55 protein-coding genes (2 of these 55 running past the window's edge) are annotated in these 57,671 nt (G+C 51.3%); 35 read left to right on the forward strand and 20 right to left on the reverse strand.

All coding sequences use genetic code 11. The annotated features are described in order from the left end of the window. From trpA to Q4563_RS08430, 12 genes are all read left to right on the forward strand, one after another. Nucleotides 1-218, forward strand: partial view of a tryptophan synthase subunit alpha gene (trpA, locus tag Q4563_RS08375; RefSeq protein ID WP_215975498.1) — the 3' end only. It extends 592 nt beyond the left edge of the window; 218 of the gene's 810 nt are visible here — the last part of the coding sequence; its start codon lies off the left edge, out of view; it ends in the stop codon at nt 216-218. Nucleotides 219-261: 43 nt separating this feature from the next. After that, nucleotides 262-1,131, forward strand: coding sequence for an acetyl-CoA carboxylase, carboxyltransferase subunit beta (gene accD / locus Q4563_RS08380; protein ID WP_215975499.1), 870 nt, complete (start codon nt 262-264; stop codon nt 1,129-1,131). A 6-nt stretch (nt 1,132-1,137) separates the two neighbouring features. Further along, a complete protein-coding gene (gene folC, locus Q4563_RS08385) occupies nt 1,138-2,391 on the forward strand; it encodes a bifunctional tetrahydrofolate synthase/dihydrofolate synthase (RefSeq protein WP_303604244.1) in 1,254 nt (417 codons plus the stop codon). A gap of 12 nt (nt 2,392-2,403) precedes the next feature. Then, on the forward strand, nt 2,404-3,054 hold the full coding sequence (locus Q4563_RS08390) for an SPOR domain-containing protein (RefSeq protein ID WP_303604245.1): 651 nt from the start codon (nt 2,404-2,406) through the stop codon (nt 3,052-3,054). Nucleotides 3,055-3,135: 81 nt separating this feature from the next. After that, entirely contained in the window at nt 3,136-3,645 is a 510-nt protein-coding gene (locus Q4563_RS08395) for a CvpA family protein (protein WP_303604246.1), read from the forward strand. 44 nt (nt 3,646-3,689) lie between these two features. After that, nucleotides 3,690-5,234 (forward strand): amidophosphoribosyltransferase, encoded by a 1,545-nt coding sequence (purF, locus tag Q4563_RS08400; protein ID WP_215975503.1) that lies wholly within the window; start codon nt 3,690-3,692, stop codon nt 5,232-5,234. Between the two features lie 12 nt (nt 5,235-5,246). After that, nucleotides 5,247-6,449, forward strand: a complete 1,203-nt coding sequence (locus Q4563_RS08405; RefSeq protein WP_215975504.1) for an O-succinylhomoserine sulfhydrylase — start codon at nt 5,247-5,249, stop codon at nt 6,447-6,449. 13 nt (nt 6,450-6,462) lie between these two features. Then, entirely contained in the window at nt 6,463-7,371 is a 909-nt protein-coding gene (locus Q4563_RS08410) for an AAA family ATPase (protein WP_215975505.1), read from the forward strand. Nucleotides 7,372-7,527: 156 nt separating this feature from the next. Continuing rightward, nucleotides 7,528-8,403, forward strand: a complete 876-nt coding sequence (locus Q4563_RS08415) for a hypothetical protein (RefSeq protein ID WP_303604247.1) — start codon at nt 7,528-7,530, stop codon at nt 8,401-8,403. 36 nt (nt 8,404-8,439) lie between these two features. After that, a complete protein-coding gene (locus tag Q4563_RS08420; RefSeq protein ID WP_303604248.1) occupies nt 8,440-9,402 on the forward strand; it encodes a DUF58 domain-containing protein in 963 nt (320 codons plus the stop codon). Beyond that, nucleotides 9,399-11,390, forward strand: coding sequence for a transglutaminase TgpA family protein (locus tag Q4563_RS08425; RefSeq protein ID WP_303604249.1), 1,992 nt, complete (start codon nt 9,399-9,401; stop codon nt 11,388-11,390). The genes Q4563_RS08420 and Q4563_RS08425 overlap by 4 nt, the downstream gene beginning before the upstream one ends. Before the next feature lie 360 nt (nt 11,391-11,750). Beyond that, nucleotides 11,751-13,019: an ammonium transporter gene (locus Q4563_RS08430; RefSeq protein WP_303604278.1), complete on the forward strand. Its 1,269-nt coding sequence runs from the start codon at nt 11,751-11,753 to the stop codon at nt 13,017-13,019. Nucleotides 13,020-13,099: 80 nt separating this feature from the next. Here Q4563_RS08430 and Q4563_RS08435 read toward each other — a convergent pair whose 3' ends face one another. The 7 genes from Q4563_RS08435 to Q4563_RS08465 form a co-directional block, all read right to left on the reverse strand. Next, nucleotides 13,100-13,876, reverse strand: a complete 777-nt coding sequence (locus Q4563_RS08435) for a TrmH family RNA methyltransferase (protein ID WP_303604250.1) — start codon at nt 13,874-13,876, stop codon at nt 13,100-13,102. A gap of 36 nt (nt 13,877-13,912) precedes the next feature. Beyond that, nucleotides 13,913-14,329 (reverse strand): CBS domain-containing protein, encoded by a 417-nt coding sequence (locus tag Q4563_RS08440; RefSeq protein WP_215975510.1) that lies wholly within the window; start codon nt 14,327-14,329, stop codon nt 13,913-13,915. A 123-nt stretch (nt 14,330-14,452) separates the two neighbouring features. Beyond that, entirely contained in the window at nt 14,453-15,205 is a 753-nt protein-coding gene (locus tag Q4563_RS08445) for a pyridoxine 5'-phosphate synthase (RefSeq protein ID WP_303604251.1), read from the reverse strand. Further along, complete coding sequence (locus Q4563_RS08450) at nt 15,202-15,849, reverse strand: peptidylprolyl isomerase (RefSeq protein ID WP_215975512.1); 648 nt, start codon at nt 15,847-15,849, stop codon at nt 15,202-15,204. Before Q4563_RS08450 ends, Q4563_RS08445 begins: the two co-directional genes overlap by 4 nt. Before the next feature lie 18 nt (nt 15,850-15,867). Continuing rightward, nucleotides 15,868-16,566, reverse strand: a complete 699-nt coding sequence (locus Q4563_RS08455; RefSeq protein ID WP_303604252.1) for a TIGR04211 family SH3 domain-containing protein — start codon at nt 16,564-16,566, stop codon at nt 15,868-15,870. A 99-nt stretch (nt 16,567-16,665) separates the two neighbouring features. After that, nucleotides 16,666-16,965: a YciI family protein gene (locus Q4563_RS08460; RefSeq protein WP_303604253.1), complete on the reverse strand. Its 300-nt coding sequence runs from the start codon at nt 16,963-16,965 to the stop codon at nt 16,666-16,668. 14 nt (nt 16,966-16,979) lie between these two features. Continuing rightward, entirely contained in the window at nt 16,980-17,747 is a 768-nt protein-coding gene (locus Q4563_RS08465) for a VC0807 family protein (protein WP_303604254.1), read from the reverse strand. 90 nt (nt 17,748-17,837) lie between these two features. On the opposite strand from Q4563_RS08465, the gene Q4563_RS08470 reads away from it, so the two are divergent. From Q4563_RS08470 to Q4563_RS08490, 5 genes are all read left to right on the forward strand, one after another. Beyond that, a complete protein-coding gene (locus tag Q4563_RS08470) occupies nt 17,838-18,659 on the forward strand; it encodes a PHP domain-containing protein (RefSeq protein WP_303604255.1) in 822 nt (273 codons plus the stop codon). A 166-nt stretch (nt 18,660-18,825) separates the two neighbouring features. Then, nucleotides 18,826-19,452, forward strand: coding sequence for an L-threonylcarbamoyladenylate synthase (locus Q4563_RS08475; protein WP_215975515.1), 627 nt, complete (start codon nt 18,826-18,828; stop codon nt 19,450-19,452). A 180-nt stretch (nt 19,453-19,632) separates the two neighbouring features. After that, complete coding sequence (locus Q4563_RS08480; protein WP_215975516.1) at nt 19,633-20,493, forward strand: segregation and condensation protein A; 861 nt, start codon at nt 19,633-19,635, stop codon at nt 20,491-20,493. Nucleotide 20,494: 1 nt separating this feature from the next. Continuing rightward, nucleotides 20,495-21,409: an SMC-Scp complex subunit ScpB gene (gene scpB, locus Q4563_RS08485; RefSeq protein ID WP_303604256.1), complete on the forward strand. Its 915-nt coding sequence runs from the start codon at nt 20,495-20,497 to the stop codon at nt 21,407-21,409. A 75-nt stretch (nt 21,410-21,484) separates the two neighbouring features. Further along, complete coding sequence (locus Q4563_RS08490) at nt 21,485-22,366, forward strand: pseudouridine synthase (RefSeq protein ID WP_303604280.1); 882 nt, start codon at nt 21,485-21,487, stop codon at nt 22,364-22,366. Here Q4563_RS08490 and Q4563_RS08495 read toward each other — a convergent pair. The 3 genes from Q4563_RS08495 to Q4563_RS08505 form a co-directional block, all read right to left on the reverse strand. Then, nucleotides 22,356-23,297 (reverse strand): GGDEF domain-containing protein, encoded by a 942-nt coding sequence (locus tag Q4563_RS08495; RefSeq protein WP_303604257.1) that lies wholly within the window; start codon nt 23,295-23,297, stop codon nt 22,356-22,358. The two genes, Q4563_RS08490 and Q4563_RS08495, sit on opposite strands and share 11 nt — an antisense overlap. A 228-nt stretch (nt 23,298-23,525) precedes the next feature. Then, nucleotides 23,526-24,926 (reverse strand): ATP-binding protein, encoded by a 1,401-nt coding sequence (locus Q4563_RS08500; RefSeq protein WP_303604258.1) that lies wholly within the window; start codon nt 24,924-24,926, stop codon nt 23,526-23,528. Then, complete coding sequence (locus Q4563_RS08505) at nt 24,923-25,648, reverse strand: response regulator transcription factor (protein ID WP_215975520.1); 726 nt, start codon at nt 25,646-25,648, stop codon at nt 24,923-24,925. Before Q4563_RS08505 ends, Q4563_RS08500 begins: the two co-directional genes overlap by 4 nt. A 264-nt stretch (nt 25,649-25,912) precedes the next feature. Between Q4563_RS08505 and Q4563_RS08510 the strand changes: the two genes are divergently transcribed. Beyond that, the gene (locus Q4563_RS08510; protein WP_215975521.1) at nt 25,913-26,446 is read left to right on the forward strand and encodes a flavodoxin; all 534 of its coding nucleotides are present in this window, start codon (nt 25,913-25,915) and stop codon (nt 26,444-26,446) included. Nucleotides 26,447-26,465: 19 nt separating this feature from the next. Here the strand turns inward: Q4563_RS08510 and cmoB are convergent, their stop codons facing one another. Next, nucleotides 26,466-27,434, reverse strand: coding sequence for a tRNA 5-methoxyuridine(34)/uridine 5-oxyacetic acid(34) synthase CmoB (cmoB, locus tag Q4563_RS08515; protein WP_215975522.1), 969 nt, complete (start codon nt 27,432-27,434; stop codon nt 26,466-26,468). Next, complete coding sequence (gene cmoA, locus Q4563_RS08520) at nt 27,431-28,165, reverse strand: carboxy-S-adenosyl-L-methionine synthase CmoA (RefSeq protein ID WP_215975523.1); 735 nt, start codon at nt 28,163-28,165, stop codon at nt 27,431-27,433. The genes cmoB and cmoA overlap by 4 nt, the downstream gene beginning before the upstream one ends. A gap of 137 nt (nt 28,166-28,302) precedes the next feature. Here cmoA and Q4563_RS08525 point away from each other — a divergent pair, with 137 nt between their 5' ends. The 7 genes from Q4563_RS08525 to Q4563_RS08555 all read left to right on the forward strand — a co-directional run bounded on the left by Q4563_RS08525 (nt 28,303) and on the right by Q4563_RS08555 (nt 35,166). Next, nucleotides 28,303-29,580 (forward strand): EAL domain-containing protein, encoded by a 1,278-nt coding sequence (locus Q4563_RS08525; protein WP_303604259.1) that lies wholly within the window; start codon nt 28,303-28,305, stop codon nt 29,578-29,580. A 35-nt stretch (nt 29,581-29,615) separates the two neighbouring features. Then, nucleotides 29,616-30,122 carry a GGDEF domain-containing protein gene (locus Q4563_RS08530; protein WP_303604281.1) on the forward strand — a complete coding sequence of 169 codons (507 nt, stop codon included), beginning with the start codon at nt 29,616-29,618 and terminating at the stop codon, nt 30,120-30,122. 107 nt (nt 30,123-30,229) lie between these two features. Further along, nucleotides 30,230-31,873: a response regulator gene (locus Q4563_RS08535; protein WP_215975525.1), complete on the forward strand. Its 1,644-nt coding sequence runs from the start codon at nt 30,230-30,232 to the stop codon at nt 31,871-31,873. Beyond that, nucleotides 31,870-32,562 (forward strand): sensor histidine kinase, encoded by a 693-nt coding sequence (locus Q4563_RS08540; RefSeq protein WP_215975526.1) that lies wholly within the window; start codon nt 31,870-31,872, stop codon nt 32,560-32,562. Before Q4563_RS08535 ends, Q4563_RS08540 begins: the two co-directional genes overlap by 4 nt. A gap of 174 nt (nt 32,563-32,736) precedes the next feature. Next, nucleotides 32,737-33,603 carry an FHA domain-containing protein gene (locus Q4563_RS08545; protein ID WP_215975527.1) on the forward strand — a complete coding sequence of 289 codons (867 nt, stop codon included), beginning with the start codon at nt 32,737-32,739 and terminating at the stop codon, nt 33,601-33,603. A gap of 124 nt (nt 33,604-33,727) precedes the next feature. Continuing rightward, nucleotides 33,728-34,840 (forward strand): DUF5610 domain-containing protein, encoded by a 1,113-nt coding sequence (locus tag Q4563_RS08550; protein WP_303604260.1) that lies wholly within the window; start codon nt 33,728-33,730, stop codon nt 34,838-34,840. A gap of 95 nt (nt 34,841-34,935) precedes the next feature. Beyond that, entirely contained in the window at nt 34,936-35,166 is a 231-nt protein-coding gene (locus Q4563_RS08555) for a glutaredoxin family protein (RefSeq protein ID WP_215975529.1), read from the forward strand. A 3-nt stretch (nt 35,167-35,169) separates the two neighbouring features. Here the strand turns inward: Q4563_RS08555 and Q4563_RS08560 are convergent, their stop codons facing one another. Continuing rightward, nucleotides 35,170-36,402: an EAL and HDOD domain-containing protein gene (locus Q4563_RS08560; protein ID WP_303604261.1), complete on the reverse strand. Its 1,233-nt coding sequence runs from the start codon at nt 36,400-36,402 to the stop codon at nt 35,170-35,172. Between the two features lie 176 nt (nt 36,403-36,578). On the opposite strand from Q4563_RS08560, the gene Q4563_RS08565 reads away from it, so the two are divergent. After that, the gene (locus Q4563_RS08565; protein WP_303604262.1) at nt 36,579-37,526 is read left to right on the forward strand and encodes a chemotaxis protein; all 948 of its coding nucleotides are present in this window, start codon (nt 36,579-36,581) and stop codon (nt 37,524-37,526) included. A gap of 40 nt (nt 37,527-37,566) precedes the next feature. On the opposite strand, the gene Q4563_RS08570 is transcribed toward Q4563_RS08565, so the two are convergent. Further along, the gene (locus Q4563_RS08570) at nt 37,567-39,564 is read right to left on the reverse strand and encodes a transglycosylase SLT domain-containing protein (protein WP_303604263.1); all 1,998 of its coding nucleotides are present in this window, start codon (nt 39,562-39,564) and stop codon (nt 37,567-37,569) included. A 347-nt stretch (nt 39,565-39,911) separates the two neighbouring features. Here Q4563_RS08570 and Q4563_RS08575 point away from each other — a divergent pair, with 347 nt between their 5' ends. Continuing rightward, entirely contained in the window at nt 39,912-41,825 is a 1,914-nt protein-coding gene (locus Q4563_RS08575; protein ID WP_303604264.1) for an ATP-binding cassette domain-containing protein, read from the forward strand. Between the two features lie 45 nt (nt 41,826-41,870). On the opposite strand, the gene Q4563_RS08580 is transcribed toward Q4563_RS08575, so the two are convergent. Further along, nucleotides 41,871-42,317: a universal stress protein gene (locus tag Q4563_RS08580; protein ID WP_215975533.1), complete on the reverse strand. Its 447-nt coding sequence runs from the start codon at nt 42,315-42,317 to the stop codon at nt 41,871-41,873. Nucleotides 42,318-42,416: 99 nt separating this feature from the next. On the opposite strand from Q4563_RS08580, the gene Q4563_RS08585 reads away from it, so the two are divergent. After that, entirely contained in the window at nt 42,417-42,920 is a 504-nt protein-coding gene (locus Q4563_RS08585; RefSeq protein WP_303604265.1) for a hypothetical protein, read from the forward strand. On the opposite strand, the gene Q4563_RS08590 is transcribed toward Q4563_RS08585, so the two are convergent. Next, entirely contained in the window at nt 42,884-43,624 is a 741-nt protein-coding gene (locus Q4563_RS08590) for a hypothetical protein (RefSeq protein ID WP_303604266.1), read from the reverse strand. The two genes, Q4563_RS08585 and Q4563_RS08590, sit on opposite strands and share 37 nt — an antisense overlap. A gap of 336 nt (nt 43,625-43,960) precedes the next feature. Between Q4563_RS08590 and topA the strand changes: the two genes are divergently transcribed. From topA to Q4563_RS08605, 3 genes are all read left to right on the forward strand, one after another. Continuing rightward, nucleotides 43,961-46,585, forward strand: coding sequence for a type I DNA topoisomerase (gene topA, locus Q4563_RS08595; RefSeq protein WP_303604267.1), 2,625 nt, complete (start codon nt 43,961-43,963; stop codon nt 46,583-46,585). 38 nt (nt 46,586-46,623) lie between these two features. Beyond that, nucleotides 46,624-47,118 carry a DUF6586 family protein gene (locus Q4563_RS08600; protein ID WP_303604268.1) on the forward strand — a complete coding sequence of 165 codons (495 nt, stop codon included), beginning with the start codon at nt 46,624-46,626 and terminating at the stop codon, nt 47,116-47,118. Nucleotides 47,119-47,320: 202 nt separating this feature from the next. Continuing rightward, a complete protein-coding gene (locus Q4563_RS08605) occupies nt 47,321-47,590 on the forward strand; it encodes a hypothetical protein (protein WP_215975538.1) in 270 nt (89 codons plus the stop codon). Nucleotides 47,591-47,748: 158 nt separating this feature from the next. Here the strand turns inward: Q4563_RS08605 and Q4563_RS08610 are convergent, their stop codons facing one another. Next, a complete protein-coding gene (locus tag Q4563_RS08610; protein ID WP_215975539.1) occupies nt 47,749-48,144 on the reverse strand; it encodes a cell division inhibitor SulA in 396 nt (131 codons plus the stop codon). Further along, nucleotides 48,137-48,739, reverse strand: a complete 603-nt coding sequence (gene lexA, locus Q4563_RS08615) for a transcriptional repressor LexA (RefSeq protein ID WP_215975540.1) — start codon at nt 48,737-48,739, stop codon at nt 48,137-48,139. The genes Q4563_RS08610 and lexA overlap by 8 nt, the downstream gene beginning before the upstream one ends. Nucleotides 48,740-49,012: 273 nt before the next feature. Between lexA and Q4563_RS08620 the strand changes: the two genes are divergently transcribed. The 3 genes from Q4563_RS08620 to Q4563_RS08630 all read left to right on the forward strand — a co-directional run bounded on the left by Q4563_RS08620 (nt 49,013) and on the right by Q4563_RS08630 (nt 50,987). Then, nucleotides 49,013-50,110 (forward strand): mechanosensitive ion channel family protein, encoded by a 1,098-nt coding sequence (locus Q4563_RS08620; RefSeq protein WP_215975541.1) that lies wholly within the window; start codon nt 49,013-49,015, stop codon nt 50,108-50,110. Further along, nucleotides 50,107-50,628 (forward strand): hypoxanthine-guanine phosphoribosyltransferase, encoded by a 522-nt coding sequence (locus tag Q4563_RS08625; protein ID WP_303604269.1) that lies wholly within the window; start codon nt 50,107-50,109, stop codon nt 50,626-50,628. Before Q4563_RS08620 ends, Q4563_RS08625 begins: the two co-directional genes overlap by 4 nt. Nucleotides 50,629-50,774: 146 nt before the next feature. After that, entirely contained in the window at nt 50,775-50,987 is a 213-nt protein-coding gene (locus Q4563_RS08630; protein WP_215975580.1) for a cold-shock protein, read from the forward strand. A 168-nt stretch (nt 50,988-51,155) separates the two neighbouring features. Here the strand turns inward: Q4563_RS08630 and Q4563_RS08635 are convergent, their stop codons facing one another. Both Q4563_RS08635 and mfd read right to left on the reverse strand, forming a co-directional pair. Next, complete coding sequence (locus Q4563_RS08635) at nt 51,156-52,208, reverse strand: CsiV family protein (RefSeq protein WP_303604270.1); 1,053 nt, start codon at nt 52,206-52,208, stop codon at nt 51,156-51,158. 329 nt (nt 52,209-52,537) lie between these two features. Then, a complete protein-coding gene (mfd, locus tag Q4563_RS08640) occupies nt 52,538-55,990 on the reverse strand; it encodes a transcription-repair coupling factor (protein WP_303604271.1) in 3,453 nt (1,150 codons plus the stop codon). Between the two features lie 408 nt (nt 55,991-56,398). Between mfd and Q4563_RS08645 the strand changes: the two genes are divergently transcribed. Continuing rightward, nucleotides 56,399-57,671, forward strand: the 5' portion of a protein-coding gene (locus Q4563_RS08645) for a Na(+)-translocating NADH-quinone reductase subunit A (RefSeq protein WP_215975545.1). The gene runs 71 nt beyond the window's last position; the window shows 1,273 of its 1,344 coding nt (coding positions 1-1,273); it begins with the start codon at nt 56,399-56,401; the stop codon falls past the right edge of the window.

Here is a 57,671-nt window from a genome sequence, read left to right on the forward strand (position 1 = left end):
CAGAGTTTGGCGCGCTGACCGAACTGCCCATGTGTGTGGGTTTTGGTATTAAAGATGCCACCAGCGCTAAGTCGGTAGCTGTATTAGCTGATGGCGTAGTGATTGGCAGCGTGCTGGTCGATGCGATGGGTAAGGCCCAAGGCCAAACCCCAGACCAGATAGCTGAGGCCGTTGGTGCTATCATAAGTGATATCCGACAGGCTCTCGACAGCCTGTAATACCCGAATTCGAGACGAAACTGATCGAGAGAGAATACATACAATGAGTTGGCTAGAAAAATTGGTTCCCAGTGTGGTGCGTGCAGAAGGTCGCAAAGGCTCTACCAGTAAAGTGCCCGAAGGTCTTTGGAAGAAGTGCGTAAAATGTTCCGCGGTACTGTACCGACCGGAGCTGGAGCGCAACTTAGATGTCTGTCCTAAGTGCGACCACCATATGCGTATCGGCGCCCGCCGTCGCCTGGATATCTTTTTGGATGAAAGCTCGCGTCAAGAAATTGGGGCCGAGATTGAGCCGATTGATCGCCTTAAGTTTAAAGACGTTAAAAAATACAAAGATCGCCTTACCGCCGCGCAAAAATCTACCGGTGAAAAAGACGCGATTGTCGCTATGAAAGGTGAGTTAAAAGGCATGCCTGTGGTGGCTGTGGCCTTTGAATTTGCCTTTCACGGCGGTTCTATGGGTTATGTAGTGGGTGAGAAATTTACCCGCGCGGCCAACGTAGCCTTGGAGGAGAATATTCCGTTGGTGTGCTTTCCGGCCACCGGTGGGGCGCGTATGCAGGAGGCGTTAATATCGCTGATGCAGATGGCCAAAACCTCGGCAGTGATTGAAAGACTCAAGCAACAGGGCACGCCGTATTTCTCTATTATGACCGATCCGGTGTACGGTGGTGTATCCGCCTCGCTGGCTTTGCTGGGTGACATCAATGCTGCAGAGCCCAGTGCTCGTGCCGGTTTTGCCGGCCCCGCCATTATTGAGCAAACCATCCGCCAGAAGCTGCCCGCCGGTTTTCAGCGCGCTGAATTTTTGCTCGATCACGGCGCCATCGACATGATTATTCATCGCAACTCAATGCGCGATACGCTGGCCCGCTTAATCGCCAAGTTTACCCGCCGCGCCGAAGCGTCTTAATTTTTAGTGGAACACCACGGGCTCGATGCTTGGCTCGCTCGAATTGAGCGAGCTCACCCCAGCGAGATTGATTTGGGGTTGGATCGTATCGGCCAGGTGCTTAAGCGCCTGGCTTTGTCTCATACGCCGAAGGTAATCACGGTTGCCGGTACCAATGGCAAGGGCTCTTGCGTGACGGCTACCAGTGCTATTCTCAAGGCTATGGGCCACAGCGTTGGCAGCTACACCTCACCTCATTTGCATCATTATTGTGAACGCGTTGCCATTGACGGCACTCCCGTCAGTGAAGCGGCGATGTGTGAGGCCTTTGACTCGATAGAGCGCGCTCGCGGCAGTATCTCCCTAACGTATTTTGAATATGGAACTTTGGCCGCACTGTGGTTGTTTGATCGCAGTCGGGTCGATATCTGTGTGCTGGAAGTGGGGCTCGGTGGCCGGCTTGATGCGGTAAATGTCATCGATGCTGATGTCGCCGTTATTGCCTCGATCGATATTGACCATCAGGATTGGCTGGGCAATGACCGAGAGGTGATCGGCCGCGAAAAAGCGGGCATTATGCGCGCGGCTAAACCTGTGGTTTGTGCCGATGTTGCGCCACCCCAGTCAGTCGTTGACTGGGCGCAAGAAATCGGTGCGCAACCGCTCTATATCAATCGTGATTTTTCCATCGAGCCTCACGGGGCTGGAGCGCTGTATCAGTATGGCGATTTCTCAGTGTCCTTGGCCGAGGTGTATTTACCTCTGCCCAGTGTGGCGGCAGCGATTACGGCGGTGCAAATCTTAGTGGGGCGGGTGGAGCCCGACCTGTTGAGCCGGGCGCTTGCTGAGGTGAGTTTGGCCGGCCGCAATCAGCGACTGTGGGTTGGCAAGCGGCAAATTCTGCTCGATGTGGCCCATAACCCGGCCGCCACTCGTTTATTGGCCCAACAGATAACACAGTGTGCGCCGGCTCGAGTACACTTTGTGTTTGCCGCCATGGCGGATAAAGATATCGATGGCATTGTCGATAACTTGCCGGGCGCGGCAGGGGCTTGGTATCTTGCCTATCTGCCCGATGTGCCGCGCGCCGCCGAACCACAGGCACTCGCCACGCGAATTGCCACCAGAGGCTGGTCGGTAGTTTGCACCGCGGCGATGGCTGACTGCCTGGAGCGCGCTATAAACAACGCTACAGAAGACGATTTGGTGGTTGTTTTTGGTTCTTTTTTTACAGTATCGGCAGCGCTTTCGGCTTTGCCGAACATTAAAGCGGCTGATTAAAGTGAGGCTAGGGTGAACGACGGACTTAAACAAAGACTGATAGGTGCGCTGGTGTTGGTCGGTATCGCTGTCATTTTTCTGCCCGGCTTTTTTAAAGAGCAGCAATTGCATCAAGTCGATACCAGAACGCAAATACCCGCCAGGCCCGATACGGTGGAGGTGGTCATTGAGGCGCCCAAGCCCATTCTCGACGAGTCACTGCCAGACCCAGACCGGCTTTATCTGCCTAGGTCTAACCAGCCTGTAGCTGAGCAATGGATTGATCCTGAGTCAGAGGGCAAAGCAAGCGCGAGCTCGTTAGGTATAGCCAGCGCTGCCTCGTCAAGTGTTCAAGCGTCGACCCCACAGGTGGCATCAACCTCACAACCCCAGAGAGATCGGCCTGCAAAACGCAAAGATCAATCCGCCTCAAGTACCCCAAAGCTCGATGCCTGGGTGGTGCAGGTTGCCAGTTTGCGATCCTCAGAATCGGCGCAAGCACTGCGAAAACGCCTGCAAGAGAAAGGTTATAAAGCTTATGTACGCTTGGCGCAGACGGGGCAGGGTGAGGTTAGCCGAGTGTTTATTGGTCCCAAGCTGGACCGGGCCTTAGCGGAGGCGGTAAAACAAGAGGTTGACCCGGTATTTAAGGTCAATTCTATGGTGTTACGCTTTAAGCCATAAAAGCGATTGGATTATGGGTATGATGCGGCCCCTCGCTCTGTTAAAATTTGCGCCTTTCTTGATTTCGGAGACACCGCCTGCATGAATTGGGCAGACTGGACAATCATTGGCATATTGTCTGTATCTTGTTTGATTAGCCTCAAGCGCGGTTTTGTCAAAGAAGCCTTATCTCTTGCTGTGTGGGTCGCGGCCTTTATCATTGCTATGCTCTTTAGCGACCGCTTGGCAGCACTGATGACAAATTTAATCGAAACCCCTTCACTGCGGGCAATAGCGGCTTTTGCGGCTCTGTTTGCAGCGACCTTGGTGGTCGGCGCCATGGTGAATTACCTGATTGGTGAGCTGGTTCGATTGACTGGCCTATCAGGCACCGACCGCTTGTTCGGAATGGTTTTTGGTTTGGTTCGCGGCGCTGTAGTGGTGATGGCAGCGGTGATTTTGCTGCCCGCGATGGTGCCCGTCAATGAAGATGCCTGGTGGCAACAGTCGGTTATGATTCCCCATTTCTTGGTATTTGAAGATTGGGCTCGTGACACCACGCAATTAGTAAAAGACTGGGTCATGGCTCTGTTCGATGACGAAGCTCTTTAATCTTTTAGCTCCATACATTTGCTTTATACAAAGGTAAGACAACTATGTGCGGTATTGTTGGCATTGTCGGAAAACGCGACGTCAATACTCAGCTCTATGATGCGCTGACTATTCTTCAACATCGCGGTCAGGATGCCGCAGGTATTGTTACCTGTCAGGAGAACGGGAAAGTAGCTCAGCAAAAAGCTAATGGCTTGGTGCGCGACGTGTTTCGCACCCGCCATATGCAGAGGTTGGTGGGCAATATTGGTATTGGCCACGTGCGCTACCCCACCGCGGGCAGCTCTGGGCCCGCTTTGGCGCAGCCGTTTTACGTCAACTCGCCCTACGGTATTGCTCTGGCTCACAATGGCAATTTAGTCAATGCCGATAAGCTCAGCGAAGAGTTATTTAAAACTGACTTGCGCCATGTCAATACTGACTCTGACTCCGAGGTGTTGCTCAACGTGTTTGCACACGAGCTACAGCAGCAGGGTAAGCTGGTGCCAGCCGAGGCCGATATTTTTGCCGCAGTTGAAGGCGTACATAAGCGCGTCAGCGGTGGTTATGCGGTGGTCGCACTGATTGCCCGCTACGGTGTTGTTGCCTTTCGCGACCCTAACGGTATTCGCCCGCTGGTTTACGGCAAACGCATGACCGATAAGGGCGAGGAGTATATGGTTGCCTCAGAAAGTGTGGCGCTGGACGTGCTGGGCTTTGAATTGATAGGCGATGTGGCTCCGGGTGAGGCGGTTTACATCACCTTTGATGGTCAGCTACACCGCAAACAATGCGCCGCAAAAACCGCACTGACTCCCTGTATTTTCGAGCATGTGTATTTTGCTCGTCCAGATTCTATTATGGATGGCGTCTCGGTGTATAAAGCGCGCTTGCGCCAGGGTGAGAAGCTGGCCGAACAGATTTTGGCCGAGCGCCCTGAACACGATATTGATGTGGTGGTTCCAATACCGGACAGCTCGCGAGTGGCCGGTCAGGCGCTGGCCTACAAGCTGGGGGTCAAGTTTCGCGAAGGTCTGATTAAAAATCGCTACATTGGCCGTACCTTTATTATGCCCGGCCAGCAATTGCGTAAAAAGTCGGTCAGGCAAAAACTCAATCCTATTGAGCTGGAATTCCGCGGTAAAAATGTTCTGCTGGTAGACGATTCCATTGTGCGCGGAACAACGTGCCAACAAATCATCCAAATGGCTCGCGAAGCGGGCGCGGCGAAGGTGTATTTTGCCTCGGCAGCACCGGCGGTGATTTACCCCAATGTCTACGGTATTGATATGCCCACGACAAAAGAGCTGATCGCTCACGGGCGCAGTCAAGATGAAGTGTGTGAAGACATTGGTGCCGATTGGCTGGTCTATCAAAAACTCGACGACCTCAAAGCGGCTTCGGCTGATGGTGGCAGTGGTGTCACCGAATTTGACTGCGCCGTGTTTGATGGTCAGTACTTAACCGGTGATGTCGATCAAGCTTACCTGGATGCACTTGAGGCCAGCCGCATGGAAGGTAAGGCGAAAAAGAAGAAAGAGTTACGTGCAAAAGAAGAGGAAAGCCCCATCGGTTTGCACAACGACGGCGAAGATTTGCACATCCATTGATGGACCATAACTATGAGTGACGCAAGTGATTTAAACGAGGCGCTGCAAGGGGCGGGTATTGATACACTCGCTGTCCGGGCCGGCCAAGTGCGCAGTGACGAAGGCGAGCACAGTGAAGCGCTGTACCTCACCTCAAGCTATGTGTTTGCCGATGCGCAAGAGGCTGCCGACCGCTTTTCGGGTGATCAACCCGGCAATGTTTATTCGCGCTATACCAATCCGACTGTACGCACCTTAGAGGCGCGTATTGCGGCCCTGGAGGGCGCCGAGAGTGCCGTGGCAACGGCATCGGGTATGGCGGCTATTCTGGCCACTTGCATGGCTTTTTTACAGGCCGGTGATCAAGTGGTGTGTTCTCGCAGTGTGTTTGGCACGACCACGGTTTTATTTACCAAATATATGTCGCGCTTTGGGGTTGAGACGGTCTTTGTTGACCCGACCGATTTTGACCAATGGCAAGCGGGGATAAGTACGAATACCAAACTGGTCTTTGTCGAAACGCCCTCTAATCCTCTATGCGATATTGTCGATATTGCCCGGCTGGCGGATGTGAGCCATCAAGCCGGTGCACTGCTTGTGGTTGACAATTGTTTTTGTACCCCAGCTCTGCAAAAGCCCTTAGAGTTTGGGGCGGATATCGTCGTGCATTCAGCCACTAAGTATATCGATGGCCAAGGCCGCTGCCTGGGCGGCCTCGTGGTGGGCGCTCAAGTTCATATTGAAGAGGTGCTTGGCTTTATTCGCAGTGCCGGTCCGACCATGAGCCCCTTTAATGCGTGGGTATTTTTAAAAGGTTTAGAGACTCTGCGCTTGCGTATGGATGCACACAGCGCCAATGCCATGGCATTAGCTCGGTGGCTGGAAGCACAGCCCGCGGTGGAAAAAGTATTCTATGCCGGTTTAGCGCATCACCCAGGACACGCGCTTGCAGCTAAACAGCAGCGTGGTTTCGGGGGTGTTTTATCTTTCCGGGTTAAAGGTGGGCGAGAGCAGGCGTGGCAAGTCATCGATGCCACGAAAATACTGTCACTTACAGCGAACTTAGGTGATGCTAAAACAACCATCGTGCATCCGGCGACTACCACTCACGGCCGGCTGAGCGATGCGCAAAGAGCTGAAACCGGTATCACGGAAAACCTGATACGTATTGCGGTAGGCTTAGAAGACGTGCAGGATATACAAGCAGACCTAGAGCGCGGTCTAACATTGATTTAAAACGAGGTAAGTCGTGCGAGACAATGTATCGCAAGTAGTGGCTGAGGTTGGTAAAGTTCTGTTGGGCAAAGAGCGGGAGGTTCAACTGGCATTGACCTGCTTACTTGCCAACGGGCATTTGTTAATAGAAGATTTGCCCGGCATGGGGAAAACCACCTTGGCACACGCTTTGGCCAAAGTGGTTGGACTGAATTACCAGCGAGTGCAGTTCACCAGTGATATGTTGCCAGCCGATATTCTCGGTGTTTCTATCTTTGATCAAGCTGCCAGCGAGTTCTCTTTTCACCCCGGACCTATTTTTAGCCAGCTATTATTGGCCGATGAAATCAACCGCACTACACCGAAAACCCAAAGCGCTTTGCTCGAAGCAATGGAGGAGCGGCAAGTTACGATAGATGGCGATACCCGCCCATTGCCGCAACCCTTTTTTGTGATTGCCACGCAAAACCCCCAGTCACAAATGGGCACCTTTCCTCTGCCCGAATCGCAGCTCGATCGCTTTTTGATGTGCATTAGCTTGGGCTACCCAGACCCTGAGGCCGAGATGGCGTTGTTCAAAGGCGGAGACTCGCGCCGACTGATCGATCAGCTGCCCACCTTAATGACCCCGGCCACACTGTTATCGATTCGCCAGGATATCGAGAAAATCAGCGCCTCAGACAGTGTGTTGTCTTATTTACAAAGATTGGTGCATCTAACTCGGCACGACTCGCAATACACCCACGGTCTCTCTCCGCGCGGTGCACTGGGTCTGCTGCATTGCGCTAAGGCATGGGCATATATGCAAAATCGCGATTACCTTATACCTGAGGATATTCAAGCGGTGGTGCCCTCTGTGGTGACTCACAGAGTTATGGCCGATAGCTTTAGTGAGCAGGCCCCCATGGAAAAATTACTGCAAAGCGTCGATATATTGCCTTAAGTTTCCCGCTTTACCGAGCGACATTCTGACTTTCACTGTGATTTGTCATTCGACAAACACGTTATTTCGAACTATAAATAATTAACTAGGCGCGTAAAGTTGCATTTGATGCGCCTTAGGTGAGTTTTTTCAGAGTGTCTAAAGCGGGGCCATACTATGGCAGCGACTTTTTTTGGCCAATACTTACAAATCAAAGGCATTATCAGTCAGTCGCAACTTTCCGATGCGCTGTCACTACAACATGCTAACAACAAGACCTTGGGGCAACTTGCCGCCGATATGGGGTATTTAAGCTCCGATCAGAGCTCGCAAATTCTTCTCCGGCAACGCCACAGCGATCACTTGTTTGGCGAACTCGCCCAATCCTTAGGTTGGTTGAATGATCAGCATATACAGCAGTTGCTCGCCCGCCAGCAGGCAGAACATCTCACACTAGGGGCAGCACTGATTGAGTTGCAGTGTCTCACCGAGTCCCAACTACAACACTTATTAGCCGACTATCACTATTGGAATTTACGCAACCAGCGTGAGTGTAATAAGCGAGTGGCGCAAAGCCATTTAGCCCCACAGGTGGAAGGGTTTTCCTTTTTATTGGAACGCCAGCTGCAACGCGAATTTGGTTTAATAGCGCAAACCAACTATGTTTTCCCCAAACACCCCAGCGCCTGGCCCGAGTGGAGTTGGGTAATGAAGGGGGGCGTGGCCGACTCTTTGGTGGGAATTGCCGCTGCGCCTGCTTTTGTGCAAACACTGCAAGAGCGCCGACTGTCTTGGCAGGGCTCAAGACTTGCGTCCATAGATAATACAAACAGGCTTCAATCGAACGAGAGTACATCCAGTATTGTGGGTGCTGCAGTCGCCGCTGAAGATTTCTTTGATCGTTTACTGCAGCAGTTAACGGAGGATATCGAACAATCGTCACTGGAAGTGCTCAACGCTCATAAAGACACACCGCCCGCCAGTGTCGACAGCTTGTGCGTAGGCTACTCGGTTGAGGGGAAACCATTGCAAGTTTATTTTAGTGCTGCGTAATATGGTAGGCTGAACGTATTTAAGGCAGCTTTACTTGTGCAGACGAGTCACCGATTAGAAACCCTCTTTTGGCGCTGGACCGAACGGCGCTCACCTCGCGCTCGTCAGGTAACCCTGAGGCACCGCTCGATTTATGTTGTGCCCAGCCTCTCATCGCTCGGATTTTTGTTGGCGACTGTTTTACTGTGGTTACTGGGCACCAATTATCAAAATAATTTAATTTTGGCCACTAGCTTCTTTTTGATCGCTCTTTTTTTTATTACGATTTTGCACGCGTTTCAAAATCTATCCGGTATTAAGCTATCAGGGCTCAATACCCAACCGGGGTTTTGTGGCGAGATTTTTCATATTGCCATCGAGGTGGCAGCTTCGGCTCAGGGTAAAGATCATTATTTAACCTTAACTGAATCTGCGCAATCGGAGGTTTCAGTGGTTGTGCCCGCCAGGGGGGTGGTCAAGGTCAATTTACCGGTTCAAACGCAAACTCGCGGTTGGCTTTCATTGGGTCGGTTAATGGTTAAAAGCCATTACCCGCTGGGGCTAACCCGGGTGTGGTCGTGGGTGTATTTGGATGCACAGGCATTGGTTTACCCCCAGCCCAAGCCTGCTCAATTGGCTCTGCATTTTGGCGCCGATGGTGACAGTGAAGACGGCGCGCGGCTGTTGGCTGACGATGATTTTATCGGCTTTGCCGATTACCAACCCGGCGCTCCTCTCACGCATGTGGCCTGGAAACAGTATGCCCGAGGCGGAGAACTGCAATTGAAGCAATATGGTGGTGCCGAGCAAGATAGCTTGTGGTTGGATTATCAACGCTTAATGGGTGATGTAGAGACTCGCCTGTCGGGGCTATGTTATTTGGCGTTGCAGTGGCAAAAGTCAGGTCGTGATTACGGTTTATTATTGCCGGGGCTGCGCATTGAGCCTGCCTGCGGGGAGTCGCACTTACACAAAGTATTAAAAGCCTTGGCGCTGTTTGATCTGAGGGACGTTTCGTGAGTGCTCGCCACCTTTCCTTACCTGTATCGACACTCGGTTGGCTGTTGATCACGCAGGCGCTTATTCTGCTACCGCTCACGGTTCAGTTACCCATTTGGCTAACAGGGTTAGCGTTGGTGGTGATGGTCTGGCGCTTGCAATCGAGTCGTGGTCGTTGGCCGCATTTTGGGCGCTGGTATAAAGTACTGGTCGCCCTTGCGGTGATGGCGGGGTTGGCCGCAACCTTTCGCAACCTGGCCATGAATGCCATGGTGTCACTGTTGGTGGCAGGCTTTGTTTTAAAACTATTAGAGCTACACAAGCCTGGCGATGTGCGCGCGCTCAGTTATTTGGGCTATTTCGTTATCGGCACCCAGCTTTTGTATACCTCAGGGTTTGTCGGTTCTGTTTACGCTTTATTGTGCGTGTTAGTCATGACCGTTACGCTGATGGTTAATCATGTTGGAGCTGTACCCGCCGGGCAGTTCAAGCCGATCCGAAAGGTCTTTATGATGTCGGCGCAGGCCCTGCCGATTATGTTGGCTTTATTTTTTTTAGTGCCGCGCATCGGTTCGCTCTGGACGGTACCGCTTAATAGCGCTACGGGTACAACCGGGGTGAGCAGCAGTATGTCACCGGGAGATATTGCCTCGTTAATGCAATCGGATGAAGTCGCTCTGCGGGCCACTTTTGAGGGAGATATACCCGAGTCTCGCCAGTTGTACTGGCGCGCTTTAGTGCTCGATCATTTCGATGGGCGCACCTGGAGTCAAAGCTCTATTCAAGATGTAAAAGCACGTAGCTTTACTCGCTGGCGTGAGAGCGATCGAGAGCTACAAGTCAGCGGAAAGCGATATGATTACGAGGTGATGCTTGAGCCAACTGATGAAAATTGGCTGTACACCCTAGCGGCGCCGGCCAGTTACTCCGAGGGTATTTGGCTCAGTCGGGGTATGACGCTCTATCAGCGTGATGCCGTGTCTCAACGCCAGCAATACTCGGTGACCACTCACGTTAATTACACCAACCAGGCCGAGGGGCTGAGTGAGTTATTGCGGCGAGTGTCGTTGCGGATTCCCCATGACAGCAACCCCGCAACGCGAACTCTTGCTGAGCAATGGCGACGACAAACCCCGAATGATCAAGCATTAATTCAGCGCTTTTTGGACCATATTCAAGCGGACTTTTCTTATACTTTACAGCCACCCACTCTGGGAGTGCACAGTGTAGATGAGTTTTTGACTCAAACTAAAGCGGGGTTTTGCGAACATTTTTCCAGTAGTTTTGTGTTTTTTATGCGCGCCGCAGGTATCCCGGCCCGTGTGGTTGTGGGTTATCAGGGGGGTAGAATAAACCCAGTGGAAGGCTACTTAACGGTACGCCAGCTCGACGCCCACGCTTGGGCGGAAGTTTGGCTGGAGGGGCAAGGCTGGGTTAGGGTGGACCCGACCTCTGCAGTGTCGCCCGAGCGAATCGATCGCGGCGTGCAATACTCTTTAGATTCGGCAGATTCTGAACTCTTAGGCGATGCTTGGAGCCGACGCTTTTTTATGCTGAGCAACCTGCAATTGCGACTGGATGCTTTTAATTATCGCTGGCATCGCTGGGTTATGAATTACGATAAAGCCAAACAAAAAGCGTTTATGCAAAAATTGTTTGGCAGCAGTGCCCCTTGGTTGATGGTGCTTTATGTAATGGCGGCAGCAGGCATTATGGTTGTGCTGATTTTATTGCCAAATTTTGTGGGTAAGAGGGCACAAAGACGGCCATTTGTTGAGCGGTGGTACGAAAAATTGTGTCAGCAGCTGGCCGTTCAGGGGTACCCGCGCAGATCAGGCGAGGGGGCGCGTGATTATGCGCAAAGAGTTGGTCAAGAAGTCCCGGAACTGGCTCAACTTTTGGCGGAATCGACCGCGCTGTTTGAGCAGGCGGTCTATCAAAATGAGCAGGTATCTCACTCTCGTTTACGTCTTCTATTGCATCTCATTAAGTCTAAAAAATACCGCTAACTCAATGCGCTGTCTTGTGGTGCGCGATTTACGCAATTCGCACCATTATAATGCCTCTGCTAATGCCTGGGCACTATTGTAGTGCCTTAAATTGGTTCCAGCAATTAAAAATACTCTCTAACTTATTGAATTTATTGCTTAAATTCAATGGGCATATATTGTGCATATATTGGTCCGCGCTCATTAAGGGTGCGCCCTGGCATCGGGGTAAGCCATGCCCTAACTTTTATAGTTTAACGCTGGTGCACATCACGTGGCTTTGTAACCGAAAGTTGATGGTTTAACCAATAATAAAATCGAATTAAGACGACGAAAGAGTATTTGATCTTTATGAATATTAAGCATCTTTGTAATCTTCTAATGGTTGGCCTATTGGCGCTGGCCCTTCCCGCTTCTGCAGACACTTTAAACGGTGCTAACACTGCCTGGATTTTAACGGCAACGGCTTTGGTGTTGTTTATGACCTTGCCAGGTCTGTCGCTGTTTTACGGTGGTTTGGTTCGGGCTAAAAATATCCTGTCTGTGCTTATGCAATGCTTTGCCATTGCTTGTATAGCTTCTTTATTATGGTTAATTGTGGGCTACACCCTAAGCTTTGGTGAGGGCAACGCCTTTATCGGTGACTTTAGTCATGTGTTGTTTGCGGGCCTGAGTAAAGAGAGCTTGTCGGGAGATATTCCCGAGCCATTATTTGGCTTGTTTCAGATGACCTTCGCGGTGATTACCCCCGCGCTCATTGTCGGCGCATTTGCCGAGCGCATGAAGTTCTCATCGATGCTGATCTTCTCATCCTTTTGGTTGCTAGCGGTGTATGTACCGGTATGCCACTGGGTGTGGGGTGGCGGTTTCCTTAGCCAGTGGGGACTGCTGGATTTTGCCGGTGGTACCGTGGTGCACATTACCGCTGGGGTTGCGGCCTTGGTGGCCGCCTTGGTGATCGGCCGGCGCGACGGCTTTGCTACCATCGCGATGCCACCGCACAATATGACCATGACCGTAACCGGGGCGGGTATGCTCTGGGTGGGTTGGTTTGGTTTTAATGGTGGCAGTGCTCTGGCTGCCAATGGCGACGCCGCCATGGCCATGTTAGTGACACATATTTCTGCCGCCGCTGGCTCTTTGGCCTGGATGACCGTCGAGTGGATTAAGTTTCGCAAACCCAGCGTATTGGGCATTGTGACCGGCATGGTGGCAGGCCTTGGTACGATTACCCCAGCCAGTGGGTATGTGGGGCCGGGTGGAGCTCTGGTTATCGGTTTGTTGGCCGGTGTTATCTGCTTCTTTATGACACAAACCGTTAAACGAGTGTGGAAAATTGATGATTCGCTCGATGTGTTTCCGGTGCACGGTGTTGGCGGTATTCTAGGCACTCTATTGGCCGGCGTATTTGCCTCACCGCATTTGGGTGTATTTAGTGGCTACGGTTTTTCCGACGCTGTGGATGGCATGAGCGGTCAGGTTTGGGTGCAATTTTTAGGGGTGATTATCACCTTTGTCTATACCGCTATTGTCACCTGGGTATTATTGAAAATAACCGGGGTAATGACCTCAGGCTTGCGTGTAACCCGTGAAGAAGAGCTTATAGGCCTGGATATAACCATGCACGAAGAAGAGGGCTACAAACTGTAATTTTAGTATCTCTCTTAGCGTAAAAAGCCCGCTTCAAAGCGGGCTTTTTTGTTTGAGCTGTTAAGATTAAATATGTGAAATTACTGAAAGGCTATCAGAGCGGCGGTGACGGCAACGTTTAAAGATTCGACCCCATTGTTCATTGGGATTTTAACCCAGTGCGAACATAGCGCTTGAGTAGCTTGACTCACTCCGTGGGTTTCATTGCCTAAAATATAGACATTGTGACCGATTGGGCTCTGCGCCAAGGTATTGGATGCGTGGGATGAAAGTCCGATCAGGTTACACTCTCCTGTGCCAAGGGTTTTGAGGGCCTCGGCTAAGGTGCCTTGTATTTGCACAATTGGTGCGCGAAATACCGTGCCGACACTGGCCTTAATCACCAGTGGGTCAATTTGAGCGCAGCCTTTGCTAGGCAATAAAATAGCATCAATGTTGCCCGCACAAGCAGAGCGAATAATCATTCCCAGGTTCTGCGGGTTGGTAATGCCATCGAGCGCGAGCACACGCATGGTTCTGGTGGCGGGCGCTTTAAGCTTTTCAGACAGCTGTTCTAGGGTTTGAAATCCGGGGCAGAGTAAGTCGGCGGCCACGCCCTGATCTTGCTTGGCATTTTTTGATATGCGCGATAGCGCTGATTTATCGTGGTAGAGCACCTCGGCGCCTTTGCTGCTGGCCAGCTCGATAATTTGCCGCACCATATCGCCCGGCTTGTTGCTGCTGGCTAAATGTAAGCGATGCACTTGAATGGCATTGTTTTGCAGCGCTTCTAAAACCGGTTTGCGGCCGTAAATGGTGAGCATTCGGTTATAAAAGCGCTTTTTGGCGAGGTAGTGATCGGTATCACTTTGGCTCATAGGTAGTACCCCAGATTGTCTCAGGGGCGAGCATACTTATTTAGCGCGCAGATAACAATCTTCATCGTTATCGAGCAGAGCCGAGAGTACATCGCGACGACTCATAACGCCGATTAATTTGTCTTCGCTGATCACCGGATAAATTTTGGGTTTTTGTTTGATAATGAATTCGGCCACCTCGACAATCGATTGGTCTGGCTTAACGCTCAGTACCTCGGTTGACATAACGCTTGCCACACTGGGTGGATCCTCGCAATAAAAAGCACCCTGTAATATTTCCTTAATGCAGTCTTGCTCTGAGACAAAACCAACTACTTTACGCTGCTCATCGACAACTGGCGCGCCGGTTGCTTTGGCAGCCAGTAGTTTGTGAACGGCTTGCAGTAAATTGGTATTGCGGTCAAAAACTAAAGGGTCCGTTTGCATGTAATCTCTGACGAGAATTGAATGCATAGTGCCTCCTACTTTTGGGTTGCTTATGCACGAGGGGCAATGCCTCGTGTTGCGGTGGGCATTGCGTCTTGTGACAAGCTTAAAACAACACCTTCCTATACACAGTGTAGCTTAGTGAGTGCTTTACTGCTCGCAGATAGCCCGGTAGGCCTCGACCGCTGACGCCATTCCCATACGCAGGGCATCGACGGTTAACGCGTGTCCGATTGATACCTCAGCAATATTGCCAATGCGCAAAAAATCGGGCAGGTTGTCTAGGTTAAGGTCGTGTCCGGCGTTAACTTGTAAGCCAAGCTTTACCGCATGTTCCGTGGCCAGGCGGTATTGTTGCAGCATTTTATCTCCGGCGGGAGTGCCGTAATGCTCAGCATAGGGGCCGGTGTAAAGTTCAATACGCTCGACGCCGTATTTGTGTGCCAGCACAATTTGTTCGGGATCTGGATCCATAAATAAACTGACCCGTACCCCTTGCGCATGCAGTTGTTGAATGATGGGCTTGAGCGTTTCACCGCTTTTGTATAAATCAAAGCCGTGATCGGAGGTGAGCTGGTCATTGCTGTCCGGCACCAACGTGCACTGATCGGGATTGGTTTCTGCCACCAGTGCTAATAATCCCGGGTAATTGCCACTAGCCGCGGCAAAGGGGTTGCCTTCAATATTAAACTCTACATGGGTCGAGGCGTGACATAGCGCGGCCAGTTCGCGAACATCACTGGGCCTTATGTGTCGCTGGTCTGGGCGAGGGTGGACGGTCAGACCAGTAGCGCCAGAATCTAAGCAGATGCGCCCAAACTCTGTGACATCGGGGAAGTTGCCGGTGCGTGAATTGCGAATCAATGCGATTTTATTTAAATTGACACTTAGCGCGGTAGTCACTGGGCAATCATGTCCTTAAGCTTGGAGGTGGGCTGCATTTGCTCAAAATGGTCGCCGCGACGGGTTTCTAAAATGCGTACCGCTGCATTGGGTGCATCGGGGAATGCCCGAAAAATACCGCGCGGCTCATCGACTATTTTTTGCACAACCGCTTCACCTTTGATCACTTTAGCAAAAACCGCGTAACCGGCTTTTCTTTCCGTGGCATCCAAGTTTTCGTTATGTTTTAAGTTGATAAAGAACTGACTGGTAGCACTGTCGACCCGTCGGGTGCGCGCCATGGATAGGGTTAAATAGGAATTCTTTAATCCGTTGTCGGACTCGTTCTTAATTGGCTCTAGGGTATCTTTGAGTTTAAAGTCAAAGGTGAAGCCCCCGCCTTGCACTACGAATCCTGGTAACACGCGATGAAAAATAGTGCCTTCGTAAAAGCCACTGTCAACATAGGCCAGAAAGTTGGCGACACTAAGGGGGGCTTTTTCAGGGTAGAGCTCAATCAGCATCGTCCCTAAGTCTGTTTTCATGGTGACATAATGCTCTGTTGGCGCGGGTGTATCGGAGCGGTCAGTTTGCTCAGCGCTGGTCGGTACCGCCAAGCACACAAACATAATCAAAGCAGAAATACATTTAACAATCGATGGCATCAGGGTGATTCCTTAGTGTTAGCCCCATTCAGAACGACGCTTGCGCCGGCCTAAAGCTTGTAAAAGAAGTGACACGATAATTCCGGCAATTAAAATGCCGGCACCAAAAATCCACTGTTGATAAGTGTGGCTGCTCATCAATCGCTCGTTTTCGGTTTTTAAAACTTCGTTATCCGTTTGCAGTAGTTGGTGACTTTCGCTTAATTTTTTGTTTTGTTCGTTGAGAGCAACCGCACTGGAGGACAGTTTTTCTAATTGAGCAAATTCACTTTGCACGTTTTGGTGTTGCTCAGACAGTCGCGCCAGTTGAGTCTTAAGCGTTTGATTCTCTTGTTCCAGCGCCTCGTTGTTGTCCAAAAGCTGGGTTTGGTCACCGTCAAGTTGGGCCATTTTAGCCTCGAGTCGAGCAAGCTTGATGGCGGCGGTGGGTTCGTCGAGCAGATACTGAGAACGAATCCAGCCCTCGAGCCCGTTTGGGGTTCGCACCATTGACCACTCGTTTTCACTGTCGTCCGTGTCTGATTTAATCAATTCAAGTTGAGTGCCACTGACCAGCCCACGATGCACAATTCGGTACTGATTACCCATACCGCTGCGCAGTGGAACCCGCAGTTCATCCCCGACAAAACGCGTAGCCGCATAGACGCTTGGTGTCAGTGTAAGTAGCACCATACATAAGGTGGCGGTAATAATGGCGGAAAATTTGGCCTTGATCACTGGAATACCCTTAAATGTGGCTGTGTTTGGCGAATGCATTGTAACTTATCGTGACGTGAAGTCTTGTCAACCCTATCACGCCCAGCGCCGTTGTCTGGGTTAAGGTAAAGCCTTTTTATACGGCTTCACACTGATCTTTTGATAAACCCCAGATGTATAAAAAGGATCACTGTCAGCCCAGTCTTGCGCTTCACTCAGGGAGTCGAATTCGGCGACAATAAGAGACCCGGTGACACCGGCCGCTCCGGGTTCATTGGCATCGACGGCGGGAAAAGCACCGGCCAAGATGAGCCGACCCAAATCTCGCAGCTCATGCAATCTAGCCATGTGGGCAGCGCGAGATTTGGCACGCAGTGGTTTACTGTCTTTAACATCTTCGCAAATGATGGCGTAAAGCATGGCAACCTCTCTATTTAATGGGCGTTGATAACGTCTTCGAATTCGAGCTCGGTCAATTGGCGAATACGACGGAATAAATAGAGCAGAGCAATCATCATAATGACGGTGGCTGGTAGGGCAATCACAGGAAAACTCATGGCGGTCATTTTGCCCAACTCAGCGTTAAACTCGGCTGTGCCTGGTGGGCTTTGCAGCAGCCATTTCGCCAGCACATAGTTGAGAAAAGACGATAGAAAGAAGGAGCCCGCCACCAGATAGGTTGCATTGCTAAGCGCTCGATCAAATTGGGCGTGTTTATCGTGTTGAGTTAATCGCTCGCTGATCAGATCGGTTTTTAAGACTTTGTCGTTGTACAAAAAGGTCCGCACCAGAGGAAATCGCGTTTTCATTGAGATAAGTGTGGCCAAACCAATCAGGCCGGGAATGGCTGCCTCTTTGATGGCGATGTATTTGGGGTCTAACTCCATTAAGCTAATGCCGCCGGTTAGGAGTATGCTGATGGTGCCCAGAATTGAAAAGGCGTTGTATTGGCGCCGTACAACAAAATCTTTGATGCCATAAAACAGAGGAAACGCTAGGGCGACCACTAGAGCATTGCGTGTTCCCAAGTATTCATCACCACTTAATTTGGTGAGAATCAGCGTGGGAATGACAATATTCAGTAGAATGTTGAAAAATAAGCTCTCTTTTTTGGGGTTTTCTTTGGCGGTGTTGGAAGTTTGCGCGTCTGCGGAAGTCGAAGGCGCTTCTTTTACAGCTTTATCAGTGGCAGAATCGGTCATGTTATTTCACTTTACCCGGGTGAGCGTAAACGCTTGGGCATGATAGCGTTTTAAAAGCCGACATTATACGTCAGAAACGAGGAAAATGGGTTGACCATCGATCTACATATGCACAGCCAGTGTTCAGATGGGGCGCTTTCCCCCAGCGAACTTATGCAGCGAGCACACGAGCAGGGGGTGACGGTAGCGGCGCTGACCGATCATGACACCTTGGCGGGCTTAGCCGCTGCGCGAGTTGCGGCTGAATCTCTGCAGATGGGCTTTATCGACGGCATTGAATTTTCCAGTCGCTGGGGAAAGATTGGCGTCCATATTGTGGGGCTGGCACTGGACGTAAGCAGTGCACCATTACAACAAAAAGTGGCGGAGCAAGGGCTAGCCAGACGCGAGCGCAATGAAACAATCGGCCACAAACTGGCGAAAATCGGAGTTGCGGATGCCTATCGGCGCGCCTGCGATCTCGCTCAGGGCGAGCCGGGCCGCCCCCATTTTGCCCAACTTTTGGTTAATGATGGACTGGTGCCCGATTCCGCACGGGCGTTTAAAAAGTATTTAGGTTCGGGCAAGGTGGGGGATATACGGCTGCAGTGGCCAGCCATGAATGAGGTCGTCGACACTATTAAAGCCGCCGGTGGCGTGGCCGTGCTGGCTCACCCGGCTAAATATGGTCTGACGCGAACAAAATTGCGCGCCATGGTGGCCGATTTTGCTGAGTATGGTGGCGATGCGATAGAGATTATCAGTGGTCAGCAGCCCGCCGGGGTGGCGCAAGATCTCGCTAATATCGCCCAGGAGTTTGGTTTAAAGGGGTCGCAGGGGAGCGATTTTCACCAACCTGGCCTGCCTTGGCAAGAGTTGGGTGCCATTGGCGTTTTACCTGAAACCGTGGTGCCTATTTGGCAGCATTGGTAATACAGGTGGTTTTGCGAGTGATATTAAGAGCGAATATTAGAGTAATAGCACCGATTCAAGAACAATAAGCGCTGGGGTGAATTTCTTATTTGTATAACGCCGCCGGCAAAATTATAATGGAAGCTTCCGGCCGCGAGGCCCTATAGCCTGAGTAAAGGATGGTGATGTGGCGCAATTTTTCCAGGTACACCCCGATAATCCCCAGCCGCGCTTGATCTCTCAAGCCGTCGATATCGTTCGCAGCGGCGGTATTATTGCCTACCCGACCGATTCGGCCTATGCGCTTGGCTGTCATATTGGTGACAAAATGGCTCTGGATCGCATCCGTATGATGCGCAAGTTGGACAAACACCATAATTTCACCTTGATGTGTCGCGATCTGTCAGAGATTGCGACCTATGCCCGTGTCGATAATCAAGTGTTCCGTCTGCTTAAAACGCACACTCCGGGTCCCTATACCTTTATTCTTGAAGGCACCTCTGAGGTTCCCAGACGCCTGCGCCATCCCAAACGTAAAACCATTGGTTTGCGTGTGCCCGATAACAATATTGCGCTGGCTCTGTTGGAAGAACTCAACGAGCCGCTGATGAGTAGCACTTTGTTATTGCCAGGCGATGAGTTCCCGCTGACGGATCCCTATGACATACGCGATTTGCTAGAGCATCAAGTGGAGCTGGTGATCGACGGTGGGTTTTGTGGGCTGGAGCCTACCACTGTGGTTGGGCTAACCGATGGCACCCCCGAGTTGGTGCGCCAAGGCAAGGGTGATTTCTCGGCCCTGTTAGCCACTTGAATAGCCCTTTGAATCATTTGCATAATGAGCGTGGAGTAAGCCCGTACAGGTTTGTAATAGGCAGTAGCGCCTTGCGTTTGTTACGGTTAATGTTGATGCGATCAATAAACTTCTCACAGCTACTAGCATTTCTGCCACACGCAATGATGCAATTTATAGACTCTGGAGTCTGGGGCGAGCATGAACGAAACCGTTGAGCCACAAGATGTTGCTGTCAGCGCTGATGTAACGGCTCCGGAAACATCTGAGCCGCACCCCGAGCAAGGCGAAATGCCCTTCGCGATGGTGCAGGGCAAAGCCTATACTCAGCTGCCCAAAGATTTGTATATTCCGCCCGATGCGCTCGAAGTCTTTCTTGAGGCCTTTGAGGGGCCTTTGGACTTACTGTTGTACTTAATTCGGCGTCAGAATCTCGACATACTCGATATTGATGTATCGGAAATTACGGCCCAATACATGGCTTATGTCGATTTGATGGATGCCGATCATTTCGAATTGGCCGCTGAGTATCTGGTGATGGCCGCTATGCTGGCCGAGATTAAATCGCGCATGTTATTACCGCGCTCAGTAGAGGAAGAGGAAGAGGGGGAAGACCCACGAGCCTCTTTGATTCGTCGACTGCAAGAGTACGAACGTTTCAAGCAAGCCGCAGAAGATATTGATGAAATGCCCAGAGTGGGGCGCGATGTGCATCAAGCCAACGCCGAGGCGCCAGATCGCAACCTGACCAGGCCCGATCCCGAGTTGGAGTTGCAAGAACTTCTACTGGCTCTGTCGGAAGTGTTGCGGCGTGCCGATATGTTCGAAAGTCATCATGTAGAGAAAGAAAAACTGTCTACCCGCGAGCGCATGGCGCAAGTGTTGGATAATTTGGCGGGGAAGAACTTTGTTCCTTTTGTCAGCTTGTTCAAAGTTCAAGAAGGCCGCTTAGGGGTTGTGGTGACTTTCTTGGCGGTTATGGAGTTGATTAAAGAATCCTTGGTGGAAATAGTTCAAAGCGAATCTTTTGGTGCAATTCACGTAAAAGCGAAAACCCAATAGTATGGAAATTCTACAACTACAAGCCATTATCGAGGGGGCGCTGCTGGCTGCCGGTGAGCCCTTGTCGCTAAAAAAGCTCGAAACACTGTTCGAAGATGACGAGATGCCAGAAAAGACACAATTTGAAGAGGCATTACAAAGAATTAATGAATCTTGCCAGGACCGCGGTTTTGAACTGAAAGAAATCGCCTCGGGTTGGCGTTTGCAGGTACGCGAAGAGCTAGCGCCCTGGATCAACCGTTTGTGGGAAGAAAAACCGCAAAGATATTCTCGGGCTCTACTGGAGACTTTGGCTCTGATCGCCTATCGCCAGCCGATTACCCGTGGTGATATCGAAGAGATTCGCGGCGTGGCGGTCAGCTCACATATTATTAAAACGCTCACCGAGCGCGAATGGGTTAAAGTCGTTGGCCAGCGCGATGTGCCCGGCCGTCCATCACTGTACGCCACTACGCGCCAATTTTTAGATTATTTTAATTTAAAAAGTTTGGATCAATTGCCGACCTTGAGTGAAATTCGCGATATTGATGAAATGAATTCAGCCTTGGACCTCGGTGGTAATCGGCCCGCTGGTGAGTTGACCGAAGAGCCGGCCGACAGAGACACTGATGTTGATCTCGACTCTGATCCCGATTCGGCGCTACAACCACAGTTGTCCACTCAAGATGAACTGGAGCCGGATGCACAAGTGACCGTACAGGGCGTGCAAAGTGATGAAGACTCGACGAACACCGACCCCGAACACCTTATCGATAGAGACGATAACAGTGAGACAATCCCCGCTGCGGATACAACCGGTAGCGATGAAAACAACGACGATATTAATGCGGTAAGTCCGCCTGAACACTCCCATGATGATGGGGCGCTTGCGTCCATTGCCGATTCTGAAACCGAAAGCGATGAGCGGAGCGTTTAAAACAGACGCCACAATATGGTTAAAAAAGTTAAGCAAACACAGGATCACAAAGAAGAAGACACTACCGTGCCCGCCATGGATCAGCCCGATGAGAAACTGCAAAAAGTTTTAGCGCGGGCCGGTATAGGCTCACGCCGTGAAATGGAGCGTTCCATTTCAGCAGGGGTAGTGACCGTAAACGGCCGCCCTGCGACCTTGGGGGATCGGGTGACGCCTGAAGATGTTATTACCCATCAAGGTAAAACGGTTAAGACCAAAAACGAAGTAAGCCGGCGCCGGGTGATTTTGTATAACAAGCCCGAGGGGGAAATTTGTTCGCGCAATGACCCTCAGGGTCGACGAACCGTCTACAACGCGCTGCCACGATTGTCGGGAGAGCGCTGGATCTCAGTGGGGCGACTCGACTTTAACACCAGCGGTTTGCTGCTGTTTACCAACGATGGCGAGCTAGCTAATCGTCTGATGCATCCATCCTCAGTCATTGATCGTGAGTATCTGGTGCGTATTCAAGGTGAAGTTGATGAGGCTATGAAGCGCCGACTGGTAGAGGGGGTGCTGCTCGACGATGGCACTGCACGTTTTACCGATGTTGTCGATGGCGCGGGTGAGTCCCGCAATCGTTGGTTTTATTGTGTTGTCATGGAAGGGCGCAACCGTGAAGTGCGCCGCCTGTGGGAGTCGCAAGGGGTTCGTGTCAGCCGCTTAAAACGTGTGCGCTATGGCAATATCTTTATTCCGTCTCACGTTCGGGTGGGGCAATGGTTGGAGTTGAACAACAAAGAGATTACCGACTTGTGTATGACCGCTGGCATCGAACCGGTCAAACGTTCCAAGACGGATGATCCTGACTTTAAACGCCAGCGTGAGAGACAGGAAAAGCGTTTGCGCGCTGGTCGTGGTAAACGCCCCGGTAGAGCAAAGCCGCCTGCCAGACCCAAGGGCCCGACTAAGCCTTAACTCCAGTGGCGGCGTCGAGTGGTATCTGGGCCGGCTCGCAGCAACTGCGGTTGCGGCCCTGGTGCTTGGCGTCATAGAGTGCGCGATCCGCTCTTTCCAGTAAGGCCTGTAACGGTTCGCCGGCATCCATACAGGCACTGACCCCAACACTGATCGTGGGGCGAATATGAGCTCCGTCCATTACTATATCGATTCTCTCCACCGCTCGGCGCAGCCTTTCGGCGGTAATTAATCCACCGGCGGCGCCGGTGTCACTGAGCAGTACTGCAAACTCTTCACCGCCGTAGCGGAAGGTCATATCCGTTGCGCGACTGACTTCTTTCAAGGTAGTGGCGATCTGTTTTAGAACGTCATCGCCACGACTGTGGCCATACTTATCGTTGATCTGTTTAAAGTGGTCAATATCCAACATCACCAAAGCAAAAGCTTTACCATTGCGCTGTAAGCGCTGATGCTCGCGTTCTAAGGCCGTGTCGAGTGCGCTGCGGTTGCCCACTTCTGTCAGTGGGTCAACCAGAGCCATGCGCAATGCTTGTTGGTATTTCTTGGCGTTGTTTAGTGGAAAAGCGAGTGACGCGAGTAGGGTCTCTAGCATCAACTGTTGATTTTCGCTGAATCGGCTTTTTCGAAAGAAGGTGATTTCTCCCAAATTACTGCCAGGCAAATTCATGGTGTAGTGACAGCGGTGAAGCGAGCGCTTGCCGACTAGTACTTTACCTAGAATCACGTCTTCGTAAACCAAACCGTGGTATTGCACCAGTTGTTGTGAATGCTTGAAAAACAACGTCAGCAGCTCGGTTGCTTCCAGGCTAATTTGCAAGGCGTGGGCTAAGCGGGCCCGTACGTCCAGTAAGGCCGAATTGGCGAGCTGTTCACTTATCAGTTCAGAGGCGATGGCTTCAGTGCCGATACCTGAAGATAAATCTGCCATAGTCTTTCCGCTCTTGTGTATAGGTGAGCTATCGGTAGCGATAGCGTTGATTGAAAGGTGTACAGCGAATAACGTGCCAAATGTGAGGGTGGTGAATAAAGGGTTTTAAAAACAATAGCTTATGCTTATTTCTCAGAGTTTTTTTGACGTAAAGGTCAAAAGCTTGACTGGTTTTGGCGGCAATGGCGGAAAATTCTTGCCGCCAGTCAAAACAATGGCAGTCCGGTTTTAGGCAGTACAGGGAGGTGTTTTGGGAAGTGTCACAGTGATGCAAAGGCCGGTCTGTGGGAGGTTTCTGGCTTCAATGTGCCCGCCATGGAGTTTTATAGTTCGCTGCGCAATGGCCAAACCTAAGCCATAGCCACCACTTTGGCGATCGCGGGCCTGATCGGTTCGATAAAACGGTTGAAAAATAGCGTCTAATTGGTCGGGTGACACTCCGGGTCCGGTGTCGTGAATTTTTATCTGATAGTGATTTCCTCTGTCGTGCAGCTCGGTCCGGATGCAGCCGCCGCTAGGGGTATAGCGCAGAGCGTTGCGTAGGATGTTATCAAAAACACCGGCCAACATATTGCCGCGAGTGGCGACCAGCGCCTCGGGTAGTGAGTTGGATAAACTTAATTGAATCGCTTTTTGTCTTGCGTCTCGTGCTATGGCTTCATGCAGCGCTTCTAATAGGGCTGTTAAGTCCATGGTGTCATCGAGAGTCCAGCTGTCGTCATCTAAAACAGGCAGCGCTAAAATATCTGAAATGATGTCATTCAGATAATCTGCCGCCTGCTTTATGCGCTTTAGCTCGCGGTCGTTAGTACCCTGACTGCGCTGCTGGGCTAGCGCCAGAGCAATTTGCAGGCGGGCCAAGGGTGTGCGCAGTTCGTGCGATACATCCTTGATTAAGCGTTTTTGTTCAGCCATGGCTTTCTCAAGGCGCTCGGCCATATGGTCAAAATCATTGGCCAGAGAAGCAATTTCATCACGCCTTTGGTTAAACCGCTGACTAATGCGCACACTTAAATCCCCCTTGGCAATAGAGCGGGTCGCCCTTTGTAGGGTGGATAAGCTGCGTGCTAAGTGGCGGGCGAGAAAAAAGCACGCGACACCACTGACCAAAATTGAGGTCAGTAGAAGCGGCCAAATATTATTAATAAAAAGCTGCCAGGCGATGTCGCCTGAGCTTTTCTCACCCTTGCCGGCGGCCAAAGTGAAAATCTTAACGCTTTTACCGTCGTTTAGCGTGACGTGACGTCCCCAGGTTTTCTCTTCACCGATTATGGTGTTCTCAAATGGGTGGCTGGGATTAATTTTGGGTACCAGCTTCTGCACCCCTTCGGGTAGGGGGCGGCCTAAGAAGTCCCGGTTGTTGGAGTCGACAATATAAAAAAATCGGGTAGACCATTCTGGCATGGTGCGCATATCGGCCAATACTTGGGCCGAGTTGCGATTGATGGCTGAGCCCACCATTTGAAAGAGAAAGCGTTGCGCGGGCTCGGTCCCCCGGTCATCCCGCAAGCGTTGCAGGTTGTTGTCTGGATTAATGTCGCGCCAATGCACAATCACATTGGTGGTGACGATAATCACCGCCGTGATACACCAAAAGGTTAAAAATACCCGCAGGTACAGTCGTGTCATGGTGTCGCGGGGGCTTCACTGGGGCGAGTTAGCATATAACCGGCACCGCGCACGTTGATGATTTGATCCTTGCTGGCTCCCACTGTGGCGAGTTTTTTGCGAATATTACTGACATGCACGTCGATACTGCGATCGTAGGGGGTCAGCTTGCGCCCCAACGCTTGTTCGGTGAGTTCATCTTTGCTGATTACTTGCCCGGCGTGACGCACTAATAATTCCAACACGCTAAACTCAGTACCGGTCAGAGGCAAGGATTGATCGAGCCAAAATGCCGCACGGCTACCCATTTGCAGCGATAAACTATCTACCTGCACCGTGCCGGACTCTGGTGGGGCGCTCTGCGCGGTAGCTGTACGGCGTAGAATGGCCCTTAGGCGAGCGACCAGTTCACGCGGATCGCAGGGCTTGGGGAGGTAATCGTCGGCGCCTATTTCCAGACCAATCACCCGATCAATGGTGTCGCCCTTGGCGGTCAGCATAATGACCGGGGTGTGCTGCTGGCCGTATTCGGGATGCTGCCTGAGCATTTTAAGAACATCGAAACCGTTGTGTTGTGGCAGCATAACGTCGAGTATTAAAGCCGAGTACGAGTTGTGGCGTGCCATCTCAAGAGCTTCAGCGCCATCATAAGCGGTGGAAACGCTAAATCCTTCTGCATTGAGATATTCTTGCAGCAATTCGGATAACTCTTTGTCGTCATCAATCAGTAAAATGTCAGCCATTGATACCTCTACATTAACTTTCTTCCTGGCAGCTGTCTGCGCCGCCGCGCAAGTTTGCAACAGGCATGGCATGCTGTCATGGTTTGTACGTTTGCTTAACCTAACTTAACCACACAACTGCCACTTGCGCTAACAGTTGGCAGCTGGGAAAATCCAGCCCAGTATTTCCAGCTAGGTACAGCTAAAAGAGAATGTACCTTTTTTAGCGGTGTTTGTACCAGTTATTGCTCGGTTTCGTTGTTTTTTTTCAGAAGGTGTTCGCCAGTGGCCAAAGTAGGGCTTTTTTTCGGTAGTGATGAAGGGAATACGGAGTTTATTGCTCAGCGTATTCGCAAGCGTTTGGGTGCAGAGGTGGTAGATGTGCACGATATTGCCGATGTCACTCAATTGGAGTTTACTCAATACGACAATGTCATCCTCGGTATTCCCACCTGGGATTTTGGCCAAATTCAGTCCGACTGGGAAGAGTTTTGGGATGATCTGGCCGAAGTGGACTTTTCCGATAAAACCGTGGCTTTGTTTGGGTTGGGTGATCAATTTGGCTATGGTGATTATTTCCTCGACGCGATGGGAATGATGCACGAGGTGATCGCCGCATCAAATCCCCACAGAGTGGGTTATTGGTCAACCGAGGGTTACGAGTACGAAGCCTCCAAAGCCGAAGAGGACGGCCAGTTTGTGGGTTTGGCCATTGATGAGGATCAACAGGAAAACCTCAGTGCCGAGCGTTTAGACCGCTGGTGCGAACAGATTCATCGCGAGTTTGGCCTGGACACCCCTCTACAATTGGGGGATTAGCCCATATGAAGTGGCCCAGTTAGGTTTCGGCGATAAATACGGCTCGAATGGGCGCTGGGTGCCCCTCTTGGGTGAGGCTCGGGTTATCTTCCTTTAAGAAGTTACTGAGCGAGTGATAACGCATCCAATCGGTGGCGCGCTGCTCATCGGTGGTGGTAGGGCAAACATCCACCGTGCGCGGGTTTTTAAAGCCGCACTTGGCCAGCCAGCCGATCATTGTGGGTGCACTGGGCAAAAACCAGACATTGTTCATCATGGCGTAGCGTCCCGGCGGCACCAATACCTCGCCTTCATTGCCTGCGATCACCAGTGTTTCCAGCACCAATTGCCCGCCAGGCCTTAGGGTCGCTTTCAGTTCCCGCAAATGGTCCATCGGCGAGCGTCGGTGGTAAAAAACACCCATGGAAAACGTTGTGTCAAACGCGCCTAACTCTGGGGGCAGCGCCTCAATGCCCAGCGGCAGCACGTCGACTGGTAAAGACTGACCCAGCAGTTGTTTGATCATAGCGAATTGCACGATAAACCGTGGAGAGGGGTCGATACCGATCACTCGCAGAGCGCCTGCGCCATGCATGCGCCAACAGTGATAGCCATTGCCGCAGCCTACATCCAATACCAGTCGGTTTTTTAGCGGGGCAATTTGATCTTTAATGCGATCCCACTTCCAGTCTGAGCGCCATTCGGTATCTAGGTGTATGCCATGCAAAAAATAAGGGCCTTTGCGCCAGGGGATTAATTGCTGTAAGGCGTGTAACAGTTGAGCGTGGGTCTCAGGTGCTATCTGCCCGGCAACGCTGACGCGAGTTTTCAGATCGATTTGTTCGGGGTTGATCTCGGGGATTTGTTCAAGCGCGTTTAGCCAACCTGATAAGTCACCGAAACGCTTGGGGCAGAGACCTTGAGCCACTTGTTCTGGCAGCTGTTGCGACCATTGGGCAAGCTTGGGGTGTTCGTTTAAAAACGTGTATAGAGCGTTATAGTCGATCATTTAATGGCGATGATTGAGGCAAAATTTAAACACTGAAACCAGACATCTACACTGCTAAAACCGGCTTGGCGCAAGCGCAGACGGTGAGCGTCGAGTGACTCTGGGATCAAGACGTTGTCGATGGCGGCGCGCTTTTGCGCGATTTCCAGGTCGCTGTAACCATTAGCACGTTTAAACTGGTGATGTAGGTCGGTCATTAGTTGCTGATGGGGAAGGTCGTCAAAGGCGACTTTTTCCGACAAAATTAACACGCCGCCAGTGTTTAGGCCCTGGGCGATATCGCTCAATAACCTATCGCGCGCATTGGGCGCAATAAACTGCAGCGTAAAGTTAAGCACCACCATCGAAGCATTGTCGATTGCAATGTCTTCAATGCCGCATTCTTCTAACCGAACCGGAACCTCTTCATGGCTATCGGCCGCGATAATCTGCCGAGCTCTGGCAATCATTGCCGCCGAGTTGTCGACGCCGATTATGCTGGCCCCTGCGGCGCGAATATTATGGCGCATCGCCAAGGTGGCCGCCCCCAATGAACAGCCTAAATCGTAGCAATGGCTGTCGGAGGTCACGTAGCGCTCGGCCAGCGTGCCGATCATGGATAAAATGGTTGGGTAACCCGGTACCGACCGTTTTATCATATCGGGAAAGACGTCGACCACTTGCTGATCAAAACTAAAGCTGCCGACCTGGGCGAGAGGGTTGGCGTAGAGTGTATCTCGAATATCCGTCATGATCGTGATGCGGGGCCTGTTGGCTAGAATTGCAGTGCGGCTATTTTATCGGTTAGGCGCAAGAGTCTCAATCATTTGTCGAATTAACCGGCCGCAATTGTCATAAAACTGTCATTAGGCAGATTGATAATCCGTTTATGTCGTATCTACCTTCAATACCTGCCCCCAGAACCCACTCGGACACTGAGCCGCAGCGCCTGCGAGATCAGTTACAGTCGGTGATTGATAGCGGTCAACTATACGCCGTTTTTCAGCCTGTCATTAATATGATTAATAGCCAAATTGTCGGTTATGAGGCTTTGATTCGCGGCCCCGAAGGCAGTGCTTTGGCATCTCCTGCGCAACTATTTTCCGCCGCTGCCAGTGAAGGGCAATTGGCTCGGTTGGAATACGCCTGTCGAGAGGCGGCCTGCCAAAGCTTTATAGAGCATTCACTGCCCGGTAAACTTTTTCTTAATATGACGCCACTGGCATTTACCGATAGCCAGTATCGCGATGGCGTTACTATGGCAATATTGCGCAAGCTCAAGCTAGATCCTGAACGTGTGGTCTTCGAGTTAACCGAAAAACAACCTTTAGATGAGTTTGAGTTGCTGACCAATGCCTGCGAGCATTTCCAGCGTCAGGGGTTTGCTGTGGCGATTGACGACTTGGGTGCAGGGTATGCCGGTTTGCGAATTTGGAGTGAATTGAACCCCGATTACGTCAAAATAGATCGGCACTTTATCAGTAACATTAACGCCAGTGCGGTGAAGCGAGAGTTTGTCCGTTTTATGCTCGATATCGCACAAAGGATCGGTAACAAAGTCATTGCCGAGGGGATTGAGACCGAAGAAGAGTTCAAAACCTTAGTGGCTATGGGGGTGGAATATTTTCAAGGTTATTATATTGCACGTCCGGCTCGCACGCCCATCACCCAATGCCCGCCACACCTAAACAAAGCAAAAGCCGTCGCCATGCCGGTATCACGGGATACCTTTCAGCATACACTGCGCGAGGTGACAGTGGCGCATGAGCCGCTGTCGCCCAGCGTAACCGCTGGTGAAGTGGTGCGAATGTTTCGCGCGGATGTACGCCTAACGTGCGTACCCGTGGTCGCCGATGACGGTAAGGCTCTGGGGGTGATCAGCCGCTCTGAACTACTCAACACTTTTTCCTGGCGCTACTCTTACGAATTGCACGCCAATAAACCCATTTCTGGGTTTGTCAGCAGCCGTTCGCTATTGATGGATATCAACAGCGACTTGAACAGTGCCGGAAGGTTGGTGACCGAAGACCCCGCGCAGAATTTAAGTGTGGATATTATTGTCAGTGAAAACGATCGCTACATTGGCGTGGCCAAGGTGCGCAATATATTGCGCTCAATTGCCGATGAAAAGCTGCGCGTCGCGCGCCACTCCAATCCAATCCGTTAACGGCACTGCCTGGCAATGTTCCACTGTATGAGTGGATCGATCAGTTATTATGTCAAAAAGCAGATTTTATTGTAGCTTATTGCGATATTAATCACTTCAAGCCCTTCAACGATGCGTTCGGCTATTCTTGTGGCGACGATGTCATTATCTTACTCGGTAACTTATTGCGTCAGGTCATCGATCAAGAACAGGATTTTATCGGCCATGTCGGGGGGGATGACTTTGTGGTCGTCTTTCGCAGCATCAATTGGCGCGAGCGCTGTGAAAAACTGTTGCACAGTTTTACTCAGAGTATCTATCAACAAATGCCAGAGGAGCAGCTCGATTATTGGACGGAAGATCGCAACGGCATGCGGCGCCGGTTCGGCCCGCTGGAGGTTGCCATTGGCTGTGTGCACCCCGACCCCGAACTTTGTTTAACCCACCATCATGTGGCCATGCTTCTGGCCGACGCCAAACACCGGGCAAAATCGCTAGGCGGTCACCAGGTTTTCTTCTCGCGCCGCCGCACGCCAGAAAAGCATTGCCCTTCTGAGACTTAATCCGCCCCTGATCAGGCCCCAAGCTCACTGGTATACTTGCTAGGCTGTGTTTGCCTGCCGAGGGTTTTGCGTTATGCTGAGGCAAAACCACAGGCAGGCAGTGACCTATGAGTCCTAACGGATTTGAGTACAAGCGCGTATTAGTTGTAGATGACTTTGATAACTTCCGCACAACGGTTATGCGCATGTTGCAAGAATTTGGGGCTCGCAGCGTGGATACTGCCGCTCATGGGAATGACGCTGTCAGTAAGTGTCGTTCCACGTCTTACGACTTGGTCTTATGTGACTACAATCTGGGGCCGGGTAAAAGTGGCCAGCAGGTACTGGAGCAGCTGCGCCATGAGAGTTTACTCAAACACAGTTCGCTGTTTGTACTTATCTCTGCCGAATCAAGTAAAAATATTGTTATGGCGACCTATGATTACGAGCCCGACGCCTACCTAACCAAGCCTATTACCGCCAAAACCCTACAGCAACGTTTAGAACGATTATTCCATCAAAGTCGTGAGATGTGTAAAGTCTATAACGCCATGGATGATGGCGATTTAGACGCTGCGATCACTCGCTGCGGTGAGCTTCTGCGTGGACAGAGTCGTGTGCGACCATTAGTGCAAAAGTTATTGGGGCGGCTATTATTGCGAACTGGCCAGTTTAACCCCGCCGAGCAGTTGTTCCGCAAGGTGTTGCAAGTTCGTGAGTTAGATTGGGCCATGGTCGGGCTCGCGCTGGCAAAAAAAGGGCAGGACGATTGGGTGGGGGCCCAGCAGTGGGTCGAACAAGCGCTAAGCTTAAACCCAATGTGCATGCCTGCCTACGATTTGTTGGCGGATATTCATGCGGCTCGGGGCGATCGACAAGAACAACAACATACTTTGGCTCAGGCGGTGGAAATATCTCCCCTGTCGATTATGCGTCAGCAGGAATTAGGCGCTGTTGCCTACCAAAATCACGATCTAGAGCAAGCCCTGGAAGCGTTTAAAAACAGCATTAAATTGGGTGAGCACTCCTGCTACGACGATAAAGACGTATATTTACAATTTATTCGCTCTTGCGCCGAGCTGGCACCGTTGCAGCCGGATGTGGCTAAAAGTTATGCGCGGGAGGTGGGCAAGTCGATAGGAGAGTTTGGCAATCGATTTGGCCGTGATGGTCACAACGACGTATTGCTGCGCTCAGCGAATTGCGCCTACCTAGCTGCAACAGGAGAGCAATTGGCCGCACAACAGTTATTGCAAGAGCTAATGGAGCAGCACCAAGAGTCGCCGGCAACATTAGCCGCTCAGCTCGATTGGATCAGTGCTTGTGAGGTGTTAGGGCGACAAGAGTGGCGCGATCAGTTGGTTAATGGTGTGTTGCAACAATATCAAGGTAATGAGGCGGCGCTGGAAATGATAGATCGCGTGCTGGAAAACCCAACCAGTGAAAAGAATCGTCAGCGTGTGGCACAAATAAATAAACAAGGTATCGCCTATTATGAAGGCACGGATTTTGAGGCTGCGATCGACTGCTTCAATCGCGCAGTACGAGAATTTCCTAAACATGTTGGCATTGAACTGAACCTATTGCAGGCCTTAATTGGGGCATTGGAACAAAGCGGGCAGCCCCATTTGTTAAAGCAGGCAAAGCACTCGTGTGAACGCTTGGGTCAGTTAGTGGATGGAGAGCACCCTCAAGCCGACCGGTTGGCGCAACTTGTCGGAAAATTTCAAGAGGTCAGCCAACAAATTTTGCGTGACGGAGAACAGGTATGACAGATAAAGGCTTGCCGGTAGACTTCTCATTTGTGCTTGCCTCCAGTGTGCATGATATGAAAAATTCGGTGGGAATGTTAATGCAAACCATCGAGGAATTATCAGCGAGCGCAGCGACTGATAATGCCGAGCACAACCGACAATTGTCGACACTAGGTTATGAGGCCGCCCGCATTAATGGTGACTTAGTTCAGCTGCTAGCACTCTACCGGATGGAAAATCAACGCATGCTGGTACAGCTGGAAGAGTGTTATTTGGATGAAATCATTGGCGATCAGTTGGCGCGCAATGACATTTTATTCCGCTCGAGAAATATCGCAGTGGAGGTGGACTGTGGGGAGGATGTTTGTTGGTATATTGATGCTGAGTTGATCAGTGGCATGCTGAACAATATCCTGGTTAATGCCGCGCGATATTGCCTCAGTCGCATTAAAGTGACGGCGAATATTGAGGACGGCGTTTTGCATCTGATTGTTGCAGATGACGGTCGCGGCTACCCAGAATCTATGCTTACCAGTCCGACAGTAATGCGTGATAGCGTCTCATTTACTGAGGGGAATACCAACCTCGGATTGTTGTTCGCTCAGGAAATTGCCAAATTGCACCGTCGAGGCGACTTACATGGCTATATCACTCTGGCTAATGGCGGTGTGTTGAGCGGTGGGCAAATCGAGGTGGTGTTGCCTTAGCTGCATACAACCTTGAAATAATCGCTATTACTCAGCTTGAGATTAGTATCGGTCATCCTTCTTTTGTGTATTAGCAGTGCAACTGACCAAATGTGACCTGCCTGTCTTGCAAAATAGCGAGGGCTGTTGCATTATTCTGACGTAGGGCAATCGATTTGAACAAGGGAATCTTCAATGCTTAAAATCCGCTTTAAAAACAAAAAATACAGTGCGGTATGGCTAGTGGAGCCAAGCATTGGTATCGGCCGCTCACGAGCCAATGAGCTAGTGGTCAGCGCCCCCGATATAGCTGATAAACATCTTACTGTTGAAGTAAATCACGAAGCCTTGGAGTTGGTGAACTTGGTTCCGGGTTCCTCTGTGTCAGTCAACGGTGAAAAAGTGGGCGAGCGAACCAAGATTAAGCCCGGAGATGTTATTTCGCTTGCCAGCATTGAGCTGGAGATTATTGACCCGAAAGATGATTCGGTCACCAGCGAGTCTTCACGCCAAAGCACCAACCCCAGAAATCCAGTCTCGACCGGTTGGGCTCTTAAGGCCAACCATACTGCTTTGGGCAACCGGGTATATCCCCTGCAGGCGGATAATATCGTCGGCCGCTCAAGCGATTGTGACATCACCTTGGCCGCCGCTCATTTGTCGCGCCGTCATGCCAGGCTCGATGTTAAACAAGGTGTGCTCTACGTAAAAGACCTGGGCTCGGCAAATGGTACCTACCTCAATGGGAAAGCCATAACCGAGGCTAGGGTTAAGCGTGGTGATGAGTTGCGCTTCGATACGCTAAGTTTTGGGGTGATTGGCCCTGCTGACGATATGGCGCAGACCACCATCCGCGCTGCAGGTAAGGCTGCGGGGCCGCGCCCAGCAGCGCCACGCCCAGCGGCCAAAGCCAATAATGCCCACAGCGGTGCCGATGCCTCGCTTAAAAAAGAGGTAGAAAGCTCTGAGGCTCAAAACCCCCGCTTTGCAACAGCCGGCATGGGTGTTTTAGTGGTGCTAGCCATTATTGTTGTGGCAGCATTGTTTTTGACTCGAGGCTAGAGCCTTATATATCCCACAGATTTGCTGGAGCACTCACTTTAGCATTATTTATTCTTAAGAAAGCCTCAAGAAATGCTATTTCCTGCCGCTAGCGGGGAATAGCTTTTTTGTTGAGGTTGGTATTATGATTTCTACTCACGCCCCAAGTTTGTCCTCATTAGCGCCCGCCACGCTAAACTCAGCGCAGAAAAATGCGCCGCAAGACCCACAGCAGCTCTTAAGTCAAAGTGCGCAAAAGCATATCGAAGGCAATACGACCCGGGAGTTCCAACCCTTAACCGCGGAGCAAGCGGCCAGTAATATTCTCGGGTTTATTGAGCAGCAACTACAGCGCGACATCGCCAATGGTGCCAGCACCGAAGAGTTGGAGTCGCGTCTGCAAGCGGGCTTAGACGGTTTTAAGAAGGGCTTTAATGAAGCCAAGGATAAGCTCGAAGCGCTGAACATGCTCAACGACACAGTGGTTGAAGATATCGGTAAAACCTATCAACTGGTTACCGACGGCATTGACAACTTTGCCGATCGCTATGGCATCACCCAAGCTGATCAGCCACTTGCGGTCGAGCCGCCTGCCCAGGCACAGGCCGTGCAAGGCAATTATGAATATGCCTCGGCACAGAGTTTTAGTTTTGAGGTAACCACGCAAGAGGGTGACCGGGTCACTATTCAGGCCAGTGCCAGCCGGGGTGAAAGTGCCAGTTTCACTCAGTCCGAAGCGGGGGCTCGGTATTCCTACGCCTCGGTGTCGAGTAGCCAATATCAATTAACCGTTCAGGGCGACCTGAATGAAGAAGAGCAATTGGCAATTGAATCTTTGATGGGACAAGTGAATACACTGGCCGACGAGTTTTTCACCGGTGATTTACAAACTGCTTTTGATTACGCCTCGGAGTTAGGTTATAACACCGAACAAATCAGCGGTTTTGCCTTAAATTTAACTCGTGTGGAAATTCAAAAGGCCAGTGTTGCCTATCAACCTCAAGGTAATAATGCGGATTTAGCGTCTCAGCTAAAGCCGGTGGGTGATTTTATTCAACACATCAATAATGCACTTGATGATGCCAGCGGTTTTGCTAACCCCCACAGCCTGTTGCAGCAGATGATCGATGCCATGTACGCCGATGACACCGTGCCTGGCAATCGAGATGGCGCAGCCTTTGCTGATTTTGTCAGCCAATTTTTGACCCCAGCAGAGCCCGAGCCATCGGTTAGCCAGACACCACAAACCTCTGTCTGATCATGGTGTTGGTTGTAGCACAGTGTCGAGAGCGTAGTGATCGATTAAACTGCCAGTCGCTTTAAATGGTGAGTCGGTTTAAACTGTGAGCCGATATGAAAACACTGATATTTCTAACGACAGCTGGTTGTCACTTGTGTGATCGCGCGCGCGAGGTGATCGCGCAAAGCTCGGTGCAGCCGTTGCGCCTACAGGCGATTGACATCGCCTGTGATGATCAATTGATAGAGCGCTATGGGTTGCGTATTCCGGTACTGCGTAGCGCCAGTGGTGAAGAACTTGATTGGCCCTTTAGTGCGGAGGATGTACAAGCTTTAATGCGTTGAATATTAGTTGTTGTCGGCTTGTATACTGAGCTGGGTATCGTCGACCCAGCTTAGTGTTTGTATATAAAGTGCAGTGAGTGAACCCGGGTCTAGGTTTCGACTTTTCAAGTAGGCCCAGTCAATGGCACTCCAGTTGCCGTGTTCGTAATCAATCACCGTCAGTAACAGTTTCCCTTCTTCGCCAGCGTGTTCTAACAGCGCTGCCTTGAGTTGATCGCTCAGTTGTATGCTGCCAATGACTTGCTCCAGAGGCGCATCCATAAAGGCATCCAGCATTGAAAGTAAGCCGGCGGTAAAAAATCGGTCACACTCATATTCCGGTCTGCTTTGAGCGGCAATTAATTCGCAGAACTTTGCCCGACTCAACGCTTGTGCTGATAGTTCAGCAGGCTTGTCACTCAATTTAGCCATGGCTAATAAGCCAATCCAATTCTTGATGATCTTCAAGCCGAGTAAAGTAAGGGCCTGACGCAGCGATTCAATCGTGCGCGGTAAACCGAACGCTGCTGAGTTGACTAGTCGCAGCAACTTATAGCTTAGCACTGGGTCTCGCTCAATAATTTTTTCGACATCTTCAAAGGCCACATTCGGTTCATTTAGCTTGGCCAGTAATTGCAGAACCGCTTGTTTGCTTTCACTTAAACGTCGGCCCTTGATAATTGAGGGGCGCTCTAGAAAATAACCTTGAAATAAATCACAGCCTAATGATTTACAGTGTTCAAGCATGGCCATAGATTCGATTTTCTCGGCGAGAACTTGTATGCCGAGCGCCTTGGTTTTTTTGATATGATCGGTCAGTTGAGAGTCCGAGAGAGCCAGTACATCGAGTTTTACGATGTCGGCATAGGCCAGTAAGGGCTCTGTTGTTGGTGTGAGTTCAAAGTCATCCAGAGCAATGGCAAAACCTGCTTCGCGCAGTGTTTTAAGTCGGTGTAACAAGCGACTATTAACTGTTTCATTCTCCAACACTTCAATCACCAGCTGCGAGGTATCGAAGGGGAATGTTGTATCCATTAAGTCGCCGGTAAAATTAATATACGCTCGGTTGTTGCCGACTACTTTGTTGAGCGACAGCTCAGTGAAAGCGTTAAGGAGTACTTGCGAGCTGGCGCTGTTGCCGTCGGTGATGACAGCGTGGTTGTCTTCACTGGTACGGTATAAAAGCTCGTAAGCGACCACCTGCATATCGCGGTCGAAAATGGGCTGGCGAGCTAATAATGGACAAGTTTTTGACATTAATTATTAATCCGAGCATCAATCGTGTTTGGCCCTATACCTTTCTTTAATTCTAAAATAAATTACTGTTATTGTGCAGTAATATACGTCGCCTAAGCCGAAAGGGTGGTGTATTCTTTATTAGATGTACCGCCAGTGTACTTATAAAAGTGTGGTAAGGCGAGGGGCCGCAAGATATGTCCAGTCTATTAGACAGTGTAGATCAAAGAACCAATCTGGTCGGTGAAAACCGACTGGAGCTTCTGATATTTGAATTAAGCGGCCGGCAGCGCTTTGCGATCAATGTGTTTAAAGTGCAGGAGGTCTTAAAAATGCCTTCTTTACGCCAAGTGCCTCACAGCCACCCCCATGTGTGTGGTGTGGCTCATTTGCGCGGTAAAACAGTGCCTATTATTGATCTGGGCCTTGCCATTGGTATGGGGCCGACCAAGGGACTGGCGGATGGCAATCTTATCGTTGCCGAATACAACCGCTCTATTCAAGCGTTTGCCATTGGCAGGGTTGACCGTATCGTCAATCTAAATTGGGAGGATATTCTGCCGCCGCCCAAAGGTACCGGCCGGGCACATTACCTGACGGCCATTACCCGGCAGGAGGGGACAATTGTCGAAATTCTCGATGTGGAGCGCGTATTAGCTGACATTATCCCTTATAACTCCAGGGTGTCTGAGGATGTCTTAAATACCGATATTGCTGCTCGGGCGCGGCAGTTAAACCTCAAGGCCTTAGTCGCTGAAGATTCCTCTACCGCAGTCACCCAAATTAGAGAGACCTTGTCTGATTTAGGTATTGGTGTGGTCGCTATGCAAGATGGTCTAAAAGCGCTCAATAATTTAAAATCGCTGTCCGCGAGCGGCAAACGAGCAGTTGATGAGTATTTATTGTTGATTACCGATGCCGAAATGCCGGAAATGGATGGCTACCGGCTAACCGCCGAAATTCGCCAAGACAGTGCCTTAAGTGATTTACATGTAGTAATGCACACATCCTTAAGTGGCAGTTTTAATCAGGTATTGGTGGAAAAGGTGGGCTGCGATGCTTTTTTGTCAAAATTTGCCCCCGATGAGTTGGCCACCGTGGTACAGAAACGATTGCAGGCCTACTTGAATGACCTGCCCGCCTAACAAGCGTTAAACGAAGAGCTCGTTCTATCGGGACGACGGCTTACAGTGAGTGAGCGGCTTCTTGATCGCGAATAAACGGGCGTTTATCCCCTAGGCGATACCCATAAATAACCGAATAAGCCAGTACGTTTTGCACATAACCCCGCGTCTCGCGATAGGGAATGGTTTCAATCCATACATCATAGGGCAGACGGGCGCTTTCCTCTTGATTCAACCATTGCTTCACCCGGTTGGGTCCGGCGTTGTAGGCCGCGGCGGCGAGAATGCGGTTGTCGTTAAATTCGCCCATTAGCTGATTGAGATAGCGGCCACCCAAGGCAATATTGGTTTGCGGGTTGAGCAGGTCGTGATTTGACACCTGCATGCCCGAGCGCGACGCGGTTTGCTTGGCGGTCGAGGGCAGTAGCTGCATCAGTCCCAGGGCGCCGGCAGAGGAGCGCGCATCGGGAGTGAAAGCGCTTTCTTGTCGTGCGATAGCGAATAATAGATGCGGCTCCAGTGCAGTATCTTTGGCGGTTGACTGCACATGTTCGCGATAGGCGAGGGGGAAGCGTATCCCCAAGTCGTCCCAGTAGCGGATTTGAATCATCGCTTGAATACCATTGCGGTGCCAGCCCCAGCTTTCGGCCAACTTGCCTGCGGCTACCACTTCGGGTTCGGTCATTTGTTGAGTGATGTGGTACCACTCGCGCCGAGCGTTAAGGTTGTCGCCGATAATCAGTAGTTCGCGCGCGCGCAGAACACCGGGCTTTTGGGAGACCTGCTGGTGTAGCGGTTCCGACACTTCGAGAGGCCGGTCCAGCAGCTGATATTCAAGCCCCAGAATGTCTGCGGCCAAAAAGCCGTAAAAAGAGCGGGTGTTGGCAACGGTTTGGTACAACTCGCGAGCTTGTTTTGCGTGTTCTTGCGGGTCCGTTTGTACCAGAGCTCGGGCGCGCCAATACTGCCAGCGCTCGGACTGTTTGGCTGTGTCTGGCAGAGTTTCGACCCAGCGCAATACGCCGTCCCAATCTTGGTTGCGCAAGGCGTCGCGCAGTAGTGATTCAGTGACGCTTTGGGTATTTAGGCTAGGGGTGCTGGCCAATAACGCCTGTGCTTGTTGGGTATGGCCCTGTCGTAACAGACGCACCGCAATATAGCCTTGTGTGTCTCGGCGCGCTTGGTCGTCAAACAGTTGTTGAGCGTCATAGCGGTGCCAAAGATCAATCGCGGTTTCGGCATCGCGCAGCGAGAGGCGCTCCAGACCGTGCAGTATAAGTGCTTGCATGCGATCGCTCTGATCGCTAAAACGGCTCATATTCAGTAGCAGTTTAGGATTGCGGTCTACCTGGTAATAGAGGTTGGCTAAAGGTTGCAGCGCAGGTGACATCTGGCGGCTGATATAGCGTGCCAACGAGCGATGTCGCGCCTTTAGAGTCTTTTCAAATCGCTGCCAAGCAATATCATCGGTTAAATATCCGGCTTTTTGCCAAGCGGCGAATAGTGGGTCGCAGGCCTTGTGTTGAGATTTGTTGATATTCCAAAGTTCGTCTACGTCGGCAAAAGCCGAGGTGTCACCATTGATAAGACGTGCCCGAAGGTAATAGCAAGTCAGTTCGGCGCTGGTGTTATCGGGGTTGTAAAAATCTTGCACACTCTGCCACTGGCGTCGCTCGGACAGTTTTTCGAGCCAGACACGTTCGAGTTTTTCGGCCAGATATGATTCAGGGTATTGCTCCAGAAACTGCTGAACCTCGACAGGGCTTACCCGGGACAGGCGCCGCCTGATGTAGCGATATTCTAAATAGGGCTTGAGCGAGTAGTGCTCAAGACTGGCAACCAGATTTCGGTACTCGCTATAGCGGCTAGCGCTCAACGCTTTTTGCGCTTGGTCATACAACTTGCGTTGCTCTGATTTGTCGGCAATAGTGCTGGGTGCGGCTGCCCACGCTAATGAGGAACTCAGGCCGAGGGCTAGCCCCAAAGCCATGGTTTTGGTGAGCGTGCCACAAAATCGAGCGATGGGGCGCTGTATGGCTTGTGAGTTGATTCGCGGCATTTTTTACCTCTGACCGTTACCACTGGCGTTGCTGCGTCAACGTTGGGCTAAATTTCGGTGACAGGTCACCGAGCACGACTTATAGCGGAATCTGCACTACAAGCGTTAAGTATGGATCAATTTGCCTGTAAGTATGGATAAAAAAACACTTTTTTTGCCATTACAGACAAATGTGTACCTCTAATAATCCAGACGATCGAAATCGGGCTGTTCGTTAGGGGTGAATAAGGTATCATGCTGCCACTTTTCCGATCACAAATGCAAACTTTTTAGCCTGCTAGCGTTAAATAATCACCTTAGATCACTGATGTTTAGCAATAAGCGCTGTCTCACACTTTGGACCTTTTATGCCTCTAATTAATGTCGATAAAGCCCATCTCAATTACGGATTACAAGTATTACTGGATGGGGTGGACTTTGTTATTGAAAAAGGCCAGCGATGGTGTCTGATCGGGCGTAATGGCGCCGGAAAATCAAGTTTCTTAAAAACCTTGAGCGGCGATGTTGTCCTCGATGGAGGCACCATTAACCTAGATCGCGGCGTTCGTGTCGCGCGATTGTCGCAAGATTTACCCGATGCCGATGGGCGTACGGTTTTTGAAGTGGTGGCGGCAGGAGTGCCCAAGGTGGGCGAATTACTGCGTCGATATTACCACCTGCTTGAGCAGCCTGCCGAGACCCAAGGCAGCGAGCAGTGGGTAGAGCAGTTGTCCCAGGTACAAGCTGAGCTTGAAGCGCGCGATGGTTGGAGCTTGCAACAACGTGTGGAGTTGGTGATGTCGCGCCTGAGTCTAATCGGTAGTGTCCCTATGGCGTCTCTGTCGGGGGGATGGCGCCGTCGGGTGGCACTTGCTCAAGCTCTGGTGTTGGAGCCCGATGTGCTCTTGCTGGATGAGCCCACCAACCACCTGGATATTGGCGCTATTGAGTGGCTCGAAACGGAATTAAAAAACTTTACTGGCGCTATTGTCTTTATTACCCACGATCGGGCGCTGCTGCAATCGGTTGCCACTCATATTGCCGAGCTGGACCGGGGCCAACTGAGCACCTGGACTGGCGATTACCACAGCTTTCTGGAATACCGTGAACGAGCACTGGCCGAAGAGTCCCGCCACAACGCTCTATTCGATAAAAAGCTCGCCCAGGAAGAAGTCTGGATTCGCCAGGGTATTAAGGCGCGCCGTACCCGTAACGAAGGGCGGGTGCGCGCGCTTAAAGCAATGCGAGATGAGCACAAAGCCCGACGAGAGCGCCAGGGCACCGCGAAAATGAATCTGGCAGAAGGCGGTTTGTCGGGCAAGTTGGTGGCAGAGCTGAAAGACGTCAGTTTTGCCTATGGCGATAAGCCCATTGTGCGCGGGTTAACCACACAGATTATTCGCGGTGATCGGATAGGTTTAGTGGGCCCCAATGGCGCCGGTAAAAGTACCTTATTAAAGCTTATTTTAGGCCATCTGTCCCCGGACACCGGCTCGGTCAAGCTCGGCACTAATTTGACGGTGGCTTACTTTGACCAATTGCGCGATCAGCTCGATCTTGATAAAAGCGCCGTCGATAATGTGTCTGAGGGCCGCGATCACATCGAAATCGGCGGCAAATCAAAACACGTTATTTCCTATTTGAGTGATTTCTTGTTCTCTGGGGAGCGAGCCAGAACCCCTGTGCGAGCACTGTCTGGGGGCGAACGCAATCGAGTTTTGCTGGCCAAGCTGTTCAGCAAATCGGCCAACATTTTAGTGCTCGATGAACCCACCAACGACCTCGATGTAGAAACTCTTGAGCTTCTCGAAGAGGTGCTGGGGCAGTTTAGCGGCACTGTGTTATTGGTGAGCCACGACCGGGCCTTTTTGAATAATTTGGTCAGCAGTGTGATCGCCTTTGAAGGGCAGGGACGGGTGCTGGAGTATGTAGGCGGCTACGATGACTGGATTCGTCAGGGCGGGCATTGGGCCGATGAAGTCTTAGAACAAGGTGAGCCGGCCCCAGTTCAGCCCGAAAGTAGCGCCTCTGAGGTGAAACCTACCAAAACGGATAAAAAGAAACTCTCGTATAAGCTGCAGCGTGAGTTCGATAACTTGCCAGGCAAAATTGAAACTTTAGAAGAGCAATTGGATGCCCAGCAGGCGCTCGCCAGCGATCCCGACTTTTACGCCGGTGACCCTCAGGCGGTGGAAGACCACCTGCAAAAACTGGCCGATATTCAGCAGCAGCTTGAAACCTGCTTTGAGCGTTGGGCAGAGCTGGAAGATATGGGCGGCTAGCGTAATTGGTGGCACCACAGGCCAGTGTGGTGCTTATTGATCGTGTTATTCGGGCATTGTGGGTGATACCCGTATTGCCAGTACGTCGCGGTTGGCGCCGTGCAAGACGCTGTTGGAGGTTGAGCCCAGTAGTAAGGCGAAACCTTTGCGGCCATGGCTGCCCACGGCGATTAAATCGGCTCCTAGCTGCTGGGCTAGATTGTGTAGCTCGGTGGCGGGTTGCCCCACCAGAATGTGTTGTTGCTCGATCTTGCAGTCGACCTGCTTCACCAGCCGTATAAGTTCTTGCTCGGCTTTCAATTGCAGCTGATCTTGAATTTCGGACAAATCGACGGGCATATCACCGCCATAGGCAAAGGTTAACGGCTCAATCACATGGGCAACAGAGACATCGGCCCCACAACACTGGGCTAAGGCAACGGCCTTTTGCAGAATATCGGGGCACTCTCCGGTAAGATCCAAGCCAACGAGTATATGTTTGTAGGAATCCATAAATCCTCCCTGCCATTGTTTCTCTTTAATAATGGTTGATAAAGCACAACTTTGCCAGAGTAAAGCAATCTTATTTATGCGGTTAGGAGCAGAGACTTAATGAATATAGTGGTAGTGATCATTCTCGTGCTGGTGGCGGCTATGGTTATCGGTCCGGTGGCGATGTTGCGGCCCAGCCCGGGACAAAAAAGGCGCGATAATCTGCGCGCCAGGGCCCGGCAAAACGGTCTGTCCGTCAATTTACGCCTCCCCCCGCGCGCCTCAACTGACCTTGAGGCGCCGAGCCATACCCCCGTTTACTCTTTAATTAGCAAGGGCCACTGCAACTGGTTTTTATTGCGTACCCGCTACGCCCATCAGGCACATCTCAACGACTGGTGGCAGTTTGTCGCGAACAAGCCTAGCACGGCAGTGGAAACCTTTCTCGTGCAGAATTTGGATCGTTTGCCTAAAGGCGTGATCGGCGTGGGCAGTCAGGGCAGTGAGCTTGTGGTGTTTTGGCGCGAAATCGGTGAGCTGGAAGCGGTCGATACCATTGGCGAGTTTTTACAGCAATTGGCCGAGTGTCAGTTTTCATCCACAAGCTCGCTAACTTCCCCGTAGCCGTCGGCAGACTCTGGAAAGAGGTCATGCTCGACAGTGGCCTTGGGGTGCTGCATAACGGCGCTTAACTGGCGCACCATTTCTAGTCTTCTTGGGTCGGGGTTACTTGAACCCTGCAGTAAATCCTGTGCCTTCTGAAAATAACTTAGAGCGGCGGTAATTTGGGTGTTGTCCCGGGCACTGTAGCCCGCGGCAATAATAGAAAGTACGCTGACCATCAGTCTGGCCCAGTCGATTTGCGCTACAAGTAGCCGGGCCTGTTCAGGGCTGAGTTTTTCAGCCGCTAACTGGCTGTGAATGATGCGTGCCCCGTGACCCAGTGAGAGTTGCAAGGTGGCAATCTCAGTGTCACTGCTGCACAGACGACGGAGGCTGGGCCTAAGAGCGCCTGCCGCCAGTTGCTGCTGGCGCTTGTGTGCCAACTCCATCCGGGCCTGGATAGGCGCCGGATTAAACGGCTCAAGCTGTATTAAGCGCTCTAATATCGCGCTGATTTCTTGGTTAATGTGTTGGGCGACATCTGTGGTTTCTAAGGTGCGCAAGACAGTCGTAAGCGCATCCTCCGCACTTTCTAATGCTTGGTAAAGTCTCTGTTGGTGTCTGAGTCGATGCTTGAGCGTCTGCTGTCGGACATTGACAGCATTCACTGCCACTAATGCGGCAAAAATGATGACGATAAGCGCAAAAATTGTGGCTGCAGACATAACGCTGGCTCTAAATTTTATCTGCGTCAGCTTAATGCCCTTCCTGTATCTTCTTGGGAGGCTTGGCCTGAATGCTGTAAAATTCAATAAAAACAAAAGGATAGGTTTGGTCAAGGGCAGGTTAATAAAGTGCTTCCGAGCACACCCCTGTGGCACATAATTTAGCAAGAAAAGGCAAAAAAAGGAAAGTAAATATGCACGCCGCGCTTGACCGAGGCGCAGAGAGGACTTATATATGCCCCATCTATGGCGACGGTTTAAGTGTGTGGCGCGGCCAATGCTACATCACGTTAGCCTGCAAATTTCTGATTTATTGACAAGGATATACAAGCGCATATGGGTAAATCTCTGGTAATTGTGGAGTCTCCGGCCAAAGCGAAGACCATCAATAAATATCTCGGCCGAGACTACATTGTAAAATCCAGTGTCGGTCATATTCGTGACTTGCCGACCAGTGGTAGCGGCAAGAAAGTTGATCCTAAAGAGCGTGCTAAGCAAGCGGCTAAAACCCGTAAAATGTCGCCCGATGCAAAAGCCAAATACAAAGCGGAAAAAGCCCATACTCAATTGATCAACCGAATGGGTATCGATCCTGAGCATAACTGGGATGCGAATTATCAGATTCTTCCCGGCAAAGAGAAGGTCGTCAGCGAGCTGCAGCAATTGGCTGAAAAAGCCGACACCATTTATCTCGCAACGGATTTGGACCGCGAAGGGGAGGCCATCGCCTGGCATTTACGCGAGGCAATAGGCGGCGATGAAAGCCGCTATCGCCGTGTTGTTTTTAATGAGATTACCAAAACGGCCATTCAAAATGCCTTTGAAGAGCCGGGCCCCATTGATCAAGATCGGGTTAACGCTCAGCAAGCGCGCCGTTTTCTTGATCGCGTGGTCGGCTATATGGTATCGCCACTGCTGTGGGAAAAAGTCGCTCGCGGCCTGTCTGCCGGACGAGTGCAATCGGTAGCCGCTAAACTTGTGGTTGAGCGCGAGCGCGAAATTCGCGCCTTTATTCCCGAAGAATACTGGAATATTTTTGCCGATTTAACGGCCAAAGCCGGTGACAATATCCGCTTTGAAGTTAAAAAACACGAAGGTAAAAACTTCCGCCCCAATAACGAATCCGATGCAATGGCGGCGGTAACGGCGCTAAAAGACTCCTCTTATGAGGTCACTGGCCGGGAAGATAAGCCGACCCAGTCCAAGCCTTCGGCGCCGTTTATTACCTCTACCTTGCAGCAAGCCGCCAGCACGCGTTTAAGCTTCGGGGTAAAGAAAACTATGATGCTGGCCCAGCGCTTGTACGAAGCCGGTTATATCACTTATATGCGTACCGACTCGACCAATCTGAGTAAAGAGGCGGTAGAGGCTTGTCGGGAATATATCGGTGAAGAGTACGGGGCAAAATATTTACCCAAGGCCCCCAATTCGTATTCCAGTAAAGAGGGTGCGCAAGAGGCGCACGAGGCTATTCGCCCCTCAAGTGTTACCGTCTCGCCCACTCAATTGAGCGGCATGGAGCGCGATGCCGAGCGCCTTTACGCTTTAATTTGGGCTCAATTTGTCGCTTGTCAGATGAGCCCAGCTGAGTACACCAGTACCAACATTACTATCACCGCAGGCAACTTTGAGTTGCGTACTCGCGGTCGGGTCATTCGTTTTGATGGCTATACCAAGGTGCTGCCAGCGGTCAGTAAAAAAGACGAAGATGTGGTTTTACCCGAGGTAAAAATTGGCGATGTTTTGCCGCTTAAGAAAATCGACCCGTCACAACATTTTACCAAACCACCGGCCAGATTCAGTGAGGCGAGTTTGGTTAAAGAACTGGAAAAACGCGGTATCGGTCGCCCGTCGACCTACGCCTCGATTATTTCCACCATCCAGGATCGTGGCTATGTCCGGTTGGAAAATCGACGCTTTTACGCTGAAAAAATGGGCGATATTGTTACTGAGCGCCTCAGTGAAAGCTTTCAGGATTTAATGGATTACGGTTTTACTGCCAGTATGGAAGAGTCGCTCGATGTGGTGGCCGAGGGCGGCAGAAACTGGCGTGAATTGCTCGATGAGTTCTACGCCGGCTTTATTAAAAAGCTGCAGCAAGCTCAGAGTCAAGAAGAGGGCAGCATGCGGGCCAATAGCCCGACCGAAACCGACATTGAGTGTGATAAGTGCGGGCGCCATATGCAAATTCGCACCGGCTCAACCGGGGTGTTTTTGGGTTGCTCGGGCTATGCTTTGCCGCCCAAAGAGCGCTGTAAAAACACCATGAACCTTGTCTCGGGTGATGAGGCGGTGGATGTGGAGGCCGACGAAGACGCCGAATCGCGTCAGTTGCGCTCCAAGCGTCGTTGTAAACTGTGCAACACGGCCATGGACAACTACTTGCTCGATGAAAAACGCAAGCTACACATCTGCGGCAACAACCCAGACTGCCCGGGTTATGAGGTTGAACTAGGCACCTTTAAGCTGAAAGGTTACGAAGGGCCCACGCTCGAATGCGACAAATGTGGCAGCGAAATGCAGCTCAAAACCGGTCGCTTCGGTAAGTATTTTGGCTGTACCAATGAGGACTGTAAAAACACTCGCAAGCTGCTAAAAAGTGGTGAGGCGGCTCCGCCCAAGATGGACCCGGTGCCCATGCCCGAGTTGCAGTGCTTAAAAGTAGATGACACCTACGTATTGCGCGATGGTGCATCGGGCTTATTTTTGGCTGCCAGTGGCTTCCCGAAAAATCGTGAGACCAGAGCACCTTTGGTGGCGGAACTGTTGCCACACAAAAAAGAAATTGATCCCAAATATACATTTTTGTTCTCTGCGCCTACCGCCGACCCCGATGGTATCCCCACTGTGGTGCGCTTTAGCCGTAAAACCAAAGAGCAATACGTACAATCGGAAACAGACGGCAAGGCCACCGGCTGGAAAGCCTTTTACCAGGGGGGGAAGTGGCAGCCGAATAAATAACGGCTGCCCACTCTAAACACGATGCAGGGCTTATTATAATGGCAGCTTCGTTAACGGCACAGGTCAATCAGCGATTGGCCTGTGCTCGCATGTTGCACACTGATTTGGCCAGTGCCCGATCGCCGGTACACAAACGGGCGCTGCTCGATGCCTGTCTTTTTCATTTACTGTGTGGTTATCAGTTTTATATCAAAGAGCTGGCGAGCTATTACGGAGTGAAATACGTACAAGGCTTAAAGAGTGAAACCGACGCAGCCCAAGCGCTCAGCCAACTCGATAAGCACCCAGCGGAAATACAAGAGCTGTGTAATTTAGCTGAGCTACCAAACTCTTGGCTCAGCCAGTTGCGCGGGCTCTATGATGATGTCTGGGCCATGCCTGGCAAGGTTTCTGCGATAGATGCTAATGCGATAGCGGTGACCAACCTCGACGCTCAGAGATTGCCTGAGTTGGATGATGAGCTAATTGCTCAATTTTGCCGCCAGTTTCAAGAGTTGGTGAATCGCCATCGCGAAACCAGCGTGGAATGCTAAGCCTTGGGTTGCAGTTCTATTTCTATAACCACTAGCCCGGTCTTTAGTTTATTACCTACTCCCCCAAAGCCAGAAAAAGTGCTATCCAGCGGTGATTTGGCAGGGGTTCGAGCGGCACATTTATTGATCAGTCCAGTTCTGGTATAATCACTCTCTTATCCGTTTAATTTATGAAAGCTCGGTATTTCTGGGCGGAGTCTCTATGTCAGCGTCTTTGTTTGAAATTGTGGAATTGGCCAATGGCGATGTTGTACTGCAGCGTGCCGACGAAGAGGGCGAGCCTTTATTGTCTATCCGTTTTTCCACAGAATCTCTGACGCTTATGCGCGATGGTAAATTTGATATCGCCAAAGCAATGATTGAAGCGGGTATGGAGGCGGCTAATGATCTGCCGGAAGATGATGAGTCAGCCTTTGAGGCCGCCACTACAGAGACAGAGTCCGCGCTTTACGATAAGCGCACCCTGCATTAACCCCAACGCTTACCGAGCGGCGCCGTAACGTTATTATTAGCCTGTCCCGAGCCTTTATGGCCGACGCTGTGATCAAAATTGATAGATAAGCATCCAGCGCTCAAAGTAAGGCTATTTAGCCGCACAACACCCAGATGCACCTAGGCGTTTCTCTAGGCTTATCTCTCGCGCAATAACAATCCGTGACAATGACCTTGATTGGCCGCTTGTTCGAGCTGTGCCAGTGCCTGACGGCCCAATTTTCCTGGGCTGGCAATCACCGTATGACTGTTACCTAGGGCGAGAGCATCCCAGCTGACCCACAATTGCTTTTCATCGTCTTTACAGTGCACCAGGCGCAGTCGTGTGGTGTCGACGTCGTAGCGCTGTAACAGCTCATGGGGGATGGTTTCGCGGGTAATCCAGGTTAGCCAGCGCCCGTCGCTTTGGTGGCTAAGGTGAGCAATCATGGGCATGACCATGGCCCAAGATTGCGCCGCGCCATGGGTAAGCACCAGCTCAGTTAGGGTGGCCTGTTCCTGCTGTTGGCTGTGGTTAAGTTGTAGATTAGTCACGGCGCAACACTCCTACACTGAGGCCTTCAATGGCGAAGTCTTGATCGCGCAAATCCACACGAATTACATCAAAGTCGGGGTTTTCCGGCCAGAGTTCAATCAGGGCGCGATTACCTTCGCGTTTAAAGCGCTTGACCGTCACCTCTTCCTCGATGCGTGCAACGACAATTTGGCCGTTGTGCACCTGGTCGGTACGGTGAACTGCGAGTAGGTCGCCATCTAAAATACCGGCATCGCGCATACTCATGCCGCGCACATTGAGGAAAAAATCGGCCCGTGGGCTAAAAAAATCGGCCGGCATTTTACAGTAATCTTCAATATGCTCTTCCGCCAAAATAGGGTTGCCGGCGGCCACTTGGCCGATTATAGGCAGACCTTCCTGTGTTTCAGGAATGCGAATACCGCGCGAAGCACCGGGTATAAGTTCAATAGCGCCTTTGCGGGCCAGTGCTTTAATGTGCTCTTCGGCTGCATTGGCCGACTTGTAACCGAGCATACGGGCAATCTCTGCCCGCGTGGGCGGGTAGCCTGTCTCCTCAGAGTAACTTTTAATCAGTTCAAACACTTGCTGTTGGCGTGCGGTCAGGTTTTGCATAAGCATCCCTATTTACTCAGTGGCTGGTGATTGGCCTATTAAAAAATAAACGGCTCACTAGCCCGGCGGTTGTTTTACTGTTTGGTTATACAGTATCTGTAATTATATACAGTTAATGTGCGGGTGCAAGAGTTTTTCGATACACCAAACAGTAGTAGATCTAAGTGACTGAAATTTATAAAGTTAATGGAGTTGAGTGGGATTGGCTGCAGTTTATAGGCAGCGTTGATATACTGCGTCCCCTGTATCCGTAGGTCAGAAAGGTGAGAAAAAATGGATCAAGTGCAAACTTGGGTGGAGCAGCTGATTGCCAATGAAAAGCTGTGGATGGTGCAAGTGTTTTTGTTGGTGTTTGTCACTTTGCTGTTGGCAGCTTTTGTACGCCGACTGTTAAAGGTCGTCGTAAAGCATGCCCACAAGTCAAAAAACCGGTGGGACGACACCATTGTCGAAGCTGCTATGGCCCCGCTGCGCTGGCTGATTTGGCTGGTGGGGTTGTCTTGGGCGGCAGAAATTGCCCACGATGTAACCGAAGAGTCAGTATTGCAGTACGCCGATTCAATCTTGCGAGTGGGTGTCATTGTTTTGCTGAGCTGGTTTTTAGTGCGGCTTGTGAAATACGGTGAGAAAAATTTTCTTATCCCTGAATCGGGTAAAACGGCAGATCCTACCACGGTGATGGCGGTGGGAAAGTTGCTGCGTATCGCCATTGTTATTACCTCTGGGTTGGTCTTACTGCAATCAATGGGGTACAGCATCTCAGGTGTGTTAGCGTTTGGCGGGGTAGGTGGTATTGCTGTTGGTTTCGCGGCCAAAGACCTATTGGCTAACTTCTTTGGCGGTTTGATGATTTATTTGGATCGCCCCTTTAAAGTTGGCGATTGGGTTCGCTCGCCCGATCAAGAAATAGAAGGTACGGTTGAAGAGATAGGCTTGCGCCTGACTCGCATACGCACCTTTGATAAGCGTCCACTGTACGTTCCCAATCAAACGTTTACTCAAATATCGGTGGAAAACCCCTCGCGTATGTTCAACCGGCGGATCTATGAAACCATTGGTGTGCGCTACGAAGATGCCGAAAAAGTGCCTGCTATTGTCGAAAAAGTTCGCGCTATGCTGGAGCAGCACGAGGAAATTGACAACAATCAGACCCTGATCGTCAACTTTAATGCCTTTGCGGATTCGTCACTGAATTTCTTTGTGTATACCTTTACTAAGACGGTGAACTGGGTGCGTTATCACGAAGTTAAGCAGGATGTATTGCTAAAAATCCTGAAAATCGTGGCTGAGCATGAGGCTGAATGTGCCTTCCCAACACGCACTTTGCATTTGCCAGATGGCGTCAGCGTAAATAGTGGTAATGGAGAGTGAGTGTAACTTGCCTGTACACACTTGCGGATATAGACGCGGCGCTTGCCGGTGTGGCTGCCGCTATTGATCGCGATTTCAGTGACTGTGCCGAGCCTATTGTCGTGCTGGTTATTATGAAAGGCGCACTGGTGACGGCGGGGGCCTTGCTGCCCAAGCTGACGTTGCCAATCGAGGTGGATTATGTCCACGCGACCCGCTATCAGGGCAATGAACCCGCCTCTGAACTTACCTGGTTGCATCGCCCTCAGGTAAATTTAGCCGGGCGTAGGGTTTTGCTGGTAGATGATATCTTAGATCAAGGGATTACTTTGGCTGAGGTGCGTGAATATTGTATAAATCAGGGGGCAGATAAGGTGAAAAGCATGGTGCTGGCCCGCAAAGTGTTGGCTGAGCCCGCTGTGATTAATGCCGACTATGAGGCACTCACTGTACCCGATCAGTATGTGTTTGGTTTTGGTATGGATGACAGGGAATTGTCGCGTAACTTGCCCGGAATCTATGTAAAGAGCACCTCTTAGCTATGAAAACAGGCTGAATGGTGGACAATTTGCACACAATAAAGTAAAAAAGAGTAAGGATTGGCTAAATGAAGCCAGTGCGCAGTGGTGTGGGACCACTTGCAGTATTTGCAGTATTTATGAATAAAAATAATGAGGTTAGCAGTATGTCTGAGCGCTTATCCGGAACGGTAAAGTGGTTTAATAATGCCCGTGGTTACGGATTTATTACCCGTGGTGAAGAAAGCGAAGATGTGTTTGTGCACTATCGAAGTATTCGCGGTGAGGGATACCGGTCTTTAGCGGAAGGGCAAAACGTAGAATTCGCGGTACAAAAAGGCGACAAAGGCCTACAGGCGGACGACGTAGTACAGCTGTAAAGACAACTGTAAACACAGCTATAAAAGCACAGCTAATACGTACAATTTTAAGCTTTGATAGAGTACATCAAACAAAGCACTCAGATGTTAGCCGGCGATTTTAATTATCGCCGGCTGGCTTATTATTGATCTTCCTTATTCTTACGCGGCCGCCTTCTGTGGTGCCCTTTATTGTTGTACCGCACCTTCCTGTTGAGCCGCGCTTTCTGGCTCTGTTGCCTCCTCTTCGGGGGGCAATTCATAGGGCAGAATTTTGATCAATAAACCGAGACGGGGATGGTCAAGGTAGTGAAGCTCGGTACTGCGCATACGGCGGCGTTGATCCAGCGTGTAGATTCGGCGCGGTATATAGGGGGCATCGAGAAAGTCGTTGAGCAGGGTGTCCAGCTCGCTGGATTGGCTCGACTCGCCACTCATATTGTTTGCGCTAAACATAGTGTTATCTTGTCCAAAGCCTGACTGCGAGTGACGTAAATCCATGGCCGAGAGTGTGGCCTCAGAGGTAAATGCCTTGTGCAGTCGTTTTTCAGGGCTTTCCGGCAGAGATGGCCATTGGCGATGGCTCTGGCCTGTGTTGATCTGAAATTCGGTAAACCACAAGTCCGTGTGTATATGTAGGTAACGCGCAACGTTAATGTTGAGGCTGCCTTCTAATTCGCGGTGCTCACCATAACTTTCACCACCTTCAATAATGATCCACGGCGCCTGCGCCTTGCCTGTGACAAATTGACGCCAGGCCTCGTGAAATAAAACACGGTAACCCGGTTGAGCATTAATGCGGCGCTCCAGAGCATTGAGCTTGCGTGTGTCCTGCGGTAGGCGGTAGCGCTCACTGCGCGCCAAATCCACGGGTTCTACTGCATCAAGTCTGGCTTGTTGCTCGTCTTGTGTTTGCCCCTGAGAGGTGTTGGTGTCTGCCGTTGGTAGATTCGTATCGTCGTTGTAATCCGTTGGCCGCTGTTCTTGAGGCGCTTGCTGAGCTTGTTCCAGCCGCTGTCGATAGTCGGCCTCAGGGTCTTTTAGCGCTTCCCAGTTGAGTGGGTAGTCCAGTGTGATGTCTTCAGGCCAGCGCTCATCACTGCTTAAAGGACGGGCAAAAACGATGACTTCGACTTCATACCAGCCTTCGTGCGGGGAGCTTTGCGCTAGGCCGGCATTGCTGCAAAACAATAGTAAAGCGGATGAGACGGTACTCAGTAGCGGGGTAAAGATTGATTTCATGGGTAATTGCTTCCGTTGTCTGGTCGACAGTCTAGCGCTTATGGTTCGCTAAACGCTAGGGCCTGTTCACACTAATTGAGTACGACCTGTTGCGACTAAAAATTCACCAATCAAGGCGCGAGGAGAGATGTCTGGTTACTCCAAATGAAAGACGAGAAACGCAGAGTGGTGGTTTTTTAGCCACAACCCGAAGGGCTGGGGCCAGTTTTTCCTCTAGCGTTGTTGCCTCTCGTTTATTGGGAGTAACCAACTGTACTCACGGCGCCTAGCTGGAAGCAAAACTGGCTTCCAGCAGGTGGATTCTAGCAGCCTGTTAGAGTGAGCAGGCCCTAATTCGACTGTAAGGTTTCCAGTAAATCTGTGATGCACTGCAGCCGCTCTTCAGGTTCCTCCATCGGAATTTTAAAGCTTAAGCCGCTGGCCCCGGCCAGAGAAAATACCTTTGGCTGCGCTTGCACCAGCTGCACAATTTTTAACGGGTCTACCTGTATGTCGGCACCAAACGCAATTTTGCCGCCCGAGGCAGAGGCCTCCAGTTTAGTGACCCCCATGGCCTCCGCCATCAGTTTAAGCTCGGTAACGCGCATTAAGTTCTTGGCCGGCTCAGGCAGTAGGCCAAAGCGGTCAATCATTTCAACTTGTAGCTCGCGCAAAGCCTCGCGGTTTTCGGCTCCGGCGATACGTTTATACAGCACCAAGCGGGTGTGTACATCCGGTAAATAATCATCCGGTATCAGCGCCGGAATACGCAGGTTTACATCAGTGTTGTCGGCTAAAGGGTGTTCAATATTAGGTTCTTTGCCAGCGCGCATGGCTTTAACCGCGCGGTCGAGCATATCCATATACATGGAAAAGCCCACAGTTTGAATTTGTCCGGATTGTTCGTCACCTAACAGTTCACCGGCGCCACGGATTTCCATATCGTGGGTGGCGAGGGTAAAGCCCGCGCCCAGATCTTGCGCCGCAGCAATGGCTTCTAGTCGTTTTACTGAGTCGGCGGTCATGGCGCGCTTTTCCGGTGTCAGTAGGTAGGCGTAAGCCTGGTGGTGGGAGCGACCCACGCGGCCGCGCAATTGGTGTAATTGGGCCAAACCAAATTTATCGGCGCGGTGAATAATGATGGTGTTGGCGCTCGGAATATCGATGCCAGTCTCAATAATGGTGGAGCACACCATGACATTGAAGCGCTTGTGGTAAAAGTCGGACATCACTTTTTCCAGCTCGCGTTCGCGCATTTGGCCGTGGCCTATGCCGATGCGCGCCTCGGGCACCAGCTCTTGCAGCGCTCGCGCTGTGCGCTCGATACTTTTCACCTCGTTGTGCAGGTAATACACCTGGCCGCCGCGCAAAATTTCGCGCAGTATCGCCTCCTTAATAACGGCGTCTTCATGTTGGCGTACAAAGGTTTTGACCGATAAGCGCCGCGCCGGGGGCGTGGCAATGATGGACAAATCGCGGATGCCTGCCATCGACATGTTCAGTGTGCGCGGAATAGGCGTGGCCGTCATGGCCAGCATATCGATCTCGGCGCGCAGCTTCTTTAATTGCTCCTTTTGACGGACACCAAAGCGGTGCTCTTCGTCGATAATCAACAGGCCCAAATCTTTGTATTTAATGTCTGGCTGAATAAGTTTGTGGGTGCCGACCACAATATCAACCTTACCTTCGGCCAGGCGCTTCTTAACCGCTTCAACGTCTTTGTTGGTGCGAAAGCGCGACATAACCTCAATGCTAAATGGCCAGCTGGCAAAGCGGTCTTTGAGGCTTTCATAGTGCTGCTGTGCGAGCAGGGTGGTGGGGGCAAGAATGGCCACCTGCTTGCCCGCGTGGGCGGCGACAAACGCCGCGCGCATGGCCACCTCTGTTTTGCCGAAGCCGACATCGCCGCACACCAGTCGGTCCATCGGCTGAGGGGCGAGCATATCGCGCACGACATTATCGATGGCCACCTGCTGGTCCGGTGTCTCTTCAAAGGGGAAGCCTGCTGAAAAGGTTAAATAATCGGCCTTGGGGTCGGTAAAGGCGTGGCCTTTGCGCGCCGCACGTCGCGCGTAAATATCCAGCAGCTCGGCGGCGGTATCGCGTACCTGCTCGGCGGCTTTGCGTTTGGCGCGGCTCCACTGCTCTGAGCCCAGTCGATGCAGTGGGGCGACGTTCTCATCGGCTCCGCTGTAGCGGCTAATTAAATGTAAACTGGTAACGGGCACGTAGAGTTTGGCCTCGTCGGCGTACTCCAACATTAAGAATTCGTTGGTCTCATTCTCAATCGTGATGGTCTCTAGGCCGCGATAGCGACCTACGCCGTGGTCGATGTGTACCACCGGCGCGCCCACTTGCAACTCGGTAAGGTTTTTGACCACATTGTCGGCATTGTCTTGGCTTTGTTTGCGGCGCCGTGTTTGTTGCACTCGCTCGCCAAATAACTGGCTTTCGGCAATTAGTGCGATGGCGGGGTCTTCAATGTAGAGACCTTGATCAATGTCGCCCACGGTAATGGCGAGCTTGTCGCTGCCATCGATAAACGCTTGCCAGTTTGGAACTTCTTTTGGTTGCAGGCGACTGCGCCCCAGTAATTCGAGCAGGGTTTCACGCCGGCCAGCGGATTCGGCGCAAAACAAAACGCGGCCAGAGAATTCCATTAAAAAGGCTTCTAGCGCGGTTAACGGGTTCTCGCTTTGGGCGTTAACCGGCAGTGAGGGCGGCTCCGAGCAGGCGAAGTTGTCGCGACCCGCGCCGCTCTCGATAGCGTGGCTGCTCAAGTCGGTACGGCTGATTGCTTTGAGTGAGCCAAACAATTGTTCGTCGCGCAGGTAGATTTCTTCCGGAGCCAAGAGTGGCCGGGTATTGTCTACACGACGCGATTCAAAGCGGGCTGACAGCTCGGTCCAAAAGTGTTTTACGGCCGCATTAATGTCGCCGGTGGTATAGGCGACAGTGTTATTTGGCAAATAATCAAATAAGGTGCTGGTGTGATCGAAAAACAGCGGTAGATAGTATTCGATACCAGGGGGGGCAATACCGTCGCTGATATCGCGGTAAATTGAGCAGGCGGTGGGGTCAACGTCAAAGCGTTGGTGCCAGCGCTGCTTAAACGCACTAACCCCCTGTTTGTCGAGTGGGTACTCCCGCGCCGGCAGCAGCTCGATCTGCTCGATTTTATCTTCTGTGAGTTGGGTGTCGGGGTCGAAAGTACGCAGGCTGTCAATTTCATCGTCAAACAGGTCGATGCGCAGCGGCCATTCGCTGCCCATGGGGTAGAGGTCAATCAGAGAGCCGCGCACCGTGTACTCGCCATGCTCGTAAACGGTATCCACCGATCGGTAGCCCGCTTTGGTCAGGTTGGTGCGCAGGGTGTCCACATTCAACTGGTCGCCGACTTTAAGGTCAAGGCTTCCGGCCAGCAAATAGTCTGTGGGCATTAATCGCTGCATCAAGCTGGTGACTGGCACCACAAGAATGCCCTGTTTTACGCCGGGCAGCTTAAACAGGGTGCGCAAGCGCTCTGAAATAATGTCCTGGTGTGGGGAGATACTGTCGTAGGGCAGTGTCTCCCAGTCGGCCAGGTGCAGTATGTCGAGCTCGGGGCCGCTAAAGAAAGATAATTCGGATTCCAACCGCTGGGCGCTGGCAGTGTCGCTGGTAATGACTAAACTTAACCCTTGGTGCTCGCCTGCGGCGCGGGCCAAAGCGAGGGCAGAGGCGCTGCCGTGCAGCTTGCCCCACTGGCGTCTGTCGCCGGCTTTGGTAGAGATTTTCGGGTGCTGGGGGTTTAGTTCAGTCATAGTCGTGGATAGTTGCAGAAATCAGGCGCGATTGTACCTGTTTTTGCTTCAACCTGTAGTCGGTGGTGCAATCCTTGGCCAATTTCGCCGGCCGACAAGATTTTGCTGAGTAAATTTGTGCCTATATGCTGGCCTTTGTCGGCGTCGATCTTTATAATTGCCGCGATTTTTAAGCTGGTGGGGCAAGTTGCGCCCGAATTTCGCCACTCGTATTGGTGAGTTGGGTAAATGCCTGAGAAATAGCAAATTGATCCTCTGGACGGCATTATTAATGCTGCCAGATTAGTCTTGCCAGATACCGATAAAGCTTCAATGCAATAGAAGCCGCTGGTACAACACCAGCACAGCACACTGCGGCTCCATTGAGTCGTGCTACATATTAATCCAACGAGTGATTAGGTCAGACGTATGATAAAGATTCGTCGGGGATTGGATTTACCTATATCCGGTGCGCCCGAGCAGGCTATCAAGGACGGGCCAGCTGCCCGTACCGTGGCAGTCATCGGCCCAGATTATCACGGCATGAAGCCAACTATGGCGGTAGCCGTGGGTGATAAGGTCAAGCTTGGACAGTTACTGTTTACCGATAAAAAAACCGAAGGGGTTCGCTATACCGCTCCAGCATCGGGTACTGTTGCCGCGATTAATCGTGGTGAGCGCCGCATGCTGCAAACTGTCGTCATTGACGTCGAGGGCGATGCGGCCGAATCCTATCAAGCTTACAGCGATGCTGAGCTGCAACAAGCCGACGGCCAAGCCGTTCGCGATCAGCTCAATCAGTCCGGTCTATGGACCGCACTGCGTACACGCCCTTACAGCAAGGTGCCTGCGCTGGACGCCAAACCAAACTCTATCTTTGTCACAGCGATTGATACCAATCCTCTGGCAGCGAACCCTGAGGTTGTGCTCAAGGGGCAGGAAGCAGCTTTTAAACAAGGCCTGCAAGTTCTGACCAAATTGACCGACGGCAAGGTATTCGTCTGTAAAGCACAGGGCGCTGATATTCCAGCCGCGGATGGTGGTCAAATTCAGCTTGCCGAGTTCGGCGGTGTGCACCCAGCAGGTAACGCGGGTACGCATATTCACCACCTGGACCCGGTCAAAGCCGATAAGTTTGTCTGGACCATTAACTACCAAGATGTTGTTGCTTTCGGTGTGCTGTTTAGCGAAGGCCGCATCGAAACCTCTCGGGTAGTGGCTCTAGGCGGACCACAAGTTGAGGCTCCGGCACTGGTACGCACCCGTATAGGGGCCAACCTCGAAGAGCTGACCGCCGGCGCACTCAAAGGCGGCAACAATCGTCTTATTTCCGGTTCGGTATTTGGTGGTCGCACCGCTCGTGGGCCCTACGCCTACCTGGGTCGCTATCATCAGCAGGTCAGTGTGCTGAGCGAAGGGGACGACCGCCCCATGCTGCACTATCTGCGCGCCGGTACCAATTACTTCTCGGTATTGAATCTGTATTTGTCCAAACTGATGCCGTCCAAGCGCTTCAACTTCACGACCACCACTATGGGTAGTGAGCGCGCTATGGTGCCTGTGGGCTCGTACGAGAAAGTAATGCCGCTGGATATTCTGCCTACGCAACTGCTGCGTGCGCTGATTGTTGGCGACACAGATACTGCTCAAAAATTGGGTTGTTTGGAGCTGGAAGAAGAAGATCTGGCTCTGTGTACTTTTG

The sequence above is a fragment of the Gilvimarinus sp. 1_MG-2023 genome (assembly GCF_030548285.1).

Bases quoted from the DNA above. Each gene is read 5' to 3' on its own strand.
- Q4563_RS08480 (WP_215975516.1), top strand. From the start codon at position 19,633: ATGAACGAAACCGTTGAGCCACAAGATGTTGCTGTCAGCGCTGATGTA.
- Q4563_RS08565 (WP_303604262.1), top strand. From the start codon at position 36,579: ATGTCCAGTCTATTAGACAGTGTAGATCAAAGAACCAATCTGGTCGGT.
- Q4563_RS08465 (WP_303604254.1), bottom strand. From the start codon at position 17,747: ATGACCGATTCTGCCACTGATAAAGCTGTAAAAGAAGCGCCTTCGACT.
- mfd (WP_303604271.1), bottom strand. From the start codon at position 55,990: ATGACTGAACTAAACCCCCAGCACCCGAAAATCTCTACCAAAGCCGGC.
- Q4563_RS08545 (WP_215975527.1), top strand. From the start codon at position 32,737: ATGCTTAAAATCCGCTTTAAAAACAAAAAATACAGTGCGGTATGGCTA.
- Q4563_RS08440 (WP_215975510.1), bottom strand. From the start codon at position 14,329: ATGCATTCAATTCTCGTCAGAGATTACATGCAAACGGACCCTTTAGTT.
- Q4563_RS08490 (WP_303604280.1), top strand. From the start codon at position 21,485: ATGGATCAGCCCGATGAGAAACTGCAAAAAGTTTTAGCGCGGGCCGGT.
- Q4563_RS08395 (WP_303604246.1), top strand. From the start codon at position 3,136: ATGAATTGGGCAGACTGGACAATCATTGGCATATTGTCTGTATCTTGT.
- Q4563_RS08405 (WP_215975504.1), top strand. From the start codon at position 5,247: ATGAGTGACGCAAGTGATTTAAACGAGGCGCTGCAAGGGGCGGGTATT.
- Q4563_RS08415 (WP_303604247.1), top strand. From the start codon at position 7,528: ATGGCAGCGACTTTTTTTGGCCAATACTTACAAATCAAAGGCATTATC.
- Q4563_RS08540 (WP_215975526.1), top strand. From the start codon at position 31,870: ATGACAGATAAAGGCTTGCCGGTAGACTTCTCATTTGTGCTTGCCTCC.
- Q4563_RS08605 (WP_215975538.1), top strand. From the start codon at position 47,321: ATGTCAGCGTCTTTGTTTGAAATTGTGGAATTGGCCAATGGCGATGTT.
- Q4563_RS08550 (WP_303604260.1), top strand. From the start codon at position 33,728: ATGATTTCTACTCACGCCCCAAGTTTGTCCTCATTAGCGCCCGCCACG.
- Q4563_RS08580 (WP_215975533.1), bottom strand. From the start codon at position 42,317: ATGGATTCCTACAAACATATACTCGTTGGCTTGGATCTTACCGGAGAG.
- Q4563_RS08460 (WP_303604253.1), bottom strand. From the start codon at position 16,965: ATGCTTTACGCCATCATTTGCGAAGATGTTAAAGACAGTAAACCACTG.
- accD (WP_215975499.1), top strand. From the start codon at position 262: ATGAGTTGGCTAGAAAAATTGGTTCCCAGTGTGGTGCGTGCAGAAGGT.
- scpB (WP_303604256.1), top strand. From the start codon at position 20,495: ATGGAAATTCTACAACTACAAGCCATTATCGAGGGGGCGCTGCTGGCT.
- Q4563_RS08630 (WP_215975580.1), top strand. From the start codon at position 50,775: ATGTCTGAGCGCTTATCCGGAACGGTAAAGTGGTTTAATAATGCCCGT.
- Q4563_RS08600 (WP_303604268.1), top strand. From the start codon at position 46,624: ATGGCAGCTTCGTTAACGGCACAGGTCAATCAGCGATTGGCCTGTGCT.
- Q4563_RS08635 (WP_303604270.1), bottom strand. From the start codon at position 52,208: ATGAAATCAATCTTTACCCCGCTACTGAGTACCGTCTCATCCGCTTTA.
- Q4563_RS08570 (WP_303604263.1), bottom strand. From the start codon at position 39,564: ATGCCGCGAATCAACTCACAAGCCATACAGCGCCCCATCGCTCGATTT.
- cmoA (WP_215975523.1), bottom strand. From the start codon at position 28,165: ATGACGGATATTCGAGATACACTCTACGCCAACCCTCTCGCCCAGGTC.
- Q4563_RS08450 (WP_215975512.1), bottom strand. From the start codon at position 15,849: ATGCCATCGATTGTTAAATGTATTTCTGCTTTGATTATGTTTGTGTGC.
- Q4563_RS08435 (WP_303604250.1), bottom strand. From the start codon at position 13,876: ATGAGCCAAAGTGATACCGATCACTACCTCGCCAAAAAGCGCTTTTAT.
- Q4563_RS08585 (WP_303604265.1), top strand. From the start codon at position 42,417: ATGAATATAGTGGTAGTGATCATTCTCGTGCTGGTGGCGGCTATGGTT.
- cmoB (WP_215975522.1), bottom strand. From the start codon at position 27,434: ATGATCGACTATAACGCTCTATACACGTTTTTAAACGAACACCCCAAG.
- purF (WP_215975503.1), top strand. From the start codon at position 3,690: ATGTGCGGTATTGTTGGCATTGTCGGAAAACGCGACGTCAATACTCAG.
- Q4563_RS08560 (WP_303604261.1), bottom strand. From the start codon at position 36,402: ATGTCAAAAACTTGTCCATTATTAGCTCGCCAGCCCATTTTCGACCGC.
- Q4563_RS08495 (WP_303604257.1), bottom strand. From the start codon at position 23,297: ATGGCAGATTTATCTTCAGGTATCGGCACTGAAGCCATCGCCTCTGAA.
- Q4563_RS08505 (WP_215975520.1), bottom strand. From the start codon at position 25,648: ATGGCTGACATTTTACTGATTGATGACGACAAAGAGTTATCCGAATTG.
- Q4563_RS08575 (WP_303604264.1), top strand. From the start codon at position 39,912: ATGCCTCTAATTAATGTCGATAAAGCCCATCTCAATTACGGATTACAA.
- Q4563_RS08535 (WP_215975525.1), top strand. From the start codon at position 30,230: ATGAGTCCTAACGGATTTGAGTACAAGCGCGTATTAGTTGTAGATGAC.
- Q4563_RS08500 (WP_303604258.1), bottom strand. From the start codon at position 24,926: ATGACACGACTGTACCTGCGGGTATTTTTAACCTTTTGGTGTATCACG.
- Q4563_RS08555 (WP_215975529.1), top strand. From the start codon at position 34,936: ATGAAAACACTGATATTTCTAACGACAGCTGGTTGTCACTTGTGTGAT.
- Q4563_RS08430 (WP_303604278.1), top strand. From the start codon at position 11,751: ATGGTTGGCCTATTGGCGCTGGCCCTTCCCGCTTCTGCAGACACTTTA.
- Q4563_RS08590 (WP_303604266.1), bottom strand. From the start codon at position 43,624: ATGTCTGCAGCCACAATTTTTGCGCTTATCGTCATCATTTTTGCCGCA.
- lexA (WP_215975540.1), bottom strand. From the start codon at position 48,739: ATGCAAAACCTGACCGCACGCCAACAGCAAGTGTTTGAACTGATTAAA.
- Q4563_RS08620 (WP_215975541.1), top strand. From the start codon at position 49,013: ATGGATCAAGTGCAAACTTGGGTGGAGCAGCTGATTGCCAATGAAAAG.
- Q4563_RS08525 (WP_303604259.1), top strand. From the start codon at position 28,303: ATGTCGTATCTACCTTCAATACCTGCCCCCAGAACCCACTCGGACACT.
- topA (WP_303604267.1), top strand. From the start codon at position 43,961: ATGGGTAAATCTCTGGTAATTGTGGAGTCTCCGGCCAAAGCGAAGACC.